This window comes from Viridibacillus sp. d25.2, from assembly GCF_055456015.2.
Genome location: NZ_CM196652.1, coordinates 1,672,060 through 1,729,730, shown reverse-complemented (window position 1 = coordinate 1,729,730; position 57,671 = coordinate 1,672,060). Strand labels below are relative to the sequence as shown.

The 57,671-nt window shown below is 32.4% G+C and carries 62 protein-coding genes and 1 pseudogene (2 of these 63 only partly in view); 21 read left to right on the top strand and 42 right to left on the bottom strand.

Annotated elements, in window-relative coordinates:
• A protein-coding gene (locus ACZLO7_RS08580) for a Rha family transcriptional regulator (protein WP_464938899.1) crosses the window boundary here: on the bottom strand, window positions 1-329 show its beginning. It extends 436 nt beyond the left edge of the window; only the first 329 of its 765 coding nucleotides appear in the window; it begins with the start codon at window positions 327-329; the stop codon falls past the left edge of the window.
• A gap of 66 nt (window positions 330-395) precedes the next feature.
• On the opposite strand from ACZLO7_RS08580, the gene ACZLO7_RS08575 reads away from it, so the two are divergent.
• On the top strand, window positions 396-656 hold the full coding sequence (locus ACZLO7_RS08575; RefSeq protein ID WP_464938898.1) for a hypothetical protein: 261 nt from the start codon (window positions 396-398) through the stop codon (window positions 654-656).
• Window positions 657-703: 47 nt separating this feature from the next.
• Here ACZLO7_RS08575 and ACZLO7_RS08570 read toward each other — a convergent pair whose 3' ends face one another.
• The gene (locus tag ACZLO7_RS08570; protein ID WP_464938897.1) at window positions 704-976 is read right to left on the bottom strand and encodes a hypothetical protein; all 273 of its coding nucleotides are present in this window, start codon (window positions 974-976) and stop codon (window positions 704-706) included.
• Window positions 977-1,136: 160 nt separating this feature from the next.
• The gene (locus tag ACZLO7_RS08565; protein WP_464938896.1) at window positions 1,137-1,370 is read right to left on the bottom strand and encodes an XRE family transcriptional regulator; all 234 of its coding nucleotides are present in this window, start codon (window positions 1,368-1,370) and stop codon (window positions 1,137-1,139) included.
• Window positions 1,371-1,538: 168 nt separating this feature from the next.
• Between ACZLO7_RS08565 and ACZLO7_RS08560 the strand changes: the two genes are divergently transcribed.
• The 6 genes from ACZLO7_RS08560 (at window position 1,539) to ACZLO7_RS08535 (ending at window position 5,182) form a co-directional block, all read left to right on the top strand.
• Complete coding sequence (locus ACZLO7_RS08560; protein WP_464938895.1) at window positions 1,539-1,943, top strand: helix-turn-helix domain-containing protein; 405 nt, start codon at window positions 1,539-1,541, stop codon at window positions 1,941-1,943.
• Between the two features lie 106 nt (window positions 1,944-2,049).
• Window positions 2,050-2,274 carry a minor capsid protein gene (locus ACZLO7_RS08555; RefSeq protein WP_464938894.1) on the top strand — a complete coding sequence of 75 codons (225 nt, stop codon included), beginning with the start codon at window positions 2,050-2,052 and terminating at the stop codon, window positions 2,272-2,274.
• Between the two features lie 23 nt (window positions 2,275-2,297).
• Window positions 2,298-2,987: a hypothetical protein gene (locus tag ACZLO7_RS08550; protein ID WP_464938893.1), complete on the top strand. Its 690-nt coding sequence runs from the start codon at window positions 2,298-2,300 to the stop codon at window positions 2,985-2,987.
• An 86-nt stretch (window positions 2,988-3,073) separates the two neighbouring features.
• Window positions 3,074-3,544, top strand: coding sequence for an ImmA/IrrE family metallo-endopeptidase (locus tag ACZLO7_RS08545; RefSeq protein ID WP_464938892.1), 471 nt, complete (start codon window positions 3,074-3,076; stop codon window positions 3,542-3,544).
• 49 nt (window positions 3,545-3,593) lie between these two features.
• Window positions 3,594-3,806: a hypothetical protein gene (locus ACZLO7_RS08540; protein WP_464938891.1), complete on the top strand. Its 213-nt coding sequence runs from the start codon at window positions 3,594-3,596 to the stop codon at window positions 3,804-3,806.
• A 221-nt stretch (window positions 3,807-4,027) separates the two neighbouring features.
• Complete coding sequence (locus ACZLO7_RS08535; RefSeq protein ID WP_464938890.1) at window positions 4,028-5,182, top strand: site-specific integrase; 1,155 nt, start codon at window positions 4,028-4,030, stop codon at window positions 5,180-5,182.
• A 4-nt stretch (window positions 5,183-5,186) separates the two neighbouring features.
• Here ACZLO7_RS08535 and ACZLO7_RS08530 read toward each other — a convergent pair whose 3' ends face one another.
• The gene (locus ACZLO7_RS08530) at window positions 5,187-6,131 is read right to left on the bottom strand and encodes a GNAT family N-acetyltransferase (protein WP_464938889.1); all 945 of its coding nucleotides are present in this window, start codon (window positions 6,129-6,131) and stop codon (window positions 5,187-5,189) included.
• A 120-nt stretch (window positions 6,132-6,251) separates the two neighbouring features.
• Here ACZLO7_RS08530 and ACZLO7_RS08525 point away from each other — a divergent pair, with 120 nt between their 5' ends.
• The 3 genes from ACZLO7_RS08525 to ACZLO7_RS08515 all read left to right on the top strand — a co-directional run bounded on the left by ACZLO7_RS08525 (window position 6,252) and on the right by ACZLO7_RS08515 (window position 8,521).
• Complete coding sequence (locus ACZLO7_RS08525; RefSeq protein ID WP_464938888.1) at window positions 6,252-6,686, top strand: hypothetical protein; 435 nt, start codon at window positions 6,252-6,254, stop codon at window positions 6,684-6,686.
• Window positions 6,687-6,810: 124 nt separating this feature from the next.
• Complete coding sequence (locus ACZLO7_RS08520) at window positions 6,811-7,605, top strand: MerR family transcriptional regulator (protein WP_464938887.1); 795 nt, start codon at window positions 6,811-6,813, stop codon at window positions 7,603-7,605.
• A 109-nt stretch (window positions 7,606-7,714) separates the two neighbouring features.
• On the top strand, window positions 7,715-8,521 hold the full coding sequence (locus ACZLO7_RS08515) for a CPBP family intramembrane glutamic endopeptidase (RefSeq protein WP_464938886.1): 807 nt from the start codon (window positions 7,715-7,717) through the stop codon (window positions 8,519-8,521).
• A gap of 676 nt (window positions 8,522-9,197) precedes the next feature.
• Here the strand turns inward: ACZLO7_RS08515 and ACZLO7_RS08510 are convergent.
• The 4 genes from ACZLO7_RS08510 to ACZLO7_RS08495 all read right to left on the bottom strand — a co-directional run bounded on the left by ACZLO7_RS08510 (window position 9,198) and on the right by ACZLO7_RS08495 (window position 11,951).
• Entirely contained in the window at window positions 9,198-9,857 is a 660-nt protein-coding gene (locus tag ACZLO7_RS08510; protein ID WP_464938885.1) for a CPBP family intramembrane glutamic endopeptidase, read from the bottom strand.
• A 167-nt stretch (window positions 9,858-10,024) separates the two neighbouring features.
• Window positions 10,025-10,717 (bottom strand): hypothetical protein, encoded by a 693-nt coding sequence (locus ACZLO7_RS08505; RefSeq protein ID WP_464938884.1) that lies wholly within the window; start codon window positions 10,715-10,717, stop codon window positions 10,025-10,027.
• On the bottom strand, window positions 10,714-11,583 hold the full coding sequence (locus ACZLO7_RS08500; protein WP_464938883.1) for an ABC transporter ATP-binding protein: 870 nt from the start codon (window positions 11,581-11,583) through the stop codon (window positions 10,714-10,716). The genes ACZLO7_RS08505 and ACZLO7_RS08500 overlap by 4 nt, the downstream gene beginning before the upstream one ends.
• Window positions 11,584-11,585: 2 nt before the next feature.
• Window positions 11,586-11,951 (bottom strand): GntR family transcriptional regulator, encoded by a 366-nt coding sequence (locus ACZLO7_RS08495; RefSeq protein WP_464938881.1) that lies wholly within the window; start codon window positions 11,949-11,951, stop codon window positions 11,586-11,588.
• Window positions 11,952-12,546: 595 nt separating this feature from the next.
• Here ACZLO7_RS08495 and ACZLO7_RS08490 point away from each other — a divergent pair.
• The gene (locus tag ACZLO7_RS08490) at window positions 12,547-13,080 is read left to right on the top strand and encodes a GNAT family N-acetyltransferase (RefSeq protein ID WP_464938880.1); all 534 of its coding nucleotides are present in this window, start codon (window positions 12,547-12,549) and stop codon (window positions 13,078-13,080) included.
• A 154-nt stretch (window positions 13,081-13,234) separates the two neighbouring features.
• Here ACZLO7_RS08490 and ACZLO7_RS08485 read toward each other — a convergent pair whose 3' ends face one another.
• The 19 genes from ACZLO7_RS08485 to ACZLO7_RS08395 all read right to left on the bottom strand — a co-directional run bounded on the left by ACZLO7_RS08485 (window position 13,235) and on the right by ACZLO7_RS08395 (window position 33,046).
• On the bottom strand, window positions 13,235-14,170 hold the full coding sequence (locus tag ACZLO7_RS08485) for a polysaccharide deacetylase family protein (protein ID WP_464938879.1): 936 nt from the start codon (window positions 14,168-14,170) through the stop codon (window positions 13,235-13,237).
• Window positions 14,171-14,207: 37 nt separating this feature from the next.
• Window positions 14,208-14,903: a GNAT family N-acetyltransferase gene (locus ACZLO7_RS08480; protein ID WP_464938878.1), complete on the bottom strand. Its 696-nt coding sequence runs from the start codon at window positions 14,901-14,903 to the stop codon at window positions 14,208-14,210.
• Between the two features lie 71 nt (window positions 14,904-14,974).
• The gene (locus ACZLO7_RS08475; RefSeq protein ID WP_464938877.1) at window positions 14,975-16,606 is read right to left on the bottom strand and encodes a GNAT family N-acetyltransferase; all 1,632 of its coding nucleotides are present in this window, start codon (window positions 16,604-16,606) and stop codon (window positions 14,975-14,977) included.
• A 26-nt stretch (window positions 16,607-16,632) separates the two neighbouring features.
• Window positions 16,633-18,147 (bottom strand): murein biosynthesis integral membrane protein MurJ, encoded by a 1,515-nt coding sequence (gene murJ / locus ACZLO7_RS08470; protein WP_464938986.1) that lies wholly within the window; start codon window positions 18,145-18,147, stop codon window positions 16,633-16,635.
• Between the two features lie 73 nt (window positions 18,148-18,220).
• Window positions 18,221-19,603 (bottom strand): O-antigen ligase family protein, encoded by a 1,383-nt coding sequence (locus ACZLO7_RS08465; RefSeq protein ID WP_464938876.1) that lies wholly within the window; start codon window positions 19,601-19,603, stop codon window positions 18,221-18,223.
• Window positions 19,593-20,633 (bottom strand): glycosyltransferase, encoded by a 1,041-nt coding sequence (locus tag ACZLO7_RS08460; protein WP_464938875.1) that lies wholly within the window; start codon window positions 20,631-20,633, stop codon window positions 19,593-19,595. The genes ACZLO7_RS08465 and ACZLO7_RS08460 overlap by 11 nt, the downstream gene beginning before the upstream one ends.
• A gap of 26 nt (window positions 20,634-20,659) precedes the next feature.
• Complete coding sequence (locus ACZLO7_RS08455) at window positions 20,660-21,355, bottom strand: CpsD/CapB family tyrosine-protein kinase (protein ID WP_464938874.1); 696 nt, start codon at window positions 21,353-21,355, stop codon at window positions 20,660-20,662.
• Window positions 21,348-22,079 (bottom strand): YveK family protein, encoded by a 732-nt coding sequence (locus ACZLO7_RS08450; protein ID WP_464938873.1) that lies wholly within the window; start codon window positions 22,077-22,079, stop codon window positions 21,348-21,350. Before ACZLO7_RS08450 ends, ACZLO7_RS08455 begins: the two co-directional genes overlap by 8 nt.
• A 43-nt stretch (window positions 22,080-22,122) precedes the next feature.
• Window positions 22,123-22,950, bottom strand: coding sequence for a tyrosine-protein phosphatase (locus tag ACZLO7_RS08445; RefSeq protein ID WP_464938872.1), 828 nt, complete (start codon window positions 22,948-22,950; stop codon window positions 22,123-22,125).
• A 1,019-nt stretch (window positions 22,951-23,969) separates the two neighbouring features.
• Window positions 23,970-24,410: a hypothetical protein gene (locus ACZLO7_RS08440; protein ID WP_464938871.1), complete on the bottom strand. Its 441-nt coding sequence runs from the start codon at window positions 24,408-24,410 to the stop codon at window positions 23,970-23,972.
• 453 nt (window positions 24,411-24,863) lie between these two features.
• A complete protein-coding gene (locus ACZLO7_RS08435; protein WP_464938870.1) occupies window positions 24,864-25,166 on the bottom strand; it encodes a hypothetical protein in 303 nt (100 codons plus the stop codon).
• 2 nt (window positions 25,167-25,168) lie between these two features.
• On the bottom strand, window positions 25,169-25,366 hold the full coding sequence (locus ACZLO7_RS08430; RefSeq protein WP_464938869.1) for a helix-turn-helix transcriptional regulator: 198 nt from the start codon (window positions 25,364-25,366) through the stop codon (window positions 25,169-25,171).
• A 387-nt stretch (window positions 25,367-25,753) separates the two neighbouring features.
• Window positions 25,754-25,981, bottom strand: coding sequence for a small acid-soluble spore protein Tlp (locus ACZLO7_RS08425; RefSeq protein WP_464938868.1), 228 nt, complete (start codon window positions 25,979-25,981; stop codon window positions 25,754-25,756).
• A gap of 317 nt (window positions 25,982-26,298) precedes the next feature.
• Window positions 26,299-26,721, bottom strand: coding sequence for a DUF4871 domain-containing protein (locus ACZLO7_RS08420; protein ID WP_464938867.1), 423 nt, complete (start codon window positions 26,719-26,721; stop codon window positions 26,299-26,301).
• 993 nt (window positions 26,722-27,714) lie between these two features.
• Window positions 27,715-29,466: an alpha/beta hydrolase family protein gene (locus ACZLO7_RS08415; RefSeq protein ID WP_464938866.1), complete on the bottom strand. Its 1,752-nt coding sequence runs from the start codon at window positions 29,464-29,466 to the stop codon at window positions 27,715-27,717.
• Complete coding sequence (locus ACZLO7_RS08410) at window positions 29,459-30,739, bottom strand: MFS transporter (RefSeq protein WP_464938865.1); 1,281 nt, start codon at window positions 30,737-30,739, stop codon at window positions 29,459-29,461. Before ACZLO7_RS08410 ends, ACZLO7_RS08415 begins: the two co-directional genes overlap by 8 nt.
• Window positions 30,717-31,670 carry an LpxL/LpxP family acyltransferase gene (locus tag ACZLO7_RS08405; protein ID WP_464938864.1) on the bottom strand — a complete coding sequence of 318 codons (954 nt, stop codon included), beginning with the start codon at window positions 31,668-31,670 and terminating at the stop codon, window positions 30,717-30,719. The genes ACZLO7_RS08410 and ACZLO7_RS08405 overlap by 23 nt, the downstream gene beginning before the upstream one ends.
• Window positions 31,651-32,781 carry a HesA/MoeB/ThiF family protein gene (locus tag ACZLO7_RS08400; RefSeq protein WP_464938863.1) on the bottom strand — a complete coding sequence of 377 codons (1,131 nt, stop codon included), beginning with the start codon at window positions 32,779-32,781 and terminating at the stop codon, window positions 31,651-31,653. Before ACZLO7_RS08400 ends, ACZLO7_RS08405 begins: the two co-directional genes overlap by 20 nt.
• 1 nt (window position 32,782) lies before the next feature.
• Window positions 32,783-33,046: a phosphopantetheine-binding protein gene (locus ACZLO7_RS08395; RefSeq protein ID WP_464938862.1), complete on the bottom strand. Its 264-nt coding sequence runs from the start codon at window positions 33,044-33,046 to the stop codon at window positions 32,783-32,785.
• 1,231 nt (window positions 33,047-34,277) lie between these two features.
• On the opposite strand from ACZLO7_RS08395, the gene ACZLO7_RS08390 reads away from it, so the two are divergent.
• The gene (locus ACZLO7_RS08390) at window positions 34,278-35,024 is read left to right on the top strand and encodes a YqcI/YcgG family protein (protein WP_464938861.1); all 747 of its coding nucleotides are present in this window, start codon (window positions 34,278-34,280) and stop codon (window positions 35,022-35,024) included.
• A gap of 25 nt (window positions 35,025-35,049) precedes the next feature.
• Here ACZLO7_RS08390 and ACZLO7_RS08385 read toward each other — a convergent pair whose 3' ends face one another.
• Together ACZLO7_RS08385 and ACZLO7_RS08380 are read right to left on the bottom strand one after the other, a co-directional pair.
• The gene (locus ACZLO7_RS08385) at window positions 35,050-36,378 is read right to left on the bottom strand and encodes an amino acid permease (protein WP_464938860.1); all 1,329 of its coding nucleotides are present in this window, start codon (window positions 36,376-36,378) and stop codon (window positions 35,050-35,052) included.
• Window positions 36,379-36,412: 34 nt separating this feature from the next.
• On the bottom strand, window positions 36,413-37,360 hold the full coding sequence (locus tag ACZLO7_RS08380) for an arginine deiminase family protein (protein WP_464938859.1): 948 nt from the start codon (window positions 37,358-37,360) through the stop codon (window positions 36,413-36,415).
• Between the two features lie 226 nt (window positions 37,361-37,586).
• On the opposite strand from ACZLO7_RS08380, the gene ACZLO7_RS08375 reads away from it, so the two are divergent.
• The gene (locus ACZLO7_RS08375) at window positions 37,587-37,919 is read left to right on the top strand and encodes a DUF3862 domain-containing protein (protein WP_464938858.1); all 333 of its coding nucleotides are present in this window, start codon (window positions 37,587-37,589) and stop codon (window positions 37,917-37,919) included.
• 125 nt (window positions 37,920-38,044) lie between these two features.
• On the opposite strand, the gene ACZLO7_RS08370 is transcribed toward ACZLO7_RS08375, so the two are convergent.
• Window positions 38,045-39,394 carry an FAD-binding oxidoreductase gene (locus ACZLO7_RS08370; protein WP_464938857.1) on the bottom strand — a complete coding sequence of 450 codons (1,350 nt, stop codon included), beginning with the start codon at window positions 39,392-39,394 and terminating at the stop codon, window positions 38,045-38,047.
• 424 nt (window positions 39,395-39,818) lie between these two features.
• Between ACZLO7_RS08370 and ACZLO7_RS08365 the strand changes: the two genes are divergently transcribed.
• Entirely contained in the window at window positions 39,819-40,037 is a 219-nt protein-coding gene (locus ACZLO7_RS08365) for a hypothetical protein (protein WP_464938856.1), read from the top strand.
• A gap of 189 nt (window positions 40,038-40,226) precedes the next feature.
• Here ACZLO7_RS08365 and ACZLO7_RS08360 read toward each other — a convergent pair.
• The 3 genes and pseudogenes from ACZLO7_RS08360 to ACZLO7_RS08350 all read right to left on the bottom strand — a co-directional run.
• Window positions 40,227-40,310, bottom strand: a pseudogene (locus ACZLO7_RS08360) (VOC family protein); the annotation flags it as partial.
• Window positions 40,311-40,428: 118 nt separating this feature from the next.
• Window positions 40,429-41,208, bottom strand: a complete 780-nt coding sequence (locus tag ACZLO7_RS08355) for a YqhG family protein (RefSeq protein WP_464938855.1) — start codon at window positions 41,206-41,208, stop codon at window positions 40,429-40,431.
• 72 nt (window positions 41,209-41,280) lie between these two features.
• Entirely contained in the window at window positions 41,281-42,813 is a 1,533-nt protein-coding gene (locus ACZLO7_RS08350) for a DEAD/DEAH box helicase (RefSeq protein WP_464938854.1), read from the bottom strand.
• A gap of 359 nt (window positions 42,814-43,172) precedes the next feature.
• Here ACZLO7_RS08350 and ACZLO7_RS08345 point away from each other — a divergent pair, with 359 nt between their 5' ends.
• From ACZLO7_RS08345 to ACZLO7_RS08330, 4 genes are all read left to right on the top strand, one after another.
• The gene (locus ACZLO7_RS08345) at window positions 43,173-43,598 is read left to right on the top strand and encodes a YugN family protein (RefSeq protein WP_464938853.1); all 426 of its coding nucleotides are present in this window, start codon (window positions 43,173-43,175) and stop codon (window positions 43,596-43,598) included.
• A gap of 176 nt (window positions 43,599-43,774) precedes the next feature.
• Window positions 43,775-44,899, top strand: coding sequence for a GerAB/ArcD/ProY family transporter (locus ACZLO7_RS08340; RefSeq protein WP_464938852.1), 1,125 nt, complete (start codon window positions 43,775-43,777; stop codon window positions 44,897-44,899).
• Window positions 44,896-46,353 carry a spore germination protein gene (locus ACZLO7_RS08335; protein WP_464938851.1) on the top strand — a complete coding sequence of 486 codons (1,458 nt, stop codon included), beginning with the start codon at window positions 44,896-44,898 and terminating at the stop codon, window positions 46,351-46,353. The genes ACZLO7_RS08340 and ACZLO7_RS08335 overlap by 4 nt, the downstream gene beginning before the upstream one ends.
• Window positions 46,346-47,500, top strand: coding sequence for a Ger(x)C family spore germination protein (locus tag ACZLO7_RS08330; protein WP_464938850.1), 1,155 nt, complete (start codon window positions 46,346-46,348; stop codon window positions 47,498-47,500). Before ACZLO7_RS08335 ends, ACZLO7_RS08330 begins: the two co-directional genes overlap by 8 nt.
• A gap of 323 nt (window positions 47,501-47,823) precedes the next feature.
• On the opposite strand, the gene ACZLO7_RS08325 is transcribed toward ACZLO7_RS08330, so the two are convergent.
• From ACZLO7_RS08325 to ACZLO7_RS08305, 5 genes are all read right to left on the bottom strand, one after another.
• On the bottom strand, window positions 47,824-48,936 hold the full coding sequence (locus ACZLO7_RS08325; protein ID WP_464938985.1) for a PRK06851 family protein: 1,113 nt from the start codon (window positions 48,934-48,936) through the stop codon (window positions 47,824-47,826).
• Window positions 48,937-49,223: 287 nt separating this feature from the next.
• Window positions 49,224-49,730 carry a YfiT family bacillithiol transferase gene (locus ACZLO7_RS08320; protein ID WP_464938849.1) on the bottom strand — a complete coding sequence of 169 codons (507 nt, stop codon included), beginning with the start codon at window positions 49,728-49,730 and terminating at the stop codon, window positions 49,224-49,226.
• Window positions 49,731-49,816: 86 nt separating this feature from the next.
• Window positions 49,817-50,422 (bottom strand): hypothetical protein, encoded by a 606-nt coding sequence (locus ACZLO7_RS08315; protein WP_464938848.1) that lies wholly within the window; start codon window positions 50,420-50,422, stop codon window positions 49,817-49,819.
• A gap of 458 nt (window positions 50,423-50,880) precedes the next feature.
• Window positions 50,881-51,084 carry a cysteine-rich CWC family protein gene (locus tag ACZLO7_RS08310; RefSeq protein WP_464938847.1) on the bottom strand — a complete coding sequence of 68 codons (204 nt, stop codon included), beginning with the start codon at window positions 51,082-51,084 and terminating at the stop codon, window positions 50,881-50,883.
• A gap of 207 nt (window positions 51,085-51,291) precedes the next feature.
• Window positions 51,292-51,693: a hypothetical protein gene (locus ACZLO7_RS08305; RefSeq protein ID WP_464938846.1), complete on the bottom strand. Its 402-nt coding sequence runs from the start codon at window positions 51,691-51,693 to the stop codon at window positions 51,292-51,294.
• A 509-nt stretch (window positions 51,694-52,202) separates the two neighbouring features.
• Between ACZLO7_RS08305 and ACZLO7_RS08300 the strand changes: the two genes are divergently transcribed.
• On the top strand, window positions 52,203-52,517 hold the full coding sequence (locus tag ACZLO7_RS08300; protein WP_464938845.1) for an antibiotic biosynthesis monooxygenase family protein: 315 nt from the start codon (window positions 52,203-52,205) through the stop codon (window positions 52,515-52,517).
• 434 nt (window positions 52,518-52,951) lie between these two features.
• On the opposite strand, the gene ACZLO7_RS08295 is transcribed toward ACZLO7_RS08300, so the two are convergent.
• The 3 genes from ACZLO7_RS08295 to ACZLO7_RS08285 form a co-directional block, all read right to left on the bottom strand.
• Window positions 52,952-53,539 carry a hypothetical protein gene (locus tag ACZLO7_RS08295; RefSeq protein ID WP_464938844.1) on the bottom strand — a complete coding sequence of 196 codons (588 nt, stop codon included), beginning with the start codon at window positions 53,537-53,539 and terminating at the stop codon, window positions 52,952-52,954.
• 143 nt (window positions 53,540-53,682) lie between these two features.
• Complete coding sequence (locus ACZLO7_RS08290) at window positions 53,683-53,961, bottom strand: phage holin (protein ID WP_464938843.1); 279 nt, start codon at window positions 53,959-53,961, stop codon at window positions 53,683-53,685.
• A gap of 332 nt (window positions 53,962-54,293) precedes the next feature.
• Window positions 54,294-54,671 carry a hypothetical protein gene (locus ACZLO7_RS08285; protein ID WP_464938842.1) on the bottom strand — a complete coding sequence of 126 codons (378 nt, stop codon included), beginning with the start codon at window positions 54,669-54,671 and terminating at the stop codon, window positions 54,294-54,296.
• A gap of 206 nt (window positions 54,672-54,877) precedes the next feature.
• On the opposite strand from ACZLO7_RS08285, the gene ACZLO7_RS08280 reads away from it, so the two are divergent.
• On the top strand, window positions 54,878-56,074 hold the full coding sequence (locus ACZLO7_RS08280) for a YbfB/YjiJ family MFS transporter (RefSeq protein WP_464938841.1): 1,197 nt from the start codon (window positions 54,878-54,880) through the stop codon (window positions 56,072-56,074).
• A gap of 186 nt (window positions 56,075-56,260) precedes the next feature.
• On the top strand, window positions 56,261-56,707 hold the full coding sequence (locus ACZLO7_RS08275) for a VOC family protein (RefSeq protein WP_464938840.1): 447 nt from the start codon (window positions 56,261-56,263) through the stop codon (window positions 56,705-56,707).
• Window positions 56,708-56,801: 94 nt separating this feature from the next.
• Here the strand turns inward: ACZLO7_RS08275 and rnz are convergent, their stop codons facing one another.
• Window positions 56,802-57,671: the 3' portion of a ribonuclease Z gene (rnz, locus tag ACZLO7_RS08270; protein WP_464938839.1), read on the bottom strand. 75 nt of this gene lie beyond the right edge of the window; the window shows 870 of its 945 coding nt (coding positions 76-945); the start codon falls outside the window, past its right edge — the gene reads right to left on this strand; it ends in the stop codon at window positions 56,802-56,804.

Genomic DNA, 57,671 nt, shown 5'->3' with positions numbered 1-57,671 from the left:
TCAGCTTGTGATTTTGGTTTAGTAAGTTCAGCTTCCATAGCGTTGAATGCTTCGATATATTTTAGTTTGAATTGAAGAGCTTCCTTACCAGTGAAACCCATTGCCAGTACAGTAAATCCATCACGATTCATGTAGTACATGCGATAACTCTGTTTGTTTTGAGGATGAATATATGTTGCTTCTTGAAATAGGTCTCCCCAATTTTGGGTAACCCCCTTTATTTCATCAATATCACGTAAAACGTGATCGTGGCGTTTATTGAAATTTTCTGCCACTGATAAAGAAGTTGTTACTGCTTGTTGGTTGTTCATGATTACTAATTGATTCATTATTTTTCCTCCTTAGTAGGTATTTCCTCACCCTTTGTCGAATATTGACATTGGGAGGTGATAGTTATGACAAAAGAATTTCAAGAAAAAATATTTGTATTTTTAAAAAATCTGCATTCAGCACCTAAAGACATAAATTCTTGGCGGAATAGTTTAAATGATGTTGAATTACACGATTTAATTAAATTTTCAGTAGACCATAGTTTGGTTACAGGAATTTCAAGTGAGTTGAATGGTCATGGAGAAGTCGTTTTCTCCATTCCTTATCCACGATTAACTAATAGCGGAGTGCAATTTATAAACGATTACAAAGTAACGAGTAACTAAAAATGCTTGTTAGTGCTGGCCTTTATTTAATAATAGAGGTCAGTATTTCACTCCACTCTAATTTCCTTTTTCTCAAAAAGTGTTTCAATCTCTTCTTGAATAGTTTTCTTATAGCGTTCTACTTCATCTTTTTCTGAAGGTTTAGTATAAGAAATAGCTTTTTGTTCTTGCTCTTTGATCTCATAAACTACATTTTGCATTCTAACTGAACGTCGTACGATATCTAAGATAGTCTCAACTGTGAATATTGGTGTTTCATTTTCTGCTAAAACTTTTAATACTTGTGTTGCGATAAGAGTACAATCGATTACTTTTGCCATTTGTTTTCCTCCTTTTATTTCTCACACCCATCAATAAAGATTCGAGGTCATGGCGTTGGCTATTGCTGTCGCTCGGGATTTAATCGGTCCGTCGTGGCGTACTCCGCTCTTCGAATGTTTATTGCTGGGTGCGAGTTGAAGATTCTTGTATTAGCAATCTTTAAATTACCATTTCGGTAATTTTTTCTTCAAAAAAAAGTTCATTAATCGGTACTTGTAAAATTTTAGCTATTCCAGCAATGTCTTCAGCGCTCATTTTCCGAATGCCTCTTTCTTTATAATAGTAACCTTGGTATCCTTCGTATCCCAGAAACAGCGACATTTCTTCAATTGATACATCTTTATCGTTACGCAAGTTACGAATAAGTTCCAAGTTAACAACAGGGGTTTTCAATTAATTTCACCACCTTTCGATTACCAATTCGGTAACCTTAAACATACTATACCATTACCTTTTTGGTAATGTCAACACTTTGTTACCCTTTTGGTAATATTACTTTTTACCATATCGGTAAATGTTATTATTTATTATATTAATGAAGTTTACTAAGGAGGATTCAGCGTGGAATCTTTAGGTAGTCGTATTAAAAAACTACGTGAACAACAGAACATTAGTCAAAAAGATTTCGCTAAGAAATTAAATGTTTCAAATGTTGTATTATCACGTTATGAATCAGATGAAAGAAAACCTGATTATGAAACTTTACAACTAATTGCTGATTATTTCGAAGTTACTACAGACTATTTGCTTGGTCGTTCAGATTTAAAAAATACTCGGATGTTCGAAAATGCGGGTATTACTAATGAAGAATATAAAAGTCTAAATCCCTACCAAAGAGAAGTTATTGATTTCTTTTTAACAAGAGAAGATTTATTCTTCCATGATCGTCCAGAGAAGATGTTGGATGCACTTGAGCAATTTGAATTATTTTATGAATTACTGAAGAAACAACAAGAGAAGAAATAATCTAAGAGAATCGTTTGTTTCTCTTTTTTTATATTTATTTAATAGGTATTTTTTATTAAAAAAATTGAAAATTAAGTAACAACATTATATGTCGAGGTGATTAATTATGCTTGATAAAGAAAAATACGAACACTATTCAAATCTATTGGAGAGATACAAAAACATGAAACTTCCTAAATACGAAATTGTGGATTCAAATGATGAGAGGTGTTGTGAAAGTTGTTTGTCGCATAGAAATAAAGTTTACTCTATTTCTGAGGCTAAAATCGGCGTAAATTTCCCTCCACTCCATGAAGGATGCAGATGTACTCCCTACCCTATTTTCAAATAGTTATTTTGAACGGAGAGATAAAAATGAAAAAATTCACAGTATTATTAACAGGAGCACTACTAATGACAAGTTTTCTTACAGCATGCAGTAGTGATACCAAAGAAAAGTCTGGGAGTCAAGTTGCTGATACTAACACTAAAGAAGAAACTAATAATAAAAAAACGGTAAATAGTAGTGTTGATCCGAAAGAAGTTAAAGATGGCAAATTAACTGAGCCTGGTCAGTGGACAACTGAGGAAGACGGCACAAAAGTTACTTTAATTAAAATTAGCGAACCAAACAAAACTTTTGATTTAGGGAAAATTAAATACACTATTGATTCAATAAAATTAATAGAAAGATCCAATGTTCAACAAAATTACAAAGAAATGTTGAAAGAAAACCTTGATAAAGATATCGAAGATAAGCTTAATGTGATACAAATATCATATACTGTTGAAAATATTTCTAAAAAAGATATTATGTTTCATGCAATCGATACAGTAACAACAAATACTAAACTTCAGATTTTAGAATCAAGTAATTTAGCTTCTAGTAATGCTGATATTTCCACTTACATCGGTCAAGTAAAAGTTGAAGGGATTTCAATTTTACCTTATTTTGAAGATTCCTTTGATAATTTAGATACTATAAATATCTTAACAGGTACTGTTTGGGATAATAATGAGCCAATTGAATATCATAAACCAAAAAAATTACAAATTACATTATAGTTATCAAAAAAGGAAAATCCATCTATCCAAAGATGGATTTTATTGTTATTATAAAAGAACATACGTTCCTTAAAGGTGGGTTTTTAATGTATTGCTATACACATCTAGAAGATTACATTCATAATTTGTACATGAATATCGGGATTAAAAAAATAAATCAATTGAACATAAGAACTATCGCTTCAGCATTTAATTTAACCGTGATTTATGCACCCTTTAAATCCGTGTGCAACGGTAGAGTCATTATAATTGATAGTAGAATTTCTGAGGAACAACAGTGGCAAGAATTTGGACACGAACTATGCCATGCTTTATTACATAGTGGTAATCAACTTGGAGTATCTACATCATTTCGTGAGTATCAAGAATGGAAAGCGAATGGGTTCGCATATCACGTATGCATCCCTACCTTCATGTTAGATCAAATCATACTTGAACAAGATTATTACAAAGCAATTGAACAAATTCAGGCTCTATTTAAAGTAGATGAAGATTTCGCAAAGAAAAGGTTAATTCAATATACAGAGCGAAGAAAATTCGTTGCTAGCGTAGTATGACTTAATAAATATCATCAAGAAAGACAACGACATGAGAGGAAGATACATAATGAATAATGAGATTTTCGATAAAATAGAGGTAATTCAAGAAGCTTGTAGGAATGAAGATGGCGAACGCATAGCTGTCCCCTTACTCAAGCAAATTCAATCTATTGATGGCGAATTGTACGCTTATGTAGACGATTTTTTAAATGAATTTGGTGGAAAATTAGATAAGGATATTAAAGTATATATCGAAGAAAAATTTCTAGTGGTTCATTAATATTTCAAAAAGTATTTAACAGCTATTCATTGTATACAAGTAAGGATTTTCATTAAAGATTTCCTTCCTAAAAAAAGGGTAATTCAATACATAGAAAATCAAAGAAGTATTATATAAGGAATTTCAATATACAAAATTATATGTTGTTATTAATTAGAGGGGGTGTTGTTTATAGCCAACCCTGTCCGAACGCCTGCCAACGTTTGAAAGGACCAGACAAAATGGCTAAACCAAAATTAATAAAAACTGCTAAAGATAAAGATTTATACTGGTACAAAGATAACGATGGGAACAAAAAATACGCTTACCGTTATCGCTATTACAATACATTGGGTGAACGTAAAGAAAAGAGCAAACAAGGTTTTGAAACTGAAAAGAAAGCTTTGCAAGCACTCACTAAACTTAAAGCACAAGTGTTAGAAGGTAATTTGCAACAAGTCGAAAATGAAGATATGACTATTGCAAACTGGTGCGATATTTGGTTTGAATCTAAAAAAAGTGATTGGAAACCTACTACTTTAATACGAAACAAAGGCGCCGTGAAAAATCATATTAAGCCTATGCTCGGTAACCAGAAGTTAAATCAACTTGATAAGATTACCTATAAGCGTATATTCATTACGCCTCTATCCAAAAAATACAAACCACAATCTGTTGAGACGTGGCACCGCACTTTTGTGGCAATGGTTAACGCTGCAGTAGATGCAGAAATATTACCACGGAATCGATTTACTAATATTTCTTTTAAAGAGGACGAAAAAGAAGTTGAAAATGTAATTAGTGCGAATCAGCTCAACCAATTACTCGGATACGCAAAAACTAGGAATGAGTTACAATACACAATTATCTATTTATTAGCGTTTACTGGTATTCGGTGTGGCGAAGCATGTGGTCTAACCTGGAAGGATATTGATTTCAAAACTGGTGAAGTTAATATTAATAAAACAAGAGATTATCTTGGGGTGCGATCGCCAAAGACTCGCAATAGTTATAGAGTATTTAAAGTGGATGACGACGTGTTAGAAATACTAAAAAAGTATAAATTAACAGCCAAAAAAATACATTTAAGATTTGGACATAAATTCAATGAAGAATCTTTTATTTTTGTATCTGCTAATTATGGTCAGCCTATCAGTACGTCAGCTATTAGAAGAGCGTTTAGCACTGCGAGTGACAAACTTGGATTTAAAGTAAAAGCTCATACATTAAGGCATACGTATGCAAGTTTGTTAATTAGTAGTGGAGTTGATGTTGTGACTGTCGCTAGTCGATTAGGAGATACAACGGAAATGGTGTTTAAAGTTTATGCTCATGCGGTAGACGAAAATAAAAACCAAACAATTGAAGTGTTCAAAAATGTGCTCGAAAACAACTGATTTTTTATTTTTTTGCTCTTTTTGGGGGACTTTTTGGGGGACTTTCCCCTCTAAAGTCCTCTAAACACTGATAAATAAAGTGTTTCGTAAAGCACTCACTATCCTCCATTAAGAAAGCAATCGCATCATTGCCAGATGTTTTACCATACACATGATAAATCATTGAGCGATGCGCATGTACAAAGTTCCATAATGCTTTTCGCGCAACTTCCTTCAAATAGACAAGCTCATCAATATAGAAATCTTCCTCCATAATGCGGTAAAACATATATCCAAGCGCTAATCCGTCATCGTCATAGTACACTGCAGCCTGCAATTTTGTATCGCTACCTTCAAACTTCTCTTCCCAATAAGATTCCTGGAACTTCTCATTCCAAGCTATTGCGTTGCGTTTCATCGCACCATGCGAATTACGTGCATACCTATTGTATACGTCACGAAGATCTGAAAAGTCATCTTTCATACGTCTTACTTGTCCTGGAATATCTCTGTAAAAGGGCAATTGTGTATCTTTTACTTGATACTCTAGAATATCGCTCATAATTTCAAATCCTTTTTTGCGATAATAAGGAATTGAATACGGGAATAAATAAGCTATATGGCGCCCTTCTTTACGCATCCTTTTCATACTTTCAACCATTAGTGTATGCATCAAACCATGGCTTGAATACTCCGGATACGTACCAACAGCTGTCATTCCACTCATATCATAAATCGTCCCATGAATATTTACTTGAAATGGTAAATTTAAAATTTGTGCGACAAGTTGCTCTCGATCGAACCAACCAAGCGCTAACCCTTCATCGAACTGTTTACTTTTAGCATTTACAAATAATCGGTCCTTATTTATAGATAAAGAAATTTGAAACACATAGTTTAATAATTCAATTGACTGTCCGATTTCGGATTGTGGAATTTCCCGCATAACTAATTCTTTGGACCTTCCCATTCAAAAGCCCCCTTATCTCTTCAACTCTTATTTAAAATATAACCAAGTTTTCTTCATTTTGTTCTAATTCCAACATTATATTATGTTAAACTAGGTAAAATTCTTTAAGGAGGGATTTTCTTGAAATGGAAAAATAGCATTACTCTCTTTATTTTCTTTTGTTTAATGGCCTTAACTAATCATACTTCTGCTACTACATGGGTGTATTCACTCGTTACTTGGGATGGCTACGTTTATGAAGTAACTGATGAGCTTGTCACTGAAATAGACAAAGAAATTGGTCATGTCACGAGTTATTCAGATATGGAATCACTTGGTGGGAACTTTTCGAATACTTATAAAAAAGGAACTAAATACTACTCAATTAAAGGTATTAGTACGGAGCAAGCAATTGCCGTGCAAGTAAAGGATAGACAGTTTTTGAAGGCGGTTATGAGGCATGAACAACAATCCACTGTACTCAGCATGATACGGAGCAAGCACTTTTTCTCTGTCGGGGCTGGTATTATTGTTTTGATATTGATGATCATCGTTATTATTAGGCGCTTTAAATAAAAACACCAAAATTCATATATTGTAGTTACTTAGTTATTATAGTAAAACCTATATTATTATTTTTCAGCGTACTGATAATATGAAATAAGATAAAGAATATGTAGCTATGATAAAGGAGAGTATAATGTACACGATTGGACAGGTCGCTAAATTTTTAGGTGTATCTAAAGATACCTTGAAATTTTATGAAGAGAAGGAATTAGTAAAGCCTAAGCAAAATATTGAGAATGGGTATAGAAAATATAATCATTTTGATATATATGATATAACAACAGTAAACTTCTATAGAGAAATTGATATTGAAATTAAAAAAATCCAGGAATTAAGAAAAAGTAAAAGTATAGAGGGAATAAAATCATTATTAGAAGAAAAAGAACAAGATGTTTTAGAGGAAATAGAATATAAAAAGCTTCTTTTAAAAAAGCTTCAGATAGTAAAAAAAGATTGCGAAAAAATTAAACAATTCTTAGGAGAATACACAGTAAAAGAAATGAAGCCTTTAGAAATAAAGGGAGAAATAGAACATTTTACTGCGTATGATGAATATGAAACTCTTAAAAAGAACACAGACAGCTTAAAAAAAGCAGTTACTCTAACATCTTTAAGAAGAGTCATAAGTTTCAATGAAGAAGGTATTATAGAAGATAAGTTTATTATTGTAAATGTTGTAGAAGACTTTGATAAAGAAATAGAAGGTGAAATTCTATCTCATCCAAAATGCTTTTATACCGTTATTGAAGATGGAAGATGGTCAACCGGTGGAAAAAGTATTGATCATAATGTGGAAGCTAGTTTAAGAAAAGTAGCAATAGAAAAAGGGTATGAACTTTTGGGGCTAGTTTATATAAATCTATTACTTACCACTTATGAAGATGGACTTGAACGTATATTTTTAGAAATTTATGCACCTATAAAATAATGAATACAAGTATTGACCTGTGAGTAACCCCTAGGTTTAAGCTTAAGGTATTAGTAAATATGAGCGTTATTATATTTCCGAAATACTTAGTTTGAAATGGGGATTATGTATGAATAGAGAAAAGAAACTAAAAAAACCAGTAGCAAGTTTTATTCTACTAACCAATATCATTTTTTTGCCACTTTTTTGTCTTGTAGGAGCCATAAGTATGTTAGGATTTCCCGCATGGATTTTTGAGGTAATGCTCTGTGTATCAGCTTGGTCCTCAACCTTTGCTTTTGCAATCCTCTTTAAAAAAATCTATCCTGGGCAGAGTTTTATACAATTTGTAAAAGATAAATTCAAGAGTAAACTTAAATTTTCTGTGATTCTTATTGTAATTATGATTCAAACCTTCATATTTTTGATGGTAATGTTTTTCATATCTAATAACAGTGAAGCAGACTCAGCTTTTAAAATATCTTCATGGGGAATGCTGTTCTATTTCTTTATTAAAAACCTTCTTGCAGGGCCACTTGGAGAAGAAATAGGGTGGAGAGGTTTCGCTCAAATTGAGCTTCAAAAGAAGCATTCACCATTAACAGCTTCGATAATAATTGGATTTTGGTGGGGAATGTGGCATCTACCCATATGGTTTACAACAGGGCTTGTGGGTATTGATTTAATCAAGTATATACTATTCTTTATGATTGCAATGATGTCTACTAAGATCGTCATGACAGCATTTTATAACTTAAATCAGAATTTAATCATCCCAATCATCATCCACCAATTCTTTAATTTTTTTATTGGCATAATAAACGGAAACTTAATTGACTTAATCATGTATAACTCAATTTTTTATTTAGTAGTAGCAGTTTTAATCATCGTTATAAATCCAAAGAAAGCATTATATGGAAATCATTACATGATTTAGTAATAGTCTGTACAGCTATACACTTAAACTAACGAGAGCGTTAGTTTAATAAGGTTTAATAAAATTATCAATTTTTTTTATAAAGAAATGAATCGATTACATTAAATAAGAGCATGTTCTGATTAATCTTTTTCTAAAACATGCTCTTTATACTTGTCTTTATATCGAGGTTATAAGTAATAATTTAATCAAACTTTATTTTAAATCTACAATAAGACCTTTGATTTCCGCTACGATGGACGCTTTCCGCGGGCGGGCAACAAGCCGCTTTTCGCAACCTCCTCTCCAATCAACTAGTACCTCAAGAAACTCTTATAAGATTCCCCTAATTCAACACCAACATTAATCAGTATAGGTTACACTTCAATGCAGAAACAGATCTATACGTTTATACTACAACTACGGCTGATCCAGACGCATCCAAAACACCGTCAATCGGACAAACCATCAAAAATGTCGGTGAAATTAATGCTCAATTTAATTAAGAATGGCACTAAAGCCTAGAGAGCATTCTCTAGGCTCTAATGCCATTCTTAGCAATATTATTTTGTATAGCCATACATTCAGCTGCAGATTGTAGTCTTGGCATTAAATATATTCGGCAATAGAACTTAATTTGCTTGAAGGATATTTTTTCCTTTCTTATTAACTCGTCTCCAAAGGTAAACGGAGTACACTAATAAAACGAAGAAGATAATGTATGCCGATGTAATTGAGCTTTCACATTCCCCATTAAGTTGAAAAAGTTGTTAAAGCAGTGGAACAATATTGTAATGATAATCGAATGCCCATCCATTACAAGTAATGCGAGCACTAGCCCTACCACAAGTGCATATAAAATTTGAATAATCGTATCTTCAACTGATTGGCCTCCTATTAACTGTAAGGAGTGTGTCACGCCGAAAAGTATACTTGAAACCCAAACTGCCACAAGAGTGCCTTTTACCGATAAAATTCGAAGCATCATCCCTCTGAAAATCGTCTCTTCAATAAACGCAACGATTAAAAATTGCATGATAAACATAGCGAAAAGGTTAGGAACAGATTTGAAATTTAAGCCGTTGGTGCTATATATAATGATACATAATACAAGAAATAGCGGTACATAAAGCAATAGATTTCCTTTGTTAAGATGAACCTTTACAAAGAAATATTGACGCCATTTCTTTTTATAAGCTATATATAGGAAAAGAATGATTGCTAATGGAACTAACATAATAAATTGTAAATATGGGCTAGTAGGTTCCGTAAGCGTTGCAAAGGCACCATTTACCATATAAAAGACCATCAAAAGAAGTTCCAAACCAATAATCTTAAAGACAATTCTTTTGTTCATTCAGCTATTCCCCTTCTCGGCTAAATTTCTTGAATCCGTTCATCTTATGAAAGTTAAAGAGTATACATAACTAACACAAAGCCGCAATATTTTACCAGCTTTGTGTTAACGAAATATTCCCACTATTGAACTTGCATTTTTTCATTTATAAAGCGTTTAGTAATCAACTATTCTCTTTTCAAATCCACTTTATTTAATAACAAATACGTACAAGCCCATAAGATGATGGAAACAATCAATAACCAGCCAAAAGAAGCAAGAGCTTGTTGTCTATATACTTCTAGGAAGAAGTCAAATAAGTTGGAGCGAATAAAAGGTAATGACGCAGATAATATCATTACTACTGAGACGCTAATAGGCCCAGCTAATCCCCATTTATAATACAATGCACCACTCAGCAAAGCCGCACTACTAACTAATACACCTATACAAAAATCAATCCAAATATTAGTAACAATTAATGAGTGATCCGTAAAAATGCTACTCCAACTAAAGAGGTTAAAGTGTTCGATACTAAATGAAGTTTGCAATTGATCTACAATGACTAAAATGATGATATTGATTAGCACCATTAAAATGACATTTTGAATACGGCTCAAAATAGTTGCTTTTATAAATTCTCCCCGTGTTAAACCAAAATGAATGCAATAATTAAAGTGTTTTCGCATTAAAACATAACTAGATATTCCTAGAAAAATGTAAATAGCTACATTGTTCGTAAACTGCGTTGTAAAGTTATTGACGGTTACTGTGAGAATAAGGCTAAGTGTTAGAAATAATAATAAGATTCCCCAGAAAATACTTTGTGTTTTTATATTTCTTACTTCCAAAATCTTTTTAGCTGTAAGTACCCGATTCATAGAATTTGTTCCCCTTTCTCAGTTACATGAACAATGATGTCTTGCATATTCAGCACATTTTTCTTACAGTTTGGTGGCATTTCATTTTGTATATGTGATTGATCGAAGACGATGATTTCTCCATTCCCCATAAAATGTTTTTCTTCCAAAATGGTAAATTCATTCTTTATTTTCTCAAGTTCTTTCGTCGGTCCTGTAATCGCATAGACTTTCTCTTTCAGCTCATCCGTTTGGATATTTAAAAGCAATTTCCCTTTATTAATAATGTAAACTTTTTGAAATAAGGAACTTACTTCATCAATTAAGTGAGTTGAAAAAATAATCGTACGAGGAACCTCCATATAATCATTCAGAAGAAATTTATAAAATTTCTTTCGAGCATTCGCATCCATACCAATATAGGGCTCATCGAAAATTGTAATTTCGCTTCTACTTGAAATGCCTACCGTTACCCCAACCGCGGATTCCATCCCTTTAGATAATTCCTTAATTTTCTTTGAGCTATCTAAATCGAAAAGAGTTAGAAGTGATGTTGCAATCTCACTATTCCAGTTCGGATAGAAGTTTTTACTTAGTTTCAATAACTCAGAAATTTTCATATCTGGAGGGAAATTATTTCCTTCCTGAATAAAACAAACTTTACTTAGCACCTTTTGGTTATTAAATGGTTTTTGATCATTTACATATACTTGACCCGAAGTCGAAGCCCACTCACCTGCGATAATTTTCATTAGTGATGTTTTCCCAGAACCGTTTTTACCTAGAAATCCAACAATTTTATTTTCTTCAAATTCAAAATTTAAATTATCTAAAATCATATGACCTTTTATTTTCTTAGAAACATTTTCTATCTGAACAGCAGTCATGTTTATTCCCCCTGATTATCAATTAGTTTCTTAACCTCATCAATCGAAATCCCTAGACGATTCGCTTCTTCTAATAATGGCTTTAAGAAAACATCGGTAAATTCATTTTTTCTTTGTTGTAAAATCTTCCCTGTTGCTCCTTCTTTTACAAACATACCTATTCCCCTTCTCTTATATAAAATCTCATCCTCAACTAGTAAATTTAAGCCCTTCCTCGCTGTTGCTGGATTAATCTGATAAAATTCCGCTATTTCATTCGTGGAAGGTACTTGTTGCCCTTCGAGAATATTGTTATTCAAAATTTCATTCGAAATGATTTCTGAAACTTGTTGGAATATCGGTACTTCACTATTTACATCTAATTTCAAAGCCTCTCCCCCTTATACTAACCACCGTTAGTTAGTCGGTTAGTTACTTGTGTAACTAACTATATAACTATATGTAATTAATGTCAATAAACAAATTTAATTCCTTTTCATTTGAATTTATATTCATTATTCTTAACAAAAAAACTCAAAGTCCAATTTATGACTTTGAGTTAAAGATTTAGCAAGCATCCTTTTAGGACAATTCGCTTTCTAATTTATGTATTTAATGTTTTGTTGCTATTAATGGTTAATAAATCTAAGGGTACTTTGACAGTCATGAACATGTTCTCTGAGGTGAATATATCATCCGTTATATTACGAAGTAGTAATTAGTGTCTTTTTATTATATACAAGGTATTTGATAAACCTCTTTATGATCGTATTGCTAGACAGTGTCTGCAACTTCATTTTCAAGTCCAATTTTCCATCTTCCACTTATTACATTTTAAATTCAAAATTTATACAATTTAACGTTAATATGTATTATAATACATAGGGTTATATGATTGTCACATAGCTACATCATTCTACTTTTTCATTTGTTATGATGATATGTAAAATCACATTTAATTTTATTTCAAGGAGGATGGAGAGATTGTTCCCAATTTTAGAAACAGAAAGACTGATATTAAGAGAAATCACAGTAGATGATACCTCTGCAATCTTCGATTTATTCTCTAATAATGATGTCACTCGCTACTATGGTATGGACTCGTTTACAACTACTAACCAAGCTAAACAGCTAGTAGAAGTTTTTGAGAAAAACTATAAAGAAAATCGAGGGATTAGATGGGGGATTGAGGTTAAGCGTCATGAAGGGATTGTAGGAACAATCGGATTTAACGCATGGCACCAGAAGCATAAGAGAGCTGAGATTGGTTATGAACTTCATCCAAATAATTGGGGTAAAGGATATGCAAGAGAAGCTGTTTCTAAAGTAATAGAATATGGCTTTAATTTTCTTGATTTAGAACGTATTGGTGCTATTGTCTATTTAGAAAATGAAGCATCTAGTACATTATTAACAAAACTAGGATTCGAAAAAGAAGGTATCTTAAAAAAATATATGTATCAAAATGGCACTTCATATGACACGACTAGTTTTTCCTTATTGAAAAATAGATTTTAACTTTAGATGCTATCAACAATCATTTAAATAATTCGTCACAACAAAAAGGATTTCCTTCAACATAATAAGCTAGATATTTATAGGATTAATACATTGATGCTTGCACATATATAAAACAAAGTCCGAAAAGAAATTGATTTCTCCCTTCGGACTTTCAACTTTTCTTGCTCAGATTAATTAAATCTACAAAATCTCTCATATGAAAACTTTGAAAATTATATTTCCTCTTTAAATAATCCATATGCATTAATATTTCTTCAAGATATTGTAGGTTTTTTTCGATATTCTTTCCAAAATTATGTGGATGCCACCATAAATGATAATACTCATTGTTTTTAGCTGCTTTCGTTAGACTTTTTTTAATTCGTTGTAAACGAAGTCTCTCTAATATTCTTAACTTATTACTATATGGTCTTAAAAAGCGGCTAGATGGTACATTAATAATCGGGTGGGTATCTACTTTTTCCAATTTATAACTATGATGACCGGATATATTTATATAATTATCGGCTAATCGAAGTATTCGCTTTATTGTTGTATTCTTTTCTTTAATGTATGGTCCATATATCCAGCTATCTTCATTCCCACGATAAGCAGTTATTCCATATTCATTACATAACTTCAGATAATCATAATTAACTTGGTTCCTAGGAAATACTAAGGAAGTAACGTCCTCTTTTAAATTCACCACCGCTTGCAAATCCTTTTCAAAATGCTCAATTCGCTGTCCGGCTTCTAGGCAATAGTAGTGAGTGAACGTATGTGAGCCAATCTCTTGATTTGGAAATTCTTTAATTATTTTAACAAGTGACTTTCCATAATGATACGAATCATCTTGTTCATCTTCACCGACTTGAGAAAGGTTATATACTGCCGATAAAGATGGATTTTCATATGGAATATCTAAATTTTTCAAACAAGTTAAGAGTTCCCTTTTATCTTTGCAATAAAGCATTCCAACAATAGCCCAGGTGGCATGAATGTCGTACTTTTGAAATAACTGCAATATTCTAGGGATTGCTAAGCGAGAACCTAAAATATTTTCCCCGTAATTTTCAATAGTAAAAACATCATGTACTCCCCAATTCAACTCAAAATCTAATGAAATAATTAGAGCCCCCAGTTCTTCATCCTTTCCTCATTTTTTTTGCGCGTAACCAAAGAACGAATTGACCAATTCTTGAATTGGCTTTATATCCGGAATAAACATGAGCTATTTCCCCACCAAATTCCATTTTGAAATTACGAATATTTTGATTCGCTGTAAGCCCACCCATATCAAAAATCTTATGTTTTTGCTCTTTTAAAAAAAGTATGTTTTTCCAAATCAAATATCTATTTGCTTCACTTAATAACCTTTTTTCTTCAGTCTTTTCTTTCATCCGAAAGTGGGAAGCAGAATATAAGCAAAAAGCTATGCCCCCGTCTGTTATATATACTCGATAACAAAGTACTTCCATTGCTTCATTCATAACTTTTGTAATAATAAGAGCATTCTTATCCTTTAACTTATTCATCGTATTTACATGAAAGGAATTACAAGAATAAGTGTTTACAAATGCTGAGAAATGATTATAAAACTTTTGAAATGCTCTAATATCTCCCATCGACGGTTTTTCAAGTACTTCTATATATAAATTCTTGCATGCAGCTTTTTTTATTTGCTTTCTATTTGTACGATGCAAACTTTTATATAATTCTTCTTCACTTTTCGTTAAATCGATAAACAGTGTTTCCAATTGCTGAAGTTGCTTTTTAGGGACTAGGGAGTGTGAGAAACCCTCAATATCTGTTAGCTTTTCACTTGAAACATTCTCTCTCAAAAAATAATAGCTGTTCATTTTGATACTTAAAAACTTTCTCTCTAATAGAATAATAAAAGGCACCTTCTCTTTTAAATTTCTACTTCTTTTTTTATTTTTTTCTTCCCTAAAATTCTTGAGTATGAAAGCCTTTCAGTGATTTTAAAATCATATGACTCAAGTGTTTGAATACTCTTCTGATCACGTTTATTTACATGCACAAAAATGTACTTTGGTCGATATTTTAATTGGGCAAAAGAAAGAATCTGGTCTAAATTTTTATTTTCCCAATCCCTAATATAAATACTTTTTTTCTTTAGATTTTCTACTACTTCAATGTCGTCTATCCGAATTACATTTTCATTAACCCAAAATGCTTTACTCACATCAGTTGAATAATAACCTTTATAACCGTTATATATTTTTTGCAACATTTCTTTTCTATTCTGCTTTATTTCAAGAGCTATTTCAGGGGTTACTATTTCAAAGTGACTTTTTGTTTCTATTTCACTTACGGTTAATTTAGCTATTATATATTGTTTTCTCTCGTATACAAAAGGGCTCAACCTATTTTTCCAAATATCTTTCCATAAATGAAATTTCTCCTTATTTCGTAGATAGTATTTTAATTTACCAATCGTGTTTCTTCGAAAAATAACCACTGAATAATGCTTTCTAAGCTTAGAAAATATAGTTTCTTTTAGCCATAGGAAATTTCGAAACATCCTTGCTCGTATAGTATTGGTAGAAAAAACTGTTTTTCTCGTATAATCAAGATCCGTATTCCACTCTAGTTTATAAGGTTCATACCCTATGCTCATATCAAGTTTATGAAACCCATCGTCTATATTCCTTTTAATTTTCTCTTTAACTAAAATCCTGCCAGGACCGTAGACATCAAAATCGGAATCATGTCCTAAAACATACCCCAAATATCTTCCTCTACAAGCAAATCCATAAGTAAATGCAATCATTTCATTTCGTAATTTCAACGTGGTTAAACGTACACGTAACTTTCCACTATTCTGTTCTGCCAAGTATTTAAAAAAAGATTGCTTTCGATTACTAGAAAATCCGCTTGTATCATTTTTCTTTTGCCATCGTTTCTGATGCACTTTAAATACTTGATTTATCTCCGTTGGAGGAGATATCTGTAGTTCAACATCACCTAGTGTTCTCAACCTTTTTTCCCTTCGATCCAACCCATGCAACTTGTGGCGAGGTTTCAAATACTCTACATAAGAAATGTTTTTCAAATCAATATAAGGAGTGACAATTCGGTAATATCGTTCCTTCATATTTCTAGCTTTCAAATAATTAGAAAGTTTAAAATGTGTTTCTACACTTTCTAATAATCCATGCAAATAAAAGACTATACTTTTTTTCTCTTTTATTAACTCATCAAATACAAACATGATGACACAATCCAAATCTCTTTTCCTTGCAATTATATCCATATAATTAGCATCGCCAAGAGCTAAAAAATGCAGAATATATCCGTACCAGGTTTTTTCTGATTGAAATGGAAAAAATGCAATAATACGATCATTTTCTTTTACCGCATATATTTCCACTTTCTCATCCTCACAAAAAAACTTCCACCAATTATAAACAAATTCAAACTCTATAAATGGATTCGTATTCTCATTTTCTTCTAAAATAACCGACCATTCTTTCTCGTATCTCCCCAAGTCCATATACGTAGTAATCTTAATGAGCTCCAAATTATCCTCCGTTCGGTTTAGGTTTGTTATAGACGTATTCTATCTCGCAAGAAATTTACTAGTAACTTCGATTCTTGTACTTTTAACAGTGTAATAATCATGAAATAAATAATGCTTCCTAAAAGGATACTTATACTCATTTTTAAAAATATGCTCCAATCTGTGAATACATATTTGTTAAAAAAATATAAGAAAAACCCCATTACGCTGGACGCTACAGTTACTTTCATAAAGGTGATTAAATTCCCCTTCAAACCGAATGCACCTATTTTTTTTCGAAGCTTTATACCTAAAAGAGTAGAGCAAAAGAGTGCAGAAATACTTGTGGCTAATGCAATCCCACTGATTCCCATATATGAAGATAAAATAACACTTAAGATGATGTTCAAAATAACTGCCATAGAAGCATTATACATAGGGGTTTTCGTATCCTGGAGAGAATAAAAAGACCGATTTAATATCTCACGGATACCATACCCTATCATCCCTATTGAATAGAAGAAAAGTGCATGAGTTGTCATGTCTATTGCACGTTCATCAAAATGTCCATGTCCAAAAAGTAATCTTATTACAGGTTCTGCTAGAATCATTATGCCGATACTAGCAGGAACTACGATCAAAGTGACAACCGAAATTACTTCACTAATTGACCTTTTAAAGTCTTCTTTATTTTTTTGGACAGCCATATTAGAAATAAGAGGAAACATTACTGTAACAAATGAAAGAACAAAAATACCTTGTACAAAATCATTTAATCGACTAGCATACGTCAAAGCAGAAACTCCTCCTTCCACTAAAGTAGAAGCAAGAGTTTTATCAACCATCAAGTTGATTTGGTCAATGGATATACCAATCATTATTGGAAAAACGATAACTGCCATTTTCTTTATATTCTTGTCGTTAAACTGCACAATCGGGACATATCTATAATTTGTTTTCTTTAAGGAGGGGATTAAAAAAAGCAGTTGTATAAACGCTGCTATAACACTTCCAATTGCTAATGCAATGATATTCGTTTGAGTACTAACAATAATTGAAATGATAATAATAAAATTGAAAGGCAAACCAACCATAGCAGGTATTGTGAACTTTCCATACAACTGTAAATAACCTATAAAAAGCTGAGTAATGCTAGTAAAATATATACCTACTAACCCTATTCTTGTGAAGAGAACAGCAATCCTTAATGTTTCTCCATCGAATCCTAACGCAAACAGCTTTACTAACAAGTTAGAAAATAGAAGACCAATTAATATGACACCAGTAGTTACTATTACTACAATATTGATAAGATTATTCGTAAAATATGTGGCAGACTGATGTCCTTCTCCATGCTCGATTTGCTTAAACATTGGAATATAAGCAGTAGATATCCCTGAAATAATAAGACTAAACAATACGGATGTAATGGTAATGGAAATAATATATGCGTCACTCGTAGAAGTAGCACCGTAAAAAAAGGATAGTGTGATATCCCGTAGAAATCCAGAAACTTTTGATAGAACTGTAATAACCATCAAAAGAACGGCAGTCTTTTTTATAGTTTCTATGATTTGTCCTTCTTTTCTATTTATTTATGTTATAACGCTATACTTTTTAACGGTATTACTCTCTTTATGCATTCCTCATCAAATAATTATTTGATGAATCAAACTCTTGTAGGTTTTTTATTGCAAAAAGGAGTAAAAGGAAAAAACTTTCATTAGACATTGCATTTAGCGATAAATAACTAATTCCCATACAGATAATAGGTAGCCAACTTATGAAATCATTTTTTATATTCTTTCTTTTAGCACTTCCATATTTCAAAAGTGTTGCTACAAATGTCATAAAAACTAGGAATCCTATTAATCCCCAAACAACTAATAGTTCTAAAATAATATTATGTGCCTGAAGTTGAATGCCTGATCTAAGGTGATAATCTTGAATTCCTATTCCGAAAATCATATCTTTTGTATCTGACATTAATAATTGAATGTATTGTTCCGCGAGTACATTTCTATTACTTGTAAGAGCTGATGGATCACCAATGAAATCTGTAAACCTAGAAAGTAATACGTTAATTATTGACTTAAAATCCGCAATAAAGAAGATAGAAAACAGAAAGAGAATACTAAACACAGAAATAATAAAAAACAGTATTTTTTTATTTTTCTTCATTTTAAAAATGATTTTTATTAGTAATAACATCAATAATAATGAGATAACTAGTAAAAACATTCTCGACAAGCTTAGTACACCAAAAGCAACGAACAGAACAAATACTAATGGATAAATGAACTTAAGAAGTTTTTTTGTCTCACGATTTACGAGATACAGTAGTAAAAACAAAGAAATCATAATATACATTGAAAAATAATTGGGATCTCCTGCTCCACCTTTAAATCTAATAGTCGCATTATTTGTCATTAGTGTTCCGTATTTCTCAAGAAAATCTAATACACCGTATATTATTGAAATAAATACACCCGAGATAGAATGTATAATTACTATTTTATGATTATATGTTTTCAGAGAATAAAAAAAATAGAAAGAAACGTATAAAATAGCAACACTCCAACTAAAAAGCAAAATAATCGATTTTATATCATAATAAAAAATGTGACTCCATTCATAAGCAATATATAATCCAATAACTAAAAGAAAAATTTTATTAATGGGATTCTTAAAATTTGATATGCATACTTTAAATAAAGCAACTCCCATTAAAACATTTATTATTGGCACAGACATACCTGAAATAGGGATAAACATTACTGCTAAATTGGGAATTAACGAAATTAATATTGCAAAAGCATAGTTTGTTGATATGAATAATATACGGAATGCTAAATAAGTAGCTAGGCAATAAACCAAAATATTAATATTTAACAACTTGGCACTTAAAATACAAAATCCGATGATATATAAGTCTATATAACCTAAACTTTTACTGAATAATCTCCCTGTTTTTTTAGAGGTATAAGTCAAGTTTTCTTTTAGAAGTTTAGAGGACACTACAATACACCTGCTGCAATTGATTCTTATAATCTTCCATATTAAACATTTCTTTCGCTTTTTTAGAAGCCATTAAAGACATCTCTTCATATTCATTCTCTGAAAGTGAAAGTGTTATTATCGCATTGATAAACTCTTGATCGTCTTTACAAATAACCCCACAATTACTATTAACAATACTTTCTATTCCTTCAAGTTTAGGAACTACTATTGGCTTGCCCATGGATAACGCTTCAATCGCAACCATTGGTAACCCTTCAGATTTAGATGTCATTACTAGGAATTTTGAATTTTGTAATACTGGATATGGATTATTCATAAATCCTATTAAATCAATATTCTTCTCTAACTCTAATTTCTTTATTAAATCACTACATTGTCTTTCTAGACTTCCTTCCCCCATCATGACTACTGAAACGGTTGGAATCTCTTTTACCAATTGAGAGATAATATTAATAAACCGGAATGGATCTTTTACATCTTCTAATCTACCTACAAATGCTACGTCATATCTTTTATCAGTTGATAGTGATGCCCTCTCAGCTATCCATTTTACATCTACAATATTTTTTATAACGATTGATTTTTTGTTAAATATTCGTGATAAAAATGTCGATTCTTTGATTGCAGGTGTAACTACTATTATTTTTTTTATTTTAATACATGCTAGGAAAAATAGAATTGATAATTTATTTACACTTTTCAACCATTGTGGAAATTGATGAATATGTGATACTACAGGGATATTAAAGCTCGCTACTAAACTTAGAAGCGTTGCAGTAAAATCATGTGCATGAATAATATCAGGCTTCCATTCTTTAATTACTTTCCTTATTTGTATGATTGATAGTTTATTCATTGGAATATAAGTAATACCTCTATTAAACAGTATTTTTTCAATACTTCCCCTTGGTGATGCATAGGCCGATTCGGAGAGTTCAGATAAATTATTTATAATACACATAGCTACATTTTCAGCACCAGCTAGTCCATCAGTACTGAGAATATGTAAGACTTTTTTTTTCATCATCTTCTCCTTCCATTGCACAAAATTTTCTACTCTTTTTCCCCATAATATTGATAATAATAATGACCTTTTTCTAATTTAAAATTGTTAAGGATCGTACCTATAATATTTGCTTTGGAAGCTTGAAGTACTTCCTTAGCCTTAACAGCATACCTTTTCTCAGTTGTACCCGAACTGATAACAAGAATAGTACCATCACACTTTTCAGATAAAACTTGCGCATCTGCTACTGAAAGGACTGGAGGGGCATCGAAGATTATAATGTCATATTTAACTTTCGCCTCTCTTATAAATACGTCCATTGAAGTCGATCCAAGAAGTTCAGCCGGATTTGAGGGTATCGGACCACAAGTTATTAAATCTAATCCTTTAATACCGGATTCTTTAACTACATCATCGATTTTCCATTGGATCATTAGCAAGTTAGTAAATCCCGGCGAAATTAACGTATTAAACGTATGGTGCATAGTGGGTTTTCTCAAGTCTGCATCTACGAGAAGTACCTTTTTACCTTCTTGAGCAAATGCAATAGCAGTATTAGCTGCTACTGTTGACTTGCCCTCTCCTTTTGACGCTGAAGTAAAAAGTAATGTATTAAGTTGCTTATCGTGCATGGCGAATTTGATATTGGCTCGCACCATTCGAAATTGCTCTGAAACGATTGATCTTGGACCTGTACTTGTCACTAGCTTTCTTCTATGTTCCTTTCTTTTTTTCTTAAACATCCAACTCCCCTCTCTTCTTTTTACTTTTCTTTGTTTTTTTCGGTTTTTTTTGTGTGATCGGACTAACCAAACCTAGAATCTGTAACTCCATTATTTCACTAGCATCTTGTTCTGTTTTTATAGTTTTATCTAAATATTCAATGAGAAATGCTATTCCTACTCCAACCATTAATCCAATAAGTGCCGCAATAGCCATATTGAGAATTGGATTAGGACGAATTGGTTTTATATTTTTTGTAGCGACTGCAGGTGAAAGTATTTTAACGTTATCTACATTCATAAGCGTAGGTATGTCTTTTTGAAAAACTTCTGCAGTCATATTGGCTATTTCAACAGCATTGTCCAGATTTGGATCTTGAACACTGACATTAATAACTTGTGAATCTTGCTCACTGCTTACGTTTATATTATTATTGAGTACTTCTAAACTGATGTTCAGGTTAAGATTATCAATTACTTTGGATAAAATAACTGGGCTTTTTATAATGACACTATAGGTGTTAATAAGTTGTAGATTTGTTTGTACATCCTGAGCGATGAATTGCTTATTTTCAATTTCCTTTTGACTTATTAAAATTTGTGTCGATGCTTCATAAATTGGTGTTAACAAGAAGTAACTAACTCCACCTGCAATAGAGACCGCTAAAATAAAGGTACTAATGATGAGTAAGAGCCTTTTCTTTATTGTTTTAAATAGTTCCTGTAGACTTATCGTTTCTTCCATAAGAGTTGTCCCTCCTTTTGCGTTTCTTTGGTATGCATTCAATTCACTTATCTCGAGCTTTTTTAAAACTGATTGGTCGCTTTGGTTGAAAGTCAGTACCAAATACGACGTGTTTAGCATTTTCGCTATAATAAGTAACGTGATCCTCAGAAAACTTTTCTCGTACGTATTGATAGGCCGTTTTCAATAAAAAAGGTCGCCTAACAGGATGATGTGCATCTGAAGATATAAAGTGAACCAAATTATGTTTTATCAAATATTTTATGTATTTTTTTATTGCTCTACCATTTACACCAATCAAACTGGAGGCAGTGACTTGTACGAGAGAACCTTTATTCACTAGTTCATAAAGCTTCTGCTTGTCTTTTCTAAATACCATATTCCTTTCAGGATGCACTATTATAGGTATAAACCCTTTCAACTGGATTTGGAATAGGATATCAAATGTGAAGGTAGGAATGTGATTTATCGGTAATTCTATTAATATATATTTTCCACTATTCGCTAATGTTATTAGTTCCTTACTTAAATCAGCTATCATGCCATTATATAAATGTGTTTCTTGCCCCGGTAGAATTTGCAATGGAATTGCTTTATCATTTAATTCCTTATTGAAGTTGACCACAGCCTCTTCTACTACAGAGGATGGGTTCATATATTTTCCATCATGATGATGAGGAGTGGCAATAATATGCGTTATTCCATTTGCTACTGCATTGTTAGCAAGTAAAATTGCCTCTTCAATCGACTTTGGCCCATCGTCAAGTCCGGGTAATATATGATTATGAATATCTACAAGCAATCGCTCCGCTCCTCTATTATTGTAATGACTAAAGATGTCAATAAAATATTTCTTATTTGTAACGAACATTATATCTCCTTAAATACTCGTAGATATGAGCTCTATAAGTAAGTTTATTCACCTTTTATAGTAAAAAGAACTAAACAAATTTAACTTTTGAAAAGTGGCTGAATAGAAAAAAGCCGCCCTTTGATTTGAATCCAGGACAGCTACTGCAAAAATTTCTTTTATATACTTTTTTTCTTTGTAATAATTAAATCATTTGAAATAGCTTTTCAAATTTACTTCCTAAAACCATTTCTTTCGTAATGCATCTTTGTCCCAATCAACAGCCGAAATACCTGAAACTCTCACAACTATTAATGTAATAGAGAACTTCAGTTGTTTTTCGCTTTGTACGTAGGAGAATCTAGAATAGAATAAATTGTATTTGATACAAGCTTCACCTTTTTTGACCCTAGCTGTGCTCTTTGTATACTTGAAGCAGATTGAAAACCATTGGCATTTAATCTTTAAACACAACAATACTTCCTATACTAAGCATGTTTTTTGAATTTTCACGTAATATTTTGACCTTAAATGATTTACCTTGAAAATACTTAAATACCTAAAAGACGAAGGTTAAATAAATTCAATATCGCCTTTACTACAAACAGTTGAAGTACCATCGCCCTCAACTTTTCCCTAAAATACAAAAATGCTATTTTATATATAATTTTACATTTACGTCACTTTAATTTTAGTAGTTGGTTGTAGCGAACAGTATAAGACAGGTGAATTTCTTTTAGGGAATTTTGGTGTAAATTTCAAAGACAAAATGAATTTTTTGGAGCAGATCCATTAAAGAAATCTGGAATATATGGTGATTTAGATATAGGGGATATAAAAAGTATAAATAATTTAGAAATCAAAGGTGAAGGAAGAATTTTGCTCAAACTTTCAATGGAAGATGTAAAAGAAGAATATTTAACATCTTGTGATTGGATTTCAGGACATATAGAAATTTCCACATAAAAAAACATCCCAATTGTTAGGTTTAATATCTAACAATTAGGATGTAAATCCTTCTTAAATTTTTCTACAATATATTATTTTATATTAATATCAAAAACATAACTTATTTTTCCTTCTTTCCATCTTGCGATAACTTCATAAATATAAGTTCCCCCATCCGATGGAAGAGTTATTTCATTATCTTTGAGTTCAATAGTATCACTTGTACCATCTGCATTCAATTGATTCACGATTATTGAAGAAGGATTTTGTTCAATTTCAATTTTTAATTTATTACCTTTTTTAACTTCTAATGTATCAAACCCAACTGCTAAGTCATTTATATCGGAATTACTAATTTTTTTAGCTTCAAAATCATCTTCTTCCCATTCGAAATTACCTATCATCATTGTATAACCTTTATTATCCACAATAACTTTGCCCTGTGCTTGGTTATAAGTATTATTTAATGAAGATATCCCATTACAACCAGCTATAATAATAACAATTAACATTAAAAAAAATATTCTTTTCATTGCAATATTCACCTTCTAATCTCTTAAATTATATGATTCCACTTAGATTTAATAACATGTTACAGATTTAAGTTCACGATCCGCCAAAATAAGTAAAGCTAATAGGATGACGAAAGATCCTAACAAAGTAACAATGGTGAATTTGCTAATTCCACTTTTCTTTTTTTGATTCAATACATAAGATATTTATGTACTTATTTAAGCTATTTCTTATGATATTTTTTCGAATTACAATGTCGTTTTCTATTTGTAGAAACTCATAAAATCCAGGGGCACAATAGTGCAATTTAAAAATAGCTGATACCGAATATTAACAAAAAAGAATAGCAATAGTTAGAAATACTTCCTTTCACTTCAAAAGAATTACCACTCCGCACTTTGAATAGAAAATCACAAATTTAAAGTAACTACCAATGTTAAATAATCCTACAAATAGAGTTCGATATAAATATTTTAATTTTTACTTTGGGCAACTGCTGCTCCTATGATGTAGGATAACATGTGACCTACATAAATCGCTGTAATTAAGTAAAAAGCCAGTAAAGAATCAAAAATAAAAAGTGCTAAAAACCATACAATGACAATAATCCCTGTTGACGCAAACCATGCATATGAACGCCCTAAATGATGGATACGATTATACCGCTCATCAACAATTTTCTTCTTTTTTAAGTACATATGGTTTCCTACAGTTGTTAATAATATAATTGCCACTACAAAGGTAAAAATTCCAATTCCCATCCACATTCTTTCCATTCTTATTCCTCCTCATAAATAAAAACATCTTCAATTGAACAGTTGAATAATCGAGAAATCTTAAAGGCTAAAGTAATTGAAGGATTGTATCGTTCCTTTTCCAATGAAATAATTGTCTGTCTAGATACTTCTAACTTTTCTGCAAGATCATCTTGCGTGTAATGATTTTGTACCCGAAATGCTTTAATGTTATTTTTCATTTTATCTCCATCTTCTTAGTAAAGTTAACTTTACATTTATTTTAATTTACAATTTATCCAAAGTCAAGCTTACTTTACATCAAAAAGGAATATAAATGGAAAAATAATCTATATTACTGTGTTTAACAAAAAAAGGATACATTTAAAATGCATCCTTTCTTCATCAATTAGCTGTTGTTTTTCATTTATCCATACATCATAAATTTTTCAAGGTAACGCTTACGATATGCTTATACCTGCTCATCTGATTGAACGAACTTGTTCATATTCTGTTTCCATTAAGAATATCAGAGCACGACCATAACACTAAAAGAAGGCTGAAATGAATGTATATAAAATACTATTATTTCGGCCTCCATGATTCCTGCTTTAAACTGCTTTTTCTAGTTACTGCTGCATCTTGTCTTGCATTTCCTTTATCTTGATATCTATTTCATGTTTACGACGTTGATTTTTTTCCTGAAGATTTTCAAGCTCTTCTTCACCTGCAAATTCCATACTGATTTCAGCTTCATGAATATTCTTTTTCGTATTTTCAATCATGCTTTGAATTCTTGCTACACTGTCCGATCTGTCATTTGATTCATTAGAATTTGGATGATGTTGATCCGCCATTCATTGACCTCCTCATTCATTCATTTATAAATTACTTTATTAGTTTGTTTTTCTTTGTACACTTTATACGTTAATGAATAAAGAAAACCATCCTTTTAAAAATAACAAAACAAGGATAAAATCTCCTGTTAATTAGTATTTTAAGCCCCCAAAAGAGTCATAAAGCAAACGATATCAGTCATACTAACATGCCGATAAAAAGAAATTTCACATCTGTTAACTCGTATCGGAGGTAATGGGAGAATGAATACATTATTGAGCTTTATTCTATTAAGAATATCGTTATTTACTCCAGTTGGTTGTTGATTTAATAAACATTATTTTTTATTCACATTAACATAAATAGAATCGAAGAGTTTATTATCTAAGTAAACATCAAGTTTCCACATTCCACTTTTTTTGAACTCCATATTACTTGGAATACTAATGTCTGCACCATTATTAGGACTAATTTTCAATTCTCGTGTTGTCTCAGGTATTATGATAATTTCTTCTTCACTACCTTCATGAGTACCTAAAACTTTAAATTTTTTTTCCAGTTGATCTTTGTCTCCCCATAAGTGCCACATGAATTTATTTCCCCTCCCCTCCACAAGAGGCATCATATCTTTATCATAAATAAAACCTACACGTCCTTCGATACCGATCATTTTATAAGTACCTGACTCAAATATTTCACTTTCTTTCCAATCATGAGATATTTCATCTTTACCATTACATGCGGAAATAGTAACCAACAAAAATAAGATTGCAAATATACTCGCTTTTTTTATAATAACTAACCACCTCTTATTTTTTACAATTTCACCATTATATTAATACTGAAAACACCCACTCTAACAAAAAACAGAATATTCTTTCTTTGTTGAATTAGACCACTTAAGTGGGGTTTTATTCTTTCTTTATCTTGAGCTGCTGCAATCGATTAAATTGCTCTTCCTCTACCGCTGTTTTTAAAGCCTCGTTTGCGTAATTCAAGTGAAGATTTTCCCCAACAGTTCGGATTTGAATATCACTAAATTACTCACTCGTTCGATGCCATCCTATTACTTGTATTTCCCTCTTTTTAATAGCTGTTTTGCATAAGAATGGCCAACTTATGGATGCCTTTAAGTATTTGAATGGCATCAATTTGATTTAAATATTCCAATCGAAATGGAAACATCCTTTCTTAATGGTATTATGATATAGTTGTAAACTTAACATCTCCGTTACTCCATCATTAAAATACTAATCAAATTTTGAAGTAATTAAATATTAATATAATATTATTTATTGGTTTATTTAGATCCTTCAATTATAATGATGTAGGTATATCCAAAAGGTATTGACCAATCATAAATTAGGACTCCATCTAAGTTTGATGGAGTCCTTTTATTATTTAAAAAATTGCTTACTTCAAGTGAATATGACATAACGAATTACCATATAGAAACTGATATTCGTAATGTGGATACATTTTAGGACTAGCGCATATATTACTATTAGAACGGGAAAAATGACTTTATACAAATTCACTAAAAAATAAAAGCACAAAAGGATTTGATCTATAAGAATAAGAACCATTTTTGTGTTCCCAACTAGCATCATGATACCAGTTTGCCATGAAAGTTATCCAGTTTAGTGTTGACATACCATCACTTATATTTAGTGGTGTACTTTTTTTGTTATTAGACTTCTAAATGACCTCCTAGAATATCACAAATCCCTATTATCAAAGCAAGAACTTAGTATTATGTAAATATAAAAGTAAACAAAGCTTTCAATAAATATTGGATATTTTTTGAATCAGAAAAGATGTGACCTTCATTTTCAAATGAAACACTAACAATCCTCTTATCCAAATCTCTACCCTTAGATATAAAATCTTCTACGGATTTCACATTAATTTTAGAGTCCTGAGTTCCATATGCAATGAATGTAGGTGCTATAAGGTTATGAATGTATTGATTTGGAGAATTTGCAGTTAGATTTTCCAATACTTTCTGGTTACGTATATCTCCAACAATATCTACTAAAATATTTTGAGTTTCTTTAGGCATATTTATTATAAAATCAACTAAGTTCACTGGTCCAGACATAGAAATGACCTTACTAAAATTCAAGTTTAATTTAGAACCTGCAAGAAGGCTTAAATATCCACCATAACTATCACCAGCTATTATAATATTATTTTTATCAACCCAAGTTTGTTTTACTAGCCAAGAATATAATTCTTCGATATCCTTCAGTTCATGATTTCCCCAATTACCATATATACATTCTTCAAATTGTTTTCCAAAGCCAGAACTACCATGATAATTTAGAGAAACCCAAGAATAATTCTTATTAACAATATAATTTCTAAGCCAATTATATTCAGGAGTATCTTGTATATGTGGTCCACCATGTAAATAAATTAGTACTGGTTGAACTTCTTTTAAATTCTTATAATATATATTGAAAAATATATCGGAACCTAACTGTTCTGAATTATAAGATATGTTTGAAGGTTCTTCTACTGATTGGATTATAAATGTTTCATCGCTATTAGTTGTTAAATTAAAACACTTTAATATTAAAGGTGTATTTATAGTGCTTATAAAAGTTAACAAATGTTCACCATTATTAGATATAGCAATATGTTTAACTTTAGCATCAGGTATTTTAATTAATTGATTTATTTGCTTAAAATCACTTAATAATATCTCGTTTTTTGTTAGACGATTTGTTTTTAATAAATATAGATTATCATTTATCTTATTTACAGATTCAATATCGTATTCTAGCTTATAAATAGGTGAAAGTTGATATTGTACCCTATTTGATTGAATATCAGTTATCGAAATATGATATATAGAATTAAATTCATCAAATTCATTAGTAAGAATGTATAGCCCATCATTATTTTTCCATAATAATTTAGTTACTCTCATCGCATATATTTTATCTACAAATACCATCTTTGTAGATATATCTATATATCCAATATTCACACACACACCAATCTCACTTAAAATGAATGCGACGAAGTTTTCATTTGCAGATGAATCTTGAATAGATATTAGTCCATCATGTAAATAAAGTTCTTTTTCTAATAACGTTTCTAAGTTTATTAAACATAATTTACTTACACCTAAATTTTTATCTATCACGTTATAAAGTAAGGAATTCAAGTTTTTTACTAGTCTGAACTGTTTTAATTGTTCGGTTTTTTTAAATGTTATATCTTCGATATATGCTTTTGGCGAACTTTCATCTAATATTAAAATGCCATCTTTATTATTAGAATTATAATGAATAAGAATTCTATTAAACTGCAGAGTGAGATTTTTAAAAATATAATTTGTATTTAATCGAAATTCTTCTGAAACTTCTTTAGTTTTAATACAGTAAAAATATAATCTATCGACACTCTTATATGTTGCAATAAAGAAAAAACCACTAGAAGAACTATTGGAAATTAAATCACCTTTAATATTAGATAAAAAACTAATCTCAACCATTTTTTTCTCCTTTATTTGTAGTCGTAGTTTGTCTTATACCGTGAAATGATCGGAAACATAAAAATATAATAGAAGAAAGAATAAAAAATAACCCCAATATTCTAAATATATTTTCGATACCAATTAAACTAGAAAAAGATCCAGATGCTGTATAACCAATAGATAATGCAATCCCATTAAATGTTTGTATAGTAGAAAAAAAACGGCCTCTCAACTGTTCAGGAACTATTGTTGATTGAATATTGACAAAGGCAATGTTAGCTACTGAAATATTCATTCCAATAATCGCTAATAATAATAGAGAAAATAAAAGTATATGACTAAATGAAAAACCTAAAGTCACACAACCTGCACATAATAGACAGAAAAAGATAATACTTCTATAACTAAATTTCTTAGTTAAAAAGGCAGAAAATATACCCCCAAGCAACATACCAACCGGGAAGAAAATTTCCATTAAACTATATCCATAAGACCCAGCATTTAAAATTTCATCAGACCAAATATTTAGCATAATTAAAAATGGAGAAAAAGAGAAAAATAAAAATAAAATTAGTGGCGTAGATTGTAAAAGAACTTTCTCCTGATAAATAAACTTATAAGTTTCAAAAAAATCGCTTGTTAATTTTCTCTTAGAATTAATCTCGAGTTCTTTTCTTATTTGTTTGTCGTCGAATTTACGAAGATTAAATGCTATAACAACAATTAGCAAACTTAAAGAAAAAATAAGGAATAGTATAAGGAATGAAATTTCAAAACCAAGCGGAATTAGAATAGAACCTGCGAATAATGCTCCAATAATTAAAGCTACTTGTTCTATACTAAATAAATAACTATTTAATTTTGGAATTTCATTGTCTTTCACTCTATCTAGCAAATAAGTACGGAGGGCAGGTGAATAGAACTGATTAATCAAGGTAATAATTAATAATTGAAAACCTAGAGATACCCATGATAAGTCGGAATAAACAGACATTATTGGAATGAATAGAAAACTAAAAGTTCTTGAAATTTCAGAAATTAACATTAATTTCAATTTATTAAATCTATCAATTATAATTCCTGAGAACAACCCTGAAAATGAAGCTATACTAGTTAAACTACCTGTTAAACCAACAATTAATGGCGATTTAGTGATTTCCCATATATACCAATTAGTTACTAATATGTTAGCCATACTTCCGAATCTTGTAATAATATAGCAGATTAACATAGGTTCATTGATTAGATATTTAATAAATGATGTTTTTTTATTTACATTTAATTCTCTCAAGTATTTCCCACCCAAACCATTTTTCGGGATTTTTATAACATAATATTTCTAAATCATCCCAAATCAATTTAGTAGCATCTTCTATACTTGTTCTGTTTTTTTTCACGTTATTAGTAATCAGATCGAAGTCTATCCACAATTTACCCTCGCTTTCTTCCTCTAAGAAAGCTCTAAAAATCGGTGTTTCGCTATAGGCACTTAATGTGGCAGTACCTAATGGCATTACAATATTTTCGCCTAAAAATGTCTGAATAGATGTCTGCTTAGTTGAATTTAGTCCGTTCAATTCGGGTAAAATGCAAACTATATAGCCTTGATTAATAAATGATATACATTTATTAATCGATGTAAAATCTACAGGTAACGGTATTAATTGTTCTGTAAATTCTGGCATATATAAATCTATAAGTCTTTTTTGATAATCAACAGATTCTTTACTAGCATAAAGAACAATTGGTCTTTTGAAGATAGTTAGAATTATTGGAATCAAATTTTGAAATAGTCCCCAATGGTAGAAAGCTAAAGTAAATCCTTTATTTTCATTATCTAAATAAGTATTAATTTTCTCTAATCCTGTAATTTTAAGATTTTCTTCTCTCTTTGATGTTTTTCTCATTGTTAATAAATAGTACGCTATTAGAGAATTTTTTCTTAGTCCAAATTCCAAGTTTTTATCTGTGACTTTTTGGATATCGATATTCATTTCGTATAAATTAGTATTGTAACAATTCTGGTATACAACATTTTCATATTCAGAAATATATTCAGGGAGTAACTCATTTTCATTTTTGTTTATATCTTTAAATAACTTATATAACAATTTATCATCTAAAATATTAGAAAGTTCCATAAATTGTTCGGAGTTACTTATCAGGTTTTTAGTACCTAAAAAACCTGATAAATCTGATTTTTCAGTGTCGAATTTCTTCATTTTTAGGCCTCATTTCAAAGTTCTTCTTTTTACCGCACTTTTCACAAGTTGGTTCTCTCTTAAATCTGGTATAGGTAATTTCAAGAGTATTGAAATCTATTTCCCCTTTTTTTCCAAAAAGAATAGGCTTTTCAACTCCTGTTATTGATTTAATAATTTCAAATGTTTGTATGTTTGCAACAAAACTTGAAACCAAATTAAGTGAAGGTGCTTCAGATAATTCAGATGCTCGAACTAATTGCATTTGTCTCCATTCTGGTTCTTCTTTTACTGACATTTCATAACACTCCCAGCATGGAGTTTCAAATGGTATAATCGTAGGTCCTAACATTCCAAGATGTCCATTATAACCACCACCTACACTATGAGGTATATTTAGTTTCATACATTCTTTTGAAAGAATTCTTGCAATTGAAGCAACATTAGGTTCATCTGCACAACTTATGACAAAATCTACAGTTGATAGAATTTCATCTAAATTGGAATTGGGAACAATTTTTAAGTCATATTTATTTATTAATATATCAGGGTTAATTTTTTTAAGATTACATTCTGCTGCTTCTATTTTCGATTTCCCGATATCTTCAATTTGATATAACAATTGTCGATTTAAATTACTTAATGAAATTCTGTCAAAATCAATTAATGTTAATTCGCCAATTCCTAATTGTGCTAAATACATCGCAACCCAACTACCTGTCCCGCCAAGTCCCACAATACAAATGTGTGACTTATGTATTTTTGTTTGAATATCAAAACCATCTTTTGTACTTTTACTGAATTTCTTCCAAAAGGGTATTTGTCTACTCCAAGTAGTTTCTTCAAGTGAATTATTTACTTTATTCTCGTTACTGTCCAAAATTATTTTCTTTTGATGAGAAATCCGGATAACATTTAACAAGTCATCAAGTTCAATATTATTATAGATTTGTTTTAGTTCAGTATATAAATTTTCAATTGTTTTTTTACCATCAATTAATTTGAATAGTTCAATTACGCTTTTATCAGCAACAAAAGTGAAAATTTTGTCAGTTATTTTATCAATAAACATAATTTCATTTTCATTTGATCGTATTTCAATTGACTTGTTTACTACAGGGATTAGATTCAAATTAAACCTCTTCTTTCATCTTAGAGTCTATATATATATGTAAATCACCAATAGTTTTTATCATTTCCCAATTAATGTCTACCAAAGAAACTTCATAAATGTCTTCCAAACTCGCTACTAACTCAAAAATATCAAGAGAGTCTAGACCTAGATCATTATCTGCAGATACCAACAATGTAGTACTTTCTAATTTTTCAATATCCATGTCAAGTTGTAAAATGTCAATTATATTTTTTTTCAAATCTAACATATTTGTATGACTCATATAACACCCACCTTAAATGAATTTTAGAGGCATAACTTTTATGGTGAAAATTAATATTTAATAATTAATAATTGAGATTAGCAAGCAGTTTCTGAACTTTTTGAAGCTTCTAATGCAACTTCTTCTTTAAATTCAAATTTCATAATATCACCTTCTTTACCAAGTTATACCTCTTTTGATATTTTATATTTTTTTTTTATAAAATCAAGAATATTTTGAATTTTTTATAATTTTACAATTCCACATATAGTGAGATTATTTTTATCTGATACCTCTAGCAAATAATAAATTTTGAACAATTGCACAATTCATCATTAGTTCTGAAATCACTTTAGATATACATAGATATGTAAAATAATAGTTAGTTGCTTTTAAGAGCTTTTCTCAAGCAACAATTTTCACTTTTTTCAACAGCTATAGTCACTATTTACTTTTCTATTCAAAATATCTAATAAATACACAAAAATAACAATGCAATTATTATTACACCAAATACTACGAGAAACATAAGCGTAAAAATACTCTTTTTCATTGAGTAACCCATTTCCCTATTCTTGGTATATATGACTTTATTTTACATCAATTTAATAATATGTAATGAACTAGGTGCTCTTATCTCTGTTTTGTAGTTTCTATCAATTGTTTTTTATAAGGAGTGGATAAACACATGAGCAAAAACACAAAAATTTGGATTAGTTTTGGAATAGCTTTATTATTTGGGATTCCATTCAAGTGGATTTTTTATAAATCAGAGGTAATAGGTGTTAACCCTTATTATATTTGGAATTCTAACATTAATTGAAAAAACGTGGAATAAAACCCCTGTTAAATCAAATTGATAATTATAATAAGATCATCGAACAATCCCGTTTCTCATATACACCTCAATGTTATGATGCTCAAAGGAATTACTATAAACTGCACGAATTAAATAATCTTAAATAATCCATTCCTTTTTTTATTCCCTCTATCGAAATTTGTCATACTATATCCCATCTTTCTAAATTTTTTAATGTGACACATTCCAATCGTTTACCCACTATGCCCACAAATTAATTGCTCACGTTGAATCGCAGTTCCACTTTTAGTAAAAGAAGTGGCACGTAACAAAAATCTTGCTCCAAATCGATGAAGAACCCCTTATTGGTTTAGTTTTAATTACTCCAGACCGATAGTCACCCATTTGGGCCTCCTTTAATACAGTAATTAAGTATAGAAGGAGGCTTCTCAAGTGAAAGTACTTTTAGAAAAGAATTGGATAGATGAACAATTTGAAACACTTCCCCTATGGCAACAAATAGCTTATACATCCTTCTCATCCATGTTAGCAGATGACGACAATACGTTTCCGTGTGTCCCTGCAAGACATGGATTTTTATCGAATCATCTTAGGTTTAATTTCATAGGAGATCCAAGGGAACTAAGTTCTATAAATGATTTGGCAAATAGTTTAAGGATATTTGGAAAATGTTCACGTGATGCGGGAAAAAATACTTCATTAGCTATTTTCTTAGAAACACCAGAGGATATGATTAAGAGCTATAATTGGAAGGATTATCGAAAATTATTTTGGTCCATTTTAAATAAGCTGACGACATTTGATGAAAAGGATTGGCCAGAAGATATACCAACAGATCCCTCTCATCACAAATGGGAATTTTGCTTTGATGGAGAACCGTATTTTGTTTTCTGTGCCACACCTGCTCATACATTACGAAAAAGTCGTCATTTCCCATCTCTTTTCATTGCATTTCAGCCACGTTGGGTGTTCGAGGAAATTAACAACTCTACGGATTTTGGACGCAAAATGAAAAAATTGATACGTAAACGCCTTGTTGCTTATGATGGCATTCCAGGTCATCCCGATTTAAAATGGTATGGACAAGAAGATAATCATGAATGGAAGCAATATTTTTTAAGCGATGATGCTAGTAGTACATCCAAATGTCCTTTTATGAGATTAAAAAGCAAATTGTAATTTCGCGCGAAAAAGGGATCTTTTATCAAACACTACGCTTATTACTCCCCGATTTTTTCGCCATTATAAAAGTAACGATTCCTATAATGACTAAGAAGAGCAGGCTCACATATAATCCAAGTCTGCTTGTTTTTTCACCAAATGTACCTGATACAGTAATTACGATAAGTAACATACCTAAAGTTGTTTTGACTCGGTCCCATTTCGACAATTTCATCAGCTTTGTATACGTCACTAAAATAAACAGCCAATTATACAGTAGCATTAAACCTGCTGCAGTTATCATATATTCAAAAATCTTTTCTGGTAGTAAGAAGCCAATGATGCTGGTGATAAGTAAACTACCAGCTACAAAAAGAAATGCTGGTAAAGGGACTTTCATTTTCCCTTTTTTGACTAGAATAGCAGGCGCATCATGATCTTCAGCAAGAGAAATTAAAATAGTCAACACGCCATATAATGAAGCGACCATCGTTGAAAAACCAGCAATAATAAGAATACCATTAAAGATGTCCGTCACATACGGGACCTGAAAATTTTCAAGTGCGGTAATAAATGGACTTTCTTCTACTTTGATTTCCTGCCAAGAAACAAGTACCAAGGCAAGGGCGATGGACAAAACATAGATGATGGTCAGTACTAGCAGCATTATTTTCCCAGCTTTAGGTGCTTGTCTAGGTTTTTTCAAATCAATGATTAATAGGCCCATTACTTCTATTCCACCGTAAGCATAAAATGCATAGAGTAGCGCAAGCCAAAGTCCTCTATAGCCCTCTGAAAAGAAGTTCTTATAGTTATCAAACAATAAATGGACCTCACTCGGTTGACTATTCACCCCTCTACTAAATATGACCACAGCGACAATGATGAACATAACAATAGCTGCCATTTTCATCACACCAAAAATATTTTGGAATTTTTCAAACCCTTTAATACCTGTAAGAATTACAAGTAACCCTAGTACAGCGAAAATGGATGTTCCTATCCATAGCTGAAGCGAGGGAAACCAAAACTGCGTAAATAGCCCTAACGCCATGAGTTGACTACCCATAATCAGCATCTCTGATATTAAATATATCCATCCATTGCTAAATCCTGCCCACTTTCCAAATGCTTTCTTTGCATATGAACGGAAAGAACCTTTATCAGGATTGGCAACAGACACCTTCACTAATGCATCGTATACAATATATGTTCCGATTGCAGCTAAAAAAAAGGGAATCAAAACAGCTGGTCCACTTTTCTCAATGGCTATACTTGAACCAAGAAAAAAACCTGTTCCAATAGTACAACCCACGCCCAGTAGAGAAAACTGCCACCACGTCATACTGCCTTTACCCGTTTTTGATCCCATTAGGATCACTCCTATACCATTATTACGGTGTATTTTATATTAATGATTTCCTTCTAAGCGGCAGTGTCATACAGCGAATGCCACCTCCACCTTTCTCTAACTCCGTTACTTCAATTTCAATAATTTTCTTCTTTTGCAATTTAGGGTGATTTTTGAACATCTGCTTATGTGCTTGCTTACTTATTAATAATGTTTCTGGATCTATGTTAAGAAAGTTAATATCAGGAATAGTATTATAGTCATCTAACCAGTATGCTTCAAATCCATGGCGCTCTAAAAATTGCTCTGGCATTTCAAATCGAGAAGAATTCTCTGTCAAAACATGTACTGGTAAATAGCGTACGAAGCTCTTCGCAATAAGTAAATCCTCGTTTGCTACATTACAATTCATATCTAAATGAAGTGTATCTGGCCTACGTGGCAAATCAATTATTCCTATTTCTGAAAAACCAGCATGAAAAATCTTTTCCTTCACTCTCTCCACGCTTTCTTTACTTGTACGCATGCCAATATTTATTAATACAGCATCTCTATTTAGAATTAGTACATCCCCAAATTCTAGTGCTCTCACATTATCATTTTCATGTGATAAAAAGGTTTTTGGAAACCACTTTTCCATTAGAGAATGAGCTTGTACATACTCAGGACGCCTCATAGAAACCCCTGCTTCTCCTTGTAAAATGATATTCCCAAACACACAAGCAAGATCCCGTACAAAATAACGATTAAGCAGCTGATCACTTAAGTTTCGTTCATCTTGCGATAACTCTTCTGAATAATCGATGACCTTAATTCCTCTATTCTCCAATGTATATTTAAACTCCATGAAATTTTGTTGTGCTTTTGCATGATTAACAGAAGAGCTCCACCCTACATACTCAGCAATCTTTAATTTTGGCACCTCTAGCTTAGATGGTGCACAAAGCAAAACAACCTCAAGCTCTTCATGCTCTGACCAACAATTAGGTTGAAATGATAACATGATGGATCCGCTCCCTTTTGTACATATCTTCCTTATTGTTAGCACTCTGAATCGGATTATGCATATAGAATGGCGCAATTTTATATAAGTATAGATGCAAGCAAAACTTTTAAAGTGAACTTATTATTTGATGTAGTTTTAAAACACAGTTTTTTCATTAATAACTATTAATATATTGAATAATTATATATAATAGGTAAAATATAACTTACAAAAGGGTGATTAGATGAAGAAAATTATTATTGGTCTTTTAGTGGCAAGCGTATTAACATTCGGAGTAGTTACACCCATTTCAATTAACGGACAAGATGTAGCATACGCGAAATCAAAAGTAACAATAACAAAAAAAGAATTCAATAAAATTAAAAATGGTATGTCTTATAAGAGTGTAAAGAAAATCGTTGGTGGTAAAGGAGAATTAATTTCCGAGGTTGGCCAAAAAGGAGACCCGTATTATACTTATATGATAATGTATTATGGTAAAGATGGAATATCAAATGCTAACTTTACATTTCAAGGCGGGAAATTACAAATGAAAGCTCAATTTTTATTAAAATAATAGAATAATATATTAAAAAAACCCCTTCTCATAGGTTGGGGTTTTTTAATTGGGAAGATTCTCAACCCAATTGGTTATTCCGACGCCATTTGTTAGATTTAGTGTTAATTGATGTGTACTCTCTTTTAAATCCACCTCTTATAAGGCGGGATACTCTGAGGGAAATTAAATACATTGAATGCATCGTATTTTGTTTTCACTTCTCGAAGGCGCCTAAAATTATTTCCATAGTACGTTATCGGCCAATTTCTAATATATAGATCTGGAAAATTTACATAGTCGCCATCTGTAAAGGGAGATAATGTGTTTCTTACTTCTTCTACCCACCTAATATTTTGCTTTTCTTCTTCTGGATTTTCCCATGTAGTAAGGTACTCTTGAGCAATGATTGCATTCCTATAAAAATATGCCGTTTCATATGAAGCGATTTTGCCTACTGCCCCACCCAGTGATTGATGCCAAATGCTCGAATTTCTATTTGGAGCGTTTGCTAATAAATGCTTCATCCTATTGATTGCTTTACGCGGAAAAGGATTTTCGATAAATGATCCTGACCTCTTGCGAAGTGCTGGTTGGTTTCCACTTGGTACGTCAAAGAATTTGACCGCTTCAATATACGGAACTTCCTTTACCCATACTTTTGTTGGTGAGCCGACAGAAGTAATAGGCTTAAGTAATTTCTTTAACTTGGATGCAGAACCTACAAATATGCCTTGAGAAATGATTTCTCCTGCTTCTTTTGATTTTAATTCAATCTGCGAAGTTAATCTTTCATCCGTTTGAGGTGCCCAGTTTTGCCATGCATCAAATGCAACTTCAAGATCTTCCCACTTCCATGAAACAGAGAAGAGAGATACATTTGAAATAGCATGCAGCTTAAATGTAAGGGACGTGACGATACCAAAGTTACCTCCTCCTCCCCCACGACAAGCCCATAATAGATCCCTATTTTCATTTTGATTTGCTTTAATCAGTTCTGCGCCTTTATGTCCAACCGCTCTTACCATCTCGATTTCAATCAGATTATCACAAGTAAGTCCGAATGGGCGTGATAACATACCTATTCCTCCACCAAGTGTTAGACCAACTACCCCCACACTACCTTCTGTCCCTGCTGGAATGGTCATGCCATATTTCCATAATTTTTTATATACTTTTCCTAAATCAGCACCAGCTTCTATCTTTGCCGTCATTGCTTCCCGGTCAATCTTAATTTTATTCATTTCACTGACATCAATGATTAAGCCACCATTGACTAATGAAAAATTCTCATAGCTATGTCGACCGCTTCGTATCCGGAATAGTTCGTTTTTTTCCCTTACCCATTTCAAGGCATTTAATACGTCTTTCGTCTTTTGACAGAATACGATTATACTTGGGAATTTCGGAATACTTAAGTTATTATTTATCCTTGCCTGTTCGTAATCAGGATCATCTGGTGTAACAATTCTCCCTGTGAGCTTAGTATTAGCCAAATCATAACTCCTCTCTCAAATGAGATAGTGCACATGTAACATACTATGCAAAACCTTTGAGAAAAACATATCCTTTAGTAAGGCTCTTATTGGAACTGTGGCTTAAGGCTTAAGTTTTTTAAAGTCTTCTCCCCAAAAAGGACTCATATGAATGTAAACCGGCATTACACTAACGTTAAGTAAAATTCAGCACGAAAAAAGCCAAATTACAAATTTGGCTTTTGTTATAGTTTAAATTTTGTTTAACTTCTTTGTTGTCACAATAAAAAACAGCCATTTCATTAAAAATCCAACGATTCTTAACTTTAGCATAGCAATAAATGACATATGGGACATTGTTCTATATTTCTGATGTAATCATAAAATAATTTATATAACTCTACAGTTAGGAAATAAAATTTTAATATTAAGGAGATATTAGCAGATGTATAATGTTCATTTTTATGAAAACAAAACTTTATTATTAAATAAGTGTTTAAGAATCATTCCCTTAGTCGAAGAGAATATTAAAATTAAAGGCCGTAAAGGAAAAGTTGTTGATGTGATAACAATGGATAAAAACAATGTCCATGTCTATTTGATTTTTGAAAAAGAAAAGAAAATCCAACCTTTAACGAAAGATACTGGGAGAAAAAGAAAATAATCTTTCTCCACAAACAGTCTTCTTTTTTGTACACGATTAAAAATTCTAATGGACTCTACTTTCCTTTAATTATGTATGAGTTGGAGTAGAAATTGTTCGTACGCTTGGTACCACCGTCACTGATACAAATGATATTCCGCATTCTGTATCTTCTACAATCGTCCCATTAGCTCAAGAAGTAAATATTTTTTTTGCGGAATACCATTTAGAAGAAAGTTCTACATTTTTTACTGGAATATAAGTAGTTCCTACTCTTAATAATTTCCCGCACAGTCTATTGTCTTCTTTTTAAAAGACCCTATCATCAGCATTCAAGTCCTAAAAATAATGATTTGCAAATAAATAACGAACCCGAACATATTTCGGGCTCGTCCTATTTATACCTACCTAATCACTTCAAATAAAATAACCCACCATTTATAATTTCAATTTTAATTCTTGAATCGTATTGTTCTTCTAGTGCTTGCTTTTCCATTTTGTAATTTTCTGGCTTATCTTCTATCCCATCATAAAAATATTCTAATACTTGTTGTGCCTTTTGCCATCTTTTCTTTGCTTCTTCAGCCCAAGTATGATCATCTTGCCGTATGATATTTTCAATTGCTACATTTAATCGTTCTAACGCACGAATAGGCTTTATAATACACGGGAGTTCAAAAGCATTTTCTGGCATGGCTGTTACTAAATCCATTTCACTTAATGAATCTTGAAAGCCATCTAAAAGCTGCCCTGTCATTAAATTGAGTCCAAAGGAATACAGCATTTCTTTAGTTTGATCACTGTAATATGAAACTTTATAATTCACAGAAAGCCATGGAGTTAAAATGATTTTTGCTTCAAGATAATCTACTCTCTCAAACATTTGTACAAATGCTCCTAACTCTTTAGTCACTTGAAATAGTTGATTGAGCCGAGGAGAGCCAAAGTGTACAATTTCTCCTTTAATATTGCTATTAAGTTTTGTTTGATCTGTAATCAGAGTTAACTGTGCTGGACACGGCACGCCATCAGTACTTTCCAAGTACCTCCAATAGAAAGGGCGATTCATAATCCGCTTATCCATATCAATCGTTAATTGAACAGTGATGTAGTGGTCACTTTCATTTACAATATGGCAATTGTTCTCTAAAAAAAAATTTCGTAAATAACCATGAACTTGTTGTGGGAACATGTAAACCCTCCTCTGTATACTCCTGGCGCTTCTTTTTTGGGCAAATAACATTTACCACCGTTATCCCTTATATTAGATTGATTTTTTTAAAGCCGATAGAATGTCATCTAACTCTCCAACAACTTTTTCAAAGACATCAATTTTAACGTAAAGCATGTCCAATATATCTTTTTCAATTGTGTTGTCAGTCACTAGATTATAAATTTGAACGTCATGTTCTTGTCCTAAACGATGGACACGTCCAATTCGTTGCTCTAACTTCATCGGATTCCATGGTAAATCATAGTTTATGACATGGTGACAAAACTGCAGGTTAATCCCTTCCCCTCCTGCTTCCGTCGCAATCAAAACTTGGGCATGTTCCTTAAATAGGTGCTTCATGTAATCACGTTTGTTTTTCTTAAATTTCCCGTTAAAGAGGACGCTTGTAATGCCTTTTGAATTCAAATACCACTGTAAATAAGCTTGACTTGCTCGGTATTCAGTAAAAATAATGACTTTATCAGCTGTCTTGGAAATAATCTCGTAAGTTTTCTCTGCCTTCGAGTTTACCTCTAATGCCATTAATTTTTGGATAACCCCTTCAACATAATCTTCCTCTTCTTGTTCAATGCAATTTTGGCGCATATTATTTAAGGTCAAATAAGTAGCTTCTTTGCTACTACACATTTCCTTTTGCAAAGTAATCATTGAAAACGCTCCCGAAAAGGCAGACGAAACATCTTTTAAATTTAATATCAAATCGTAAACTTCTCTTTCCTCATCTGTAAATTGAATTGGGATAATTTGCACTTGTCTATTCGTCCATTCAATTCCTGTATCTTGCCTTCTATTTCTGACCATCACTTGGTTAACCAATTCTCTTAAATATTCATCGTGTTCCAAATTATGTTTGCTTGCAGAAAACGAGGTTTGGAACATTTCGTAATTACCTAGATGTCCAGGTTTTAGTAAAGAAATAAGATAAAATAGCTCAAATACATCGTTTTGAATTGGCGTTGCAGTTAATAATAAACAAAACTTTTTCTTCAAGCTTTGGACAAACTCGTAGATTTTCGTTTTATGATTTTTTAGTTTGTGTGCCTCATCAATAATAATCATGTCATAATTTTGAGCATATATCGCCTCTCTATGAGGACTCTTTTTTGCCGTATCCATACTCATAACTACTATATCGTATTGATCTAACGGAATATTTTTTTTATATGCAATTACTGGAATATAAAATTTATAGTTCAATTCTTCGACCCATTGATTGATAAGAGAAGCTGGGGCTAATATCAATGCTTTTTTTACTAACCCTCTAATTAGATATTCTTTCAATATTAAACCCGCTTCTATCGTTTTACCAAGACCAACTTCGTCTGCAAGAATCGCTTTCCCATTCATCCGTTCGATGACTGTTTTAGCCGCTTCTAATTGGTGGGTAAGGGGTGTTAGGTTGGGCAAGTATTTTGGAGATTGGAGACCAGCAAATTCAGTAATAAGGTTTGTTTTCAATACGTCATAGGTCATATTGTAGAGTTTCCAACTATCCCATTCACCATTATTCTCTAGTTTATTTATGAAGTCTTCTTCCCACTTAGACGACCTTTCAATAATCATGATCATCACCTCTTGAGATTTTTTCTTACTTATGTTGTCCCAAAAATAAATACCTATGATTATTTATTTAAAAATAAACTTTTTTTAGATTTTCACAACAACAAGAATAAAAGCTAATATTCAATGACTTTATAAAATTGAATTCTATTCAGAGTGCAGAAATACTTGAAAAAAATTAGTTTTTTATAGGATAAATTAGGTTTTACAAAGCTTACTGTTTACTTTCCGTGGACACTTCTCCAAATCAATAAAATGCTACATGCCGCGCTCTATTTCAGAAACCTTTTTCATTCTTTTGTATGAAATTATTTTATTTGTAAAGAATAGTAACAGTGTTATTTAAATAGGAGTGAATAATAATGATCAAACTACAATCACCGATTGAAGGTAGAAGAACTCATTTTGGATATATTCGAGATATTTTTGAAGCTAATGGTTGTAACTTTTGTATGAATTTCGATTACGATCAAGGACAATTTGACTCCATTTTATGGCGTGAAGCAGGAGAGACCATTTATTTAAGACTCCCCTTTATAGTTTTAGAAGGAGAGTTAGATCACTATGAAGCTCTAATATTATTTGGTCCCCCTTATATCATTAAACATGTAGTAAATATCGGTTTAGATCGTGATGAAAATTCATTAGCAACTGTAGCTGGGGTTAGTCAATTTCAAAAACCTTTAGATACAGACGGACACATTGAGGATAAAAGCAGATGGATACAAGTAGGAGAAGAAAAAATAGAGAAATTCTTATATTCTCTAGAGGAGCCATTAAGTTCCTAACCAATTTTGTGTACAGATAAACCCGCTTGAAGCAAGATAATTGTTCAAGCGGGTTTACTTTTCCTTTTATTTCTTTCTAAATAGTAAAAACCCCAATAAATCTCCTATAAACGTATTATAAACTTCATTATTATTGGCTAAACTAATAGATACCAATTGATGTAAGAAGGTGTAATGTGAAAAAGTTCGACACAATTAGTATATTGCACGTCATATTCCTATCGATGACAGTCATCGGATTAAAAAATCATGTAACTATTATTCCATCATTATTAAAAGTTGCAGGGAGAGATGGATGGGCTTCTGTAATATTGTCTACAGTAGCACTATTCCCTTGGCTGTTTCTTTTAGTTTATATTCATAAAAAATCAAAACAAGAACCTGTTAAAGATTGGTTAAAACGTAAAATAGGTAAAGTTGGATCTTCCATTGTGCTTTATATTATAGCCATTTATCTTATCGTCCTTGCTGCATTTACGATGAGAGAAACCTTGCAATGGATAACGACAACCTTTTTACCTAAAACACCGATGTTAATTATGTTAATAATTTATACAATTCTTTGTGTCTTACTCGTCACTTCGAACTTACAGACCATTGCAATGATAAATGTAATGGTACTTTTCGGAGTAGTTATTTTTGGCTTTTTTGTAGCATTTACAAATATCCAAGTTAAAGATCCTGATTTATTGCGTCCTTTTTTTGAACACGGTTTTTCACCAGTATTGAAAGGAATGGTGTACCCTGCATCTGGATTTATCGAGCTCGTGCTGTTTTTGTTCCTTCAACATAAAATCAAAGACAAAATTCGATGGTACCATTTCACGATTATGCTTTTAATTTTAATGGGATTAACACTAGGTCCACTAATTGGAGCAATCATTGAATTTGGGCCAGATGAGGCTACTAAGCAAACGTATCCTGCATATGAAGAGTGGGGACTCATTTCAATAGGGCGATATTTTGAACATCTAGATTTCTTTTCAATTTATCAATGGCTTACAGGTGCATTTATAAGAGTTGGGGTACTTTTGTACGTCGTCGTAGATATTTTCAATATGAATGGGAAGAAAAAGCGTATTTGGTTAACACTAACTCCAGCTTTCTTCTTTATTTCTTTAGCTTTATTCCTAGTGAGCGACACCAAGTTTCTTGAAGCTAAGGGGAGTTTTTTGTTGCCTACTACCTTCTTTTTCTTTTTGATACTATCCCTTTTTCTTGCAAGTGTAGCTTTCATTTCAGGAAGATCATCTAAAAAGGCCCAAAAAAATAATTACTCAGAAAGTAGTGAAGGAAGATGACATCGGCTAAAAAGCCAATAGATTTAAATACCTTGAGGCAGTTATTTCAGAAGTCTGCGGATGTTCATTTTCAAGCGTATACATTTAATCAGCATAAAGTGCAATTCATTACTTGTGATGCAATGATAGACCAACAATTGTTGCATGATGTTATTGTTCAAAGAGTTCAGCAACTTCTAGAAAACGTCGGGGATAATCCTTTAGAAGACGTAGTGCAAGCTGAATTATTAATTCCAGATTTAAAAAAAGTAGAAGATAAAGAAGACGCCATATCACTCATTTTTTCTGGACAATTACTTCTCTACTTTGAGAATGAACTTCTCCTCTTTTCAAGCAATATTGCTAAAAAGCCGAATCGAAAACCTGAAGAGACTCGAATGGAAATGGTTATTAAAGGACCAAGGGATAACTTTATTGAAGATATTTCAGTTAATATTGCGTTAATAAGAAAACGATTGCCTACAAATTCATTATGCGTAGAAAAATTCGTATTAGGAGAACGTTCAAAAACATCAGTAGCCATTCTCTATTTTGATGATATTGCCAATAAAGAGATATTAAGTGAAATCAAAAGTGAGTTAAATAAAATCGATACAGATATCATTTTTAGCGGAGATATATTAATGGAACGCATTATTAAAAGTGGAATGCTCTTTCCAAGAAATGATTATACAGGGAGACCAGATCATGCCATTCAATCTCTTATCAGAGGGCGTTTTCTTATTCTTGTTGAAGGGGTAGCCTATGCAGTCATCACGCCCGTAAATTTGTTTTTACTATTAAAGTCTGGCGAAGATAATGAAAATACAATCATTTTCAGTTCGTTCGAACGAATACTTCGTGTGTCTAGTATATTAATTGGCCTACTTCTACCCGCGTTTTGGCTCGCTTTAACTACTGTCCATCAAGACCAATTGCCACTGCAATTGCTAGCGACAGTTGTACAATTAAATACTGGCCTGCCACTTCCTTCTGCTGTTGAAATGCTTCTTATGCTCCTCATGTTTGAATTATTCCGCGAAGCGGGTTTACGGCTTCCCACTGCCATTGGTGGAACTATTAGTGTTGTTGGTGGATTAATTATTGGAGATGCCGCTATTCGAGCAGGTGTAACGAGCCCTGCAATGATTGTTATTATAGCAATTTCAACTATAGCATCGTCTACACTGGTCAATCAGTCACTTGTAAATGCAGTAAGTTTCTTACGTATTTGTTTTATCCTAGTTACTGCTTTTTTAGGACTATTTGGTTTTTTCATGTCGTTCTACTTTACCCTTTTTTACTTATCAAATATTCGAACTTTCGGAGTACCATATATGAATATTGCAGCAGACTTAAATTGGTCAACAATCAGAAAAACGTTATTCCGAGTTCCACAAAAATACTATAATGAGCGTCCTAATATGTTAGATCCTCTAGATAAAACACGGACAAAAGAGGACAAAAATGAATAAAAGAATATTGATTATAGTGCTTATTGTCTCGGCTTTACTCTCCGGTTGTTGGGATGCAGATGAACCTGAAAGAATGCTATATATTCATGGTGTCGGTGTGGATTTCAAAGATGGTGAGTACGAAGTATTTGCTCAGATTATTGATTTTTCTAACACTGCAAAAACGGATCAACCTGTTAATAATCCAGTACAATCCGAAGTAGGTTATGCTAAGGGAAAAACAATTGATGAAGCGATTTTCGAATTATACCATTCAATAGATCAAAAAGTTTTTTGGGGCTTTTTCTCCTTTATTATTTTCTCGGAAGAGGCATTAAAAGAAGGAAGAGCAAATCCTATTATCGACAATTTCCTCCGTTATAGAGAAACAAGATATCAAATCTGGATGTACGGTACAAATGACTCTGTAAAGGATTTATTGTTGACCACACCGACTATCAATAAAGCGCTTATATTATCAAAGTTAGGTGATCCAGAAAATTCATATAAACAAGAGTCCTTTATAAAACCCATCAATTTTCGAGAGTTAATTATTGGATTAAATGAACCTAGTCATGAAATGCCTATCCCATTCGTTTCTATCGACAAAAATTGGGAGACGGAACAAGGCCAAAAAAATTCCACTACTTTATCTGGAGTTGGTTTACTCTCTCCAAAAGAATTTAAAGGATTTATCCCTACTGAAAAAATACGCGGATTACAGTGGATGACAAAAGATACGGAACGCGGGGAAGTGACAGTCAAGATAGACTCGAATAATCCAGCTGAATTCACAGTAGTTGTAGATAACTTAAAAGTGAAAGTAAATCCAATTGTTAGAAAAAGTGAAGTGAAGTTTGATATCAATTTAAAAATGGACGTGACCATTAGTGAGTTTCATGGGGATGTAACATCTGATGAAATAAAAAAAGAGATAATTAAAGAAGTAAAAAAAGAAATAAAAGGTACCTATGAAGAAGCACTGAAAAACGATGCAGATATTTATCGTTTCTCTGAATACTTATATCGCAAAAACAATAAAGCGTGGAAAAAACTTCAGAAAGATGGAAAAGTGGAGTTAAAAGAGAACTCCATTCAAAACATTAATGTTAAAATAAGAAAATTAAAATCGCAAAGAAAAGACTTTAAAGAAACGATTGATAAATAATGATGAACAAGATAGTTGAAAAACTAATTTTACTTTAATGGATACTAGAATTTTAAAACAACAATTTTTAAGAGGCCCTTTTTATTGGATTATTGTGTAGTTAGTCAATCCTAGAAAAACGGGTCTCCCTTTTTTCTATCAATTCGTTAAGCTTAAAATTTTCAATTCTAAGTGAACATATTCTTATTTTATTTTGTTATGTAAAAAAGTTACTGAAATTCATCAGTAACTTAATGAAAAAACATTTAGTCATATTAAGTCTTAGCTATAGGGAAATAATAACCTGTTATCATAATTTATACTGAGAGGCTTAAAATAAATTACTAATCAGTTGTCCCCTTTACTAACTCGAGTATCGTGTTTTCAACTTCTTTTTGAATACATTCAACAATAGAAAAATCGACTGCTTCTTGATATATCTCTTCTAACTTATCATGCGATTTTTTGGCTTCTGCTAAACTCGATGTTCCCTCGTTCATTTTATTTCGATATCTTGTGGAAATCCCCAAAATTTGCTCTTCATAAATTTCATCCGTTCTAGGGAATACAGCAACATTATATAAATCGATTATTTCATCGCCTTCACGAGATGGAAAATACTCATGCGGTGCCGTACTATCGAAAATTGCAATTCCTAGTTCTCTAAGGATGACCATATCCAAGCTATTTGGATCAAACCCACAGTGGTATATTTCTACATCTAAACCCCTACCTTCAGCAGTAGAGGCTAATTTTTTTAAAAGGGTCGATTTTCCTGATCCAGGTCTGCCTTTTAAAAAGTAACGCTTACGAATGTTTTCAGTTAAATTTGGTACATAATCTACTGCTCCAATTGGCGTTGCTGCTCCTAAAAATCGATGACGGACATTCGCTTCCTTATTTAAATGAATTTCTCCAAAAAAGATTGTTTTTATTTCCTCTGTTAACGCATTTAACTTTTCAAAATCCATATTGGCAATATAAATTGCTTCCCACTCGTCATGAACTGCCAACGCTTCAGCATAAGAATGATAAGCTTGCCCATAGGCTTCCTCTTTCTCCTTATTCAACTTAAGAATGTCATCTTTTTTGATACTTAGGTGTTGTGAATTCCACGCATCCCCTAAATTCACATATTCCTCTACCGCCCCTGGAGCCTTTGGTTCTATGACGTGTGGCTCAGTCCCGTCAACTATCCCTATTTTTAATGATGGAAAAATAACACCGTCAACAGAATCCGAATCAGAAGCGCAATGAATGAATTCTACATCATATCCTTTTTCCTTCCAGTCATTTGCAATATTCTTCATCAAAGTCGATTTACCAGTCCCTGGACCACCTTTTAATATGAAGATCTTTTCTAAACCCGCAAAATTAGAATCATATAGGCTAAAGAAACCCCTTGCCGTATTTCCTCCAAAAAAATAATGTAACTCTTTTCCACTCACAAAAAAAATCTCCTCTCTAACTAGAAGTTTTTCTATAGAAGTAAGGTATGCGAATGTAAAGATATAGGTGAATGCCTAGTGACGATAGGATGAAATATCTAAGTTATAATTACCGCTGAAATTGCATGGCATGTAATATGTTAAGTTGGCCTACCTTATACGTACTTGTAGGTTTGGATTCGAGTTTGATTAACAGAATTAGCTAATCCTTCATTATCTGCAAACAAAAAGAATCCATTTATAAAAAGGATTGTTCAAAATGGACTCTTGATCTTAGATAAATTAAATTTTAATAATTATTTTAAAGCACTTTTAATATGAGCTATGTGATGATTACCATGCCATGCATAAATACCAATGTTTTTCTCGACCGAAACAATACCAGAATCGGGATGGATAAAAGTTCTTTTTAGTTGTTCATCCATTAAATTTTCAATTAGATACACCCATCGCTCATGTAAAGATTCAATGATTTTTAAAGAAGTAGTGATGGGTAACTTTGAATCGGGTAACTCAGCCCATTTATCTTCTTCATATGGTTTAATTGTTGGATTTTCTTCTGTTAATGCTAATTTGAAACGGATATAAGCATTCATATGACTATCTGCAATGTGATGAACAATTTGTCGAATGGTCCAGCTACCTTCTCTATAAGTATATTCTAGAGCTTCGTCACTCAGATGATTGACTACTTCTATTAATCTCATTGGGAACATCCGGATTTCTTTGATCCAAGCCTTTATTTCTTCTTTTGATATGTGTTCAGCACAATCGAATTCTCCTATTGGATATCTTTCATTCATCAACTATTCCTCACATTCTTTTCTTTGTTTCAAAAGACCATTATATAAATACGCTTCAGTATATTAATACAATAATAATTGTTAATTTACTCCAAATTCATGATAATATCCAGACCTGTTGGCTTTTCATTAATGAAATCACTGTATTCAGTAAACACTAAAGTCATTCCGGAAATATCGTCAGGTAATGGCGGAGAAACAATGAAGTTATGCATTGAGTTTCCTTTCGATCCTGCCCCACCATCACTCCGACAATCGTATGGTTTCCCTATAGATAATGCAATATTATTATGATTCAGCTGAAGGTCGATTAGTGTATCATTTCTGACATCCCAATCAATATTAAGATGGACAACACTAGCATTTTCGTACTGTCTTATATACGTTACAGTGTAAAATCTTTCATCTACTTCAACCGATTTTAAAACAGATAGGTGCTTTCTAAATCCATACGGTTCAACACGAGGTTTAAAGAAGTCATGCATTTTAATTGTTCCAAATAACGAACTTAAATAATCTTCATACAGATCGTACTTTTGTGCCCATTTTGAGAACACTTCATCAGTTGGAAAACCTAAATGATCGCTTGAAAGGTCTTTGCGTTGTTTTAATAAAGCACAGATTTGTTCATCAATCTCAAAAAGTTCTTTCTTATAAGATTGTGAAGATCGTTCAATAGCATCTTTTTTCATTTTAATCCTCCTTAATTTTTATTTCCTCAAAGTAATAACAACTTAATTTTAACTTATTATGAAAATAATAGGAATCTCACTTATTCAAAATGATTCCTAGAATATGCTTCAAAACTAGTTATTTAATCTAGAAATTTTATTTAATCTATAAAATGGTCCATTTTTTTGCGAGATATTATTATTTTGATTACACTTTGAAAAATCAAAAAAGTCGATTTCCCTTTAGTAAAGGAATCGACTTTTCCTCTGCACTCAAAGTACCTGATAATATAGAAAGATAGCTACTTTTTATGACCTTTAATAATAAAAACTATAAACATCAGTATTAGCACAATTATTATAAGAAAATATAATTGATTATTACTTGATAATGCCTCAGTAAGAGATTCTGTTCTCCTTTAATACTTGTAACTTGTTCTGTCGGTTTTTCACCTTTTCTTACAAGCACTAACTAATTCTTATTTTTTCATTCCCATTTCTTCTCTATATGTATCTACACACTTTTTACAAATACAGTGCTTTCCTTTACTTTCCTGGGGCACTAAATCAAATATCCCTTTCGGAAACCCTCCTTCCATATAACACCAGCAAGTACTTTTTCCTTCTCCCCCCACCATGCATTTATTTTCCTCACCACATAAAGGACAATGTTTTTCAGTCAATGTTCTCCCCCCTAACTACTTTATAAGATAGTTCAACAATTAAACATTTAAGGTAAAGATATATGGTCATATCACACTTTACATTATTTATATTGTATATCAATATGGTGGTTTATCACTTTTAGTAATTACCTAGTGTTATTAAAATTAAAAAAACAGGCTTATATTTGCATATAAATCCTGTTTTTTAGCTTATTTCTCATCCTCTTAGCAACCTGGGAATCCTGGTGGAGCGAACCTACACCAAGGCGGTCTTTGTGGCCTTGGTGGTCTCGGTGGATTTGGCGGTCTTGGTGGAAATGGAGGTTGCGTATTTCGGCATAATTGACCGGCTTGAGTAATGGTTTGTATATCTCTTGAATGTAGAGGTAGTTGTTGTGGAATGCCGTTAACAAATCTTGTAATTTGTACCCCACCAAAATTAGGATTTGTCATTGCATTACCCCAATCACTAACAGAATCTAATCTAACATTACAATACAGTTGTCCGTTGTTCATCTGGATATCCACCATAAAACCTACAAATCTTGTAAGTTGAACTGGATTCAAAAGTGGATTTATTGCCACTTTATTACCATAAGGATCATAATAAGGATCATAATAGAACATCTTCCTATCTCTCCTTTCTTCATTTAATATTGTAAAATATTCGTATATACATAATTAGGAAGTTGTCCTTATTCAATTGATTAATACACCTAGAGTAGTAACTTTTTGAGTTATTATTTTTTACCTCTAAAATATATACAAGCCCTAACGAAAAAAGCTATTCCCCTTTATCGAACCATCTAACTTCTCTATTTTTAACTTCTCTCAAGATGCCATAACAATCGCAATTATTGCATGTAATTGTTACCACCGGTGGAGAACTGATACTTGTTATGGCCTTCAGGACTTTATATTACGTTCTCAAGTATCTTTTTGTCACATTACTTAAGAAACAATTGCAATTCATTAGGCGAAAACCTCCTTTTTGAATAATGTATGTATGTCTATAAATTGCTGTGTCCTAGCGGATTAATTGTTATTGGATTATTTTCATACCAAATCTATCTATTTAAATCCAATGTTATAATCTTATAGTTAGATAATTTTAACAATGAAGGGGATTGGTGAGCATGTTTCATGAATCAAAGGGTTCATATTATGCAGTTATTTTTTCGAGTCAACGATCTGAAGGCGATAATGGCTATGGGAATATGGCAGAAAAAATGGATCGACTTGCTAGCCAACAGCCTGGTTACTTAGGAGTAGAAAGTGTTCGAGATGCATCGGGTGCTGGCATTACCATTTCGTATTGGGATAGCTTAGAAGCAATTAATAACTGGAAGCAAAATCAAGCGCATCAAGTTGCCCAGCAAAAAGGCATGAACGATTGGTACCAAAACTACAGTGTGAAAATTTGCAAAATAGAACGCGAGTATTCTAAGTAATACACCCACCTTTATAGCAGCTAAAATAAGAGTTTAGGAAAAGTCGATAATAATGAGTGAGTTTACACTTAAGGATCATCAAGGTTTTATACACATTGAGGCTTCAGGAGTTATTTGGATATCCATATATAACAAGACAATTTGGAGGCTATGACTTTAAAGGAAATGTGAAAAATTAAAGTGGTGACTTCTCTGTACTAAATCAAAATTGGCTTACAACTGGGGATGCGAACAACTCACTAAAAGCTAAAAGGTACTGCTGGTTGATTAAGTTGGCAGTAGATTTCACCTCTAGAGGCCATGTAATAACTTCTGGAAGCTATAAAATGTTGATAATGAATTACATTTTGAGTTTGATAATATTTTTTTTCACATATAAAAAAGCGCTAAATTTCAGCGCTTTTTTATATTGGACAAGGAGGAATTCTGCTAATTTACTCTTCTGGTAAAAGTACCGTAATATTTGCATCATTAAAGATGATGATAATTTTTTTTGAAAGGTCGTAGTATTTTAAGGCATCTGTATACGTTGGTTCTTTTTTGATAAAATGTCTTCTTGATAGTTGGATTTTCATGTTTCTTAGTTCATTAAACGTTGTAAATATTTCTCCATCTATTAAGTTATATTCCATTAATAGGCGAATGTCTTTATGTGAATATGTTACTTCATCATTTAACTGGTTGATACCAAGTCGGTGTACAGTAGATTGTAATTCGTTTTCAACAATTCCCCAAATCATTGGAATCGACTCTCCGGGTGATTCTTTTGCAACCCTGAGAATCTCACCATCCTTACTAAATAGGTCAGGAGGTTTGTTCTCTACTAGATGAGAATTGTTTAATTTCTTCTCTAAATCGTTAAGTTTTTCTCCAAAATCCAGCTCTATATTATTAAAAGAAAATCTGGTGATGTTCATTAATATAAAGCCTATTTGACTTCTAAATAATAAGATAGCCAGTATTATGACAATTGGCCAGATCATCTCATCGATTAATGAAGTAATAAATTCAGTTACCTTCATAGTATCCCTCCCATCGATAAATGCTGCGTCTATTATTAAAGGTATTATTACTTTAAAAGTTCAATTTCCTCCTCAGATTAATGTATTAAATAAATTTCGTTTTGTGTGGTCAACTTGTACCGAAACTTTTTTATTCATTTTTACTAATCATCACATTTCACTTTTGTATATCGTAGTGCTTGTTTACTATCATTTATGCCGTTCGTTGTCGGATCAATAACAGAATTATAGACAGCAACTGCCACCGAAAACAGAACAAAAGGATTTGAAACAGCTTGCAAGAAGACATCGTATAATTTTGGCCAAGTACTAACATCCTGACCAGTAATACCGAGATATCCCCCTATAGATGAAGCAATTGCCAAAAACATGTGGAACCAAAATTGCGGGTTTTTGAATCGAATTTTCCAGTTTATCCTCATTTCCATCCCCCTTTAGTTAACTATTCATATGTTCCCGTTGATGCTTTCTTGCTTGAAATAATGATAATTTTGGGAGTTAGGTTTTTTTATGGGGGAACGAGAGTGCTTTGATTGGATTTTGGCGCTACTCGCTCGGGCTTTAGCGCTACTCGCTCTTCCTTTTGCGCTACTCGCTCTTCCTTTAGCGCTACTCGCTCCCCTTTAGCGCTACTCGCGCTTCCTTTGGCGCTACTCGCTCTCCTTTAGCGCTACTCACGCTTTCTTTGGCGCTACTCGCTCGGGCTTTAGCGCTACTCGCGCCTCATTTAGCGCTACTCGCGCTTTCTTTGGCGCTACTCGCTCCCCTTTAGCGCTACTCGCTCTTCCTTTGGTGCTACTCGCTCTCCTTTAGCGCTACTCACGCTTTCTTTGGCGCTACTCGCTCGGGCTTTAGCGCTACTCGCGCTTTCTTTGGCACTACTCGCTCCCTTTAGCGCTACTCGCTCTTCCTTTGGCGCTACTCGCTCTTCCTTTGGCGCTACTCGCTCCCCTTTAGCGCTACTCGCTCTTCCTTTAGCGCTACTCACGCTTTCTTTGGCGCTACTCGCTCGGGCTTTAGCACTACTCGCTCTTTCTTTAGCGCTACTCGCTCTTCCTTTGGCGCTACTCGCTCCCTTTAGCGCTACTCGCTCTTCCTTTGGCGCTACTCGCTCTCCTTTAGCGCTACTCACGCTTTCTTTGGCGCTACTCGCTCGGGCTTTAGCGCTACTCGCTCCCCTTTAGCGCTACTCTCGCTCCCTTTAGCGCTACTCGCTCCCCTTTTAGCGCTACTCGCTCTCCCCATCACTTTTACAATTTCTTCTATATCAAAAACACTTTGACTAATTTATACTATAATTAATGTTTTTTGGTCTTTTTTTCTACATATGGGGGTGCTATGGTGAATCGACGACATGCTGGGATGATTGTTGGGGGAATTTTATTTTTAGTGGTGGCGATGGGGATTAGCCGCTTTGCTCTTACTCCGATTTTGCCATTTATGCGACAAGATGTTGGATTGTCTGTAGAAACTGCTGGTATGCTGGCTTCTGCAAATTATGTAGGGTATTTTATTGGAGCACTATGGGCTGGCTTTATTAGCCGTCATCCAAAAACCATTCTTGGCTGGTGCGCACTTTTTAATGTTCTTTCTGTTTTTGGGATGGGAATGCTTGATGGTTTGTGGATCTGGCTTATTTTGCGCTTGATTGCCGGTATCACTGGTGGCTTGATGTTTGTATTAACTTCTAGTATGTTAATGGATTATTTGGCTGGACATTTATTGACGAAATGGTCAGGTTATATTTTTAGCGGTATTGGTTTAGGAATTGCACTATCGGGAATTTTCGTACCTATTTTGGAATCGGCTTTTTCATGGCAAGGGGCCTGGATTGGACTTGGTGTATTATCCGTGTTGTTCGTGTTGACGACGATGTTCTTATGGCGTAAGCTCACAGCTCATGAACAGGATAAGAAGGCTGCTGTATCCGAGAAGGTATGGAAAGGTTTTATGCCTTGGATGGCACTTGCTTACGGATTAGAGGGGCTTGGCTATATTGTAACCGGGACATTTTTAGTTGATATTATTCATGAAATACCTAATTTAAGAGAATATGCGGCTTATAGCTGGGTTGTTGTCGGTATAGGTGCTATTCCATCTGCACCACTTTGGATTATGTTGATGTCAAAATATTCACCTGTTCGTATAATTTCAATTGCTTATATTTTGCAAGCCATCGGAATTATTCTTCCAATCATCTCACCGACTATTTTTGGTGTTATGACATCGGCATTTTTATTTGGTATGACGTTTGTTGGTATCGTGACGATGACCACATCTTACGCAAGACAATTATTTCCAACAAAGAGCGCGAGTGTTGTATCTGCGCTAACAACTCTCTATGCGCTTGGCCAAATTATTGGTCCACTAATTGCTGGCAAGCTTGCCTCTTTTTATAAGAGTTATAATGTTGCGCTTATTTTTGCTGGAAGTGTAGTAGCATTTGCACTTTGTCTCATGTTGTTCGGGAAATGGAGGACGGCTGAAAGAGTAGAGCCAGAAAACTATATGGCCGTAAAAAATATCGCCAAGTAATAATTCCATTTGAATTTTTGCTCGTCAATTTTAATAATCATCCTTAGCATGTTTTGAAAGAATTTTTTCAGAACATGCTTTTTTCTTTAAAGGATCCTCCAGCTAATAAAAGAAGGTTATTTGAGACTTAAATAGAATTACATCTATAAGACTTTAAAAATAGAGAAGTTTAAAGGAGATTATGAAATGAATCGATTAAATTTAATTACTTTGGGAGTAAGAGATATGATAAAGTCTTTACATTTTTATCGTGAGGGACTAGGGTTTGAAGTATTTGTATATGGCAACGATGCGAATCCAGATGTGATTTTCTTTAATAATCAAGGGACTAAAATTTCACTGTTTCCAATTGATCGCTTAGTCCAAGATATTAATGAAGACACCCCACCTGTGATTGGCAATGGCTTTAGTGGATTTACACTTGCTTATAATGGGAAGTCAAAAGAAGAGGTTGATGAAATATTTGTATTGGCTCAAAAAGCTGGTGCGAAAATAGTAAAAGAACCTGAAACAGTCTTTTGGGGCGGCTATAGTGGCTATTTTCAAGATCCAAACGGCTTTTATTGGGAAGTTGCATATGGTGAGAACTGGGAATTTGACGAAAATGATATGTTGATTATTACTGAGTCTTAACACGGGGCATTGATAAAGTTGAAACTATTAGACAGCTTAGTTGTCACTTTACTTAAAAAAGCTATCCAAAATTGGATAGCTCTTTCCATGCTTGTTACTGACTAAAAGGAGATAGCTTTTCTTGAAGCCACTCATATTCCTCTAAGTCTGCTACGATATAGGCGTTTTCAAACACTTCATGCACTTCTTGAAGCATGTTTTTAATATCTTGAGGGAAAAATCTTGCGCTTAAATGATTTAGAAGCAGATTTTTTGCTCCTGCTTTAATAGCAATATTTGCTGCATCCATATTTGTGGAGTGGCCATAATTGGCAGCTAGTGCTTCTGTTGCATGATCGAATGTTGATTCATGAACTACAATATCCGCATTTTCACTAAGTAAAACGGCATTTTCACAAGAACGTGTGTCTCCTAAAATCGTAACGATAAAGCCCAATTTAGGTAAATCTGTCACGTCACTACTTTTCACAATACGCCCGTCTGGCAATGTTACATTATTACCATTTTTCAGCTGACCTAAAAGTGGACCTTTAGGAACGCCAAACGCTATTGCTTTATCAATTTGTAATGCACCTGGTAGTGGTTTTTGTTCAATACGATAACCATAGCACGGCACGACATGCTGTAAAGGTTTTGCAGTAACGACAAAGTCATCATCTTCAAAAACAACACCTTCAGCCACCTCAACAAATTCAATAGGATAATTGAGATGTGTTTGTGAGATCTGTATTGTTAACTCAACCCAACTTTTTAATCCTGCTGGTCCATAGATGGTTAGCAATTCTTCTCCCCCTTGGAAAGAGCGAGAACTAAGTAAGCCAGGGAGTCCAAATATATGATCTCCGTGTAAATGTGTGATAAAGATTTTTTCTAATTTTCTTGGCTTTAATGTTGTATGTAAAATTTGGTGTTGCGTCGCTTCACCACAATCAAATAGCCAAAATGTGCCACGCTCTTCTAATAA

What these genes read in the sequence shown, in the direction of transcription:
- ACZLO7_RS08515 (WP_464938886.1), top strand. Translation starts at nt 7,715, where the DNA reads ATGAATAGAGAAAAGAAACTAAAAAAACCAGTAGCAAGTTTTATTCTA.
- ACZLO7_RS08435 (WP_464938870.1), bottom strand. Translation starts at nt 25,166, where the DNA reads ATGGAAAGAATGTGGATGGGAATTGGAATTTTTACCTTTGTAGTGGCA.
- ACZLO7_RS08450 (WP_464938873.1), bottom strand. Translation starts at nt 22,079, where the DNA reads ATGGAAGAAACGATAAGTCTACAGGAACTATTTAAAACAATAAAGAAA.
- ACZLO7_RS08315 (WP_464938848.1), bottom strand. Translation starts at nt 50,422, where the DNA reads ATGAAAAAAGATGCTATTGAACGATCTTCACAATCTTATAAGAAAGAA.
- ACZLO7_RS08305 (WP_464938846.1), bottom strand. Translation starts at nt 51,693, where the DNA reads ATGTTCTATTATGATCCTTATTATGATCCTTATGGTAATAAAGTGGCA.
- ACZLO7_RS08355 (WP_464938855.1), bottom strand. Translation starts at nt 41,208, where the DNA reads ATGTTCCCACAACAAGTTCATGGTTATTTACGAAATTTTTTTTTAGAG.
- ACZLO7_RS08520 (WP_464938887.1), top strand. Translation starts at nt 6,811, where the DNA reads ATGTACACGATTGGACAGGTCGCTAAATTTTTAGGTGTATCTAAAGAT.
- ACZLO7_RS08555 (WP_464938894.1), top strand. Translation starts at nt 2,050, where the DNA reads ATGCTTGATAAAGAAAAATACGAACACTATTCAAATCTATTGGAGAGA.
- ACZLO7_RS08540 (WP_464938891.1), top strand. Translation starts at nt 3,594, where the DNA reads ATGAATAATGAGATTTTCGATAAAATAGAGGTAATTCAAGAAGCTTGT.
- ACZLO7_RS08445 (WP_464938872.1), bottom strand. Translation starts at nt 22,950, where the DNA reads ATGTTCGTTACAAATAAGAAATATTTTATTGACATCTTTAGTCATTAC.
- ACZLO7_RS08295 (WP_464938844.1), bottom strand. Translation starts at nt 53,539, where the DNA reads ATGAAGGTAACTGAATTTATTACTTCATTAATCGATGAGATGATCTGG.
- ACZLO7_RS08505 (WP_464938884.1), bottom strand. Translation starts at nt 10,717, where the DNA reads ATGAATCGGGTACTTACAGCTAAAAAGATTTTGGAAGTAAGAAATATA.
- ACZLO7_RS08425 (WP_464938868.1), bottom strand. Translation starts at nt 25,981, where the DNA reads ATGGCGGATCAACATCATCCAAATTCTAATGAATCAAATGACAGATCG.
- ACZLO7_RS08405 (WP_464938864.1), bottom strand. Translation starts at nt 31,670, where the DNA reads ATGAAGAAATTCGACACTGAAAAATCAGATTTATCAGGTTTTTTAGGT.
- ACZLO7_RS08430 (WP_464938869.1), bottom strand. Translation starts at nt 25,366, where the DNA reads ATGAAAAATAACATTAAAGCATTTCGGGTACAAAATCATTACACGCAA.
- ACZLO7_RS08300 (WP_464938845.1), top strand. Translation starts at nt 52,203, where the DNA reads ATGTTTCATGAATCAAAGGGTTCATATTATGCAGTTATTTTTTCGAGT.
- ACZLO7_RS08385 (WP_464938860.1), bottom strand. Translation starts at nt 36,378, where the DNA reads ATGGGATCAAAAACGGGTAAAGGCAGTATGACGTGGTGGCAGTTTTCT.
- ACZLO7_RS08320 (WP_464938849.1), bottom strand. Translation starts at nt 49,730, where the DNA reads ATGAATGAAAGATATCCAATAGGAGAATTCGATTGTGCTGAACACATA.
- ACZLO7_RS08535 (WP_464938890.1), top strand. Translation starts at nt 4,028, where the DNA reads ATGGCTAAACCAAAATTAATAAAAACTGCTAAAGATAAAGATTTATAC.
- ACZLO7_RS08345 (WP_464938853.1), top strand. Translation starts at nt 43,173, where the DNA reads ATGATCAAACTACAATCACCGATTGAAGGTAGAAGAACTCATTTTGGA.
- ACZLO7_RS08440 (WP_464938871.1), bottom strand. Translation starts at nt 24,410, where the DNA reads ATGAAAAGAATATTTTTTTTAATGTTAATTGTTATTATTATAGCTGGT.
- ACZLO7_RS08330 (WP_464938850.1), top strand. Translation starts at nt 46,346, where the DNA reads ATGAATAAAAGAATATTGATTATAGTGCTTATTGTCTCGGCTTTACTC.
- ACZLO7_RS08530 (WP_464938889.1), bottom strand. Translation starts at nt 6,131, where the DNA reads ATGGGAAGGTCCAAAGAATTAGTTATGCGGGAAATTCCACAATCCGAA.
- ACZLO7_RS08335 (WP_464938851.1), top strand. Translation starts at nt 44,896, where the DNA reads ATGACATCGGCTAAAAAGCCAATAGATTTAAATACCTTGAGGCAGTTA.
- ACZLO7_RS08275 (WP_464938840.1), top strand. Translation starts at nt 56,261, where the DNA reads ATGAATCGATTAAATTTAATTACTTTGGGAGTAAGAGATATGATAAAG.
- ACZLO7_RS08575 (WP_464938898.1), top strand. Translation starts at nt 396, where the DNA reads ATGACAAAAGAATTTCAAGAAAAAATATTTGTATTTTTAAAAAATCTG.
- ACZLO7_RS08500 (WP_464938883.1), bottom strand. Translation starts at nt 11,583, where the DNA reads ATGACTGCTGTTCAGATAGAAAATGTTTCTAAGAAAATAAAAGGTCAT.
- ACZLO7_RS08375 (WP_464938858.1), top strand. Translation starts at nt 37,587, where the DNA reads ATGAAGAAAATTATTATTGGTCTTTTAGTGGCAAGCGTATTAACATTC.
- ACZLO7_RS08280 (WP_464938841.1), top strand. Translation starts at nt 54,878, where the DNA reads ATGGTGAATCGACGACATGCTGGGATGATTGTTGGGGGAATTTTATTT.
- ACZLO7_RS08350 (WP_464938854.1), bottom strand. Translation starts at nt 42,813, where the DNA reads ATGATTATTGAAAGGTCGTCTAAGTGGGAAGAAGACTTCATAAATAAA.
- ACZLO7_RS08395 (WP_464938862.1), bottom strand. Translation starts at nt 33,046, where the DNA reads ATGAGTCATACAAATATGTTAGATTTGAAAAAAAATATAATTGACATT.
- ACZLO7_RS08365 (WP_464938856.1), top strand. Translation starts at nt 39,819, where the DNA reads ATGTATAATGTTCATTTTTATGAAAACAAAACTTTATTATTAAATAAG.
- ACZLO7_RS08380 (WP_464938859.1), bottom strand. Translation starts at nt 37,360, where the DNA reads ATGTTATCATTTCAACCTAATTGTTGGTCAGAGCATGAAGAGCTTGAG.
- ACZLO7_RS08455 (WP_464938874.1), bottom strand. Translation starts at nt 21,355, where the DNA reads ATGTTTAAGAAAAAAAGAAAGGAACATAGAAGAAAGCTAGTGACAAGT.
- ACZLO7_RS08570 (WP_464938897.1), bottom strand. Translation starts at nt 976, where the DNA reads ATGGCAAAAGTAATCGATTGTACTCTTATCGCAACACAAGTATTAAAA.
- ACZLO7_RS08290 (WP_464938843.1), bottom strand. Translation starts at nt 53,961, where the DNA reads ATGAGGATAAACTGGAAAATTCGATTCAAAAACCCGCAATTTTGGTTC.
- ACZLO7_RS08545 (WP_464938892.1), top strand. Translation starts at nt 3,074, where the DNA reads ATGTATTGCTATACACATCTAGAAGATTACATTCATAATTTGTACATG.
- ACZLO7_RS08415 (WP_464938866.1), bottom strand. Translation starts at nt 29,466, where the DNA reads ATGGTTGAGATTAGTTTTTTATCTAATATTAAAGGTGATTTAATTTCC.
- ACZLO7_RS08460 (WP_464938875.1), bottom strand. Translation starts at nt 20,633, where the DNA reads ATGATGAAAAAAAAAGTCTTACATATTCTCAGTACTGATGGACTAGCT.
- ACZLO7_RS08510 (WP_464938885.1), bottom strand. Translation starts at nt 9,857, where the DNA reads ATGAACAAAAGAATTGTCTTTAAGATTATTGGTTTGGAACTTCTTTTG.
- ACZLO7_RS08550 (WP_464938893.1), top strand. Translation starts at nt 2,298, where the DNA reads ATGAAAAAATTCACAGTATTATTAACAGGAGCACTACTAATGACAAGT.